This window comes from Acidisarcina polymorpha (genome assembly GCF_003330725.1).
Taxonomy (GTDB): domain Bacteria; phylum Acidobacteriota; class Terriglobia; order Terriglobales; family Acidobacteriaceae; genus Acidisarcina; species Acidisarcina polymorpha.
In genome coordinates, this window is record NZ_CP030840.1 from 1,787,121 (window position 1) to 1,844,791 (window position 57,671).

Below are 57,671 nucleotides of genomic sequence, written 5' to 3' on the forward strand. Positions count from 1 at the left end.
ATCGAGTGGGATTACACCGTTCGCCTTTCTTTGCTGTGCACCGGTTCTCGGAGCCTTCTTAGCTGATTGGAAGAGGTAAACGGTAAGGACGGTGATGAGTGGTTCAAGAGGGTGCCGGAAACGCGCAGCCACGGTCACAAAATAGTAGGTGGCCGGCAAAATCGCAAAGGCGCAGGCAAACAACCCCGATGCCGGGACTCGCCGCCTCAGGGCCAACAACAGCCCAAGCAAACCGGTGATCGTAAGGAACCCGTAGTGGAATTCCCGGACATACTCGAGAAAAGCAGACTTGGCGAGCGGATGCGGCACGCTGGCCCAGAAAAAATAGACTCGCTTCACCGTCAACCGCGCAAAATGCCTGGGATCTTCATGAATATACCGGCTGGCCTTCGCTCCCAATTCTTTGACGTACTCCACCTCTCCAATCTCGGCGTAGCGTTGAAGGTCGGGCCTCGAGGCAATGATGACTCCCCAAGGAAAACCCTGCGCATCCGGACGATTGCCATACCAGTTCTCCGCACCAAAGTTGCCGCGAATCGGGATAAAAACATGGAAGACCTTCCAATTCCGACAAGTCCACGGCGCCAGGCAAGCAATAAAAATCAGGCCTGAAGCGATCGCCTTCGGGACACCGCGGCGCAAGCCGCTCTTGCTCCATAACATCCACACCCCGCAAACCGGCAGGAACAACAACAATGAGGGATTGCACAGCGCAATCAATCCCCAAAGCAAGCCGAACATCAGCCAGCGGCCAAACGTCTGCGAACCCCTCTCCTCTGCGGAACCGGGTTGCTCCGCCCCAATGCCACGCACCCGCAAAGCCAGCACCAGCACCCAGGCGAAGAGCATCGTCGTCAGCGTTGTCTCCCAAACCCACTTGACCGCGTATTGCATCGCCGCCGGATAAAGCGCCCACAGCCACCCCGACCAGATCGCGACCCGGCGGTTGAAGCAGCGGGCGGCAATTTCGTACACCGCAAGTGCGGTTGCGGCGGAGAAGACGCAGTCGAGCGCCAATACCGTCCAGGCTGCCAACGGCTTATAGACGCCGAAGAGCTTGAAGCACGCTGCAATCATGAGCGGAAAGACCGGCGGCAGCCAGGCTGTCGGTCCGGTGCCCCCCAGAATGAACGGGTCAGAATAGCCATGACCGGTAGCAAGGGACCGCGCGATTCGCGCCGCCTCCCAGCCAAATTCAAAATGATCCTCGTACTGGGTGACTTTGTAGGTGTGCGCCAGCGTCATGTAGGCGATGCGGACCATCAAACCCAGCCAGAAAATACGCACCGGTGGACGGAAGCGCGCCTCGCCATCCTGTGGACGAGGGTTGAACCAGTCCTGAAGTGCTTGCCATTGCATTTCGATAGTGTAGAACCCCTCGACTGCATCGATCCGGCCGCCAGGTCCCTCGCCTGCAATCCCCCTGTAATATGGAAGAAAGAGAATGAAATATAGATGGACATAACTGAAGGGCGTTGGGTCCTGCTCATCGCCAGCGACGCCGGCAATACCGATTCTGTTTCCGACCGCGCCATGGAGCGTCTGGTCGACGCCATTAGTAAAGAAGGTTATGAGGTGGTTCGCACCTCGACCCCTGATGATGGGCTATCCCTGGTCAAGAGCGATCCGTCGCATTCGGCGATCCTGCTCGATTGGGACCTTCCTGAAGACCACCAGTTCGACGAACGCGCCGCGCTCAAGATCATCCGCGCCGTTCGCCGCCGCAACAAGAAGATTCCAATCTTCCTCATCGCCGACCGCACCCTAGTCGACGAACTGCCGCTCGAGGTCGTTAAAGAAGTCCACGAATACATCCACCTCTTCGGCGATACTCCCGCCTTCATTGCCAATCGGGTCGATTTCGCCGTTGAGCGCTATCACGAGCGGCTGCTTCCACCTTATTTCCGCGAGCTCAAGAAATATACCGACCAGGGCGCCTACTCCTGGGACGCGCCGGGGCACATGGGCGGCGTCGCCTTCCTCAAGCATCCTGTAGGCATGGAGTTTCACCGCTTCTTCGGCGAAAACCTGATGCGCTCAGACCTGGGTATCTCGACCGCGCCGCTCGGTTCGTGGCTCGACCACATCGGCCCTCCCGGCGAATCGGAGCGCAATGCGGCGCGCATCTTTGGCGCCGACTGGACCTTCTATGTGCTCGGAGGGTCGTCCACGTCGAACCAGATCGTCGGCCATGGAGTCATCGGCAAGGACGACATCGTCCTCGCCGACTCCAATTGCCATAAGTCGATCTGCTACGCCCTCACCATCACCGGCGCGCGGCCCGTCTATTTCAAGCCGACCCGCAATGGCTACGGGATGATCGGCCTGGTGCCTCCGCATCGCTTCAGTCCAGAATCCATTCGCGGACTGATCGAGAAAAGTCCTTTCTCAACAGGAGCCATGTCGCAACAGCCGACTTACGCCGCAGTGACGAACTCGACTTATGACGGCTTGTGCTATGACGTTGATCGGGTCGTGACCGAGCTCGCCAAAAGCGTCCCGCGAATTCACTTCGACGAAGCCTGGTATGCCTACGCGAAGTTCCACCCCATCTATCGCGGCCGCTTCGCCATGGATGTCCCCGACTCCATGCCTGACCGTCCAACACTCTTTGCAGTGCAATCGACCCACAAGATGTTGGCGGCGTTTTCCATGGCCTCGATGATCCACATCAAGCTCAGCGACCGCGCTCCCCTTGAATATGACCAGTTCAACGAGTCGTTCATGATGCACGGAACGACCTCGCCCTTCTATCCCATGATCGCCTCGCTCGACGTTGCTGCCGCCATGATGGATGAGCCCGCCGGCCCCACCTTGATGAGCGACACCATCGAAGACGCGATCAATTTCAGAAAAGCGATGTCATCGATTGCGCACCGGCTTCGTCAGGCGGAAGACGGCTGGTTCTTTAAGCTCTTCCAGCCCGAACAGGTCACCGATCCCGAAGACGGCGAAACCTATCTCTTCGAAGATGCCCCCGACTCTCTGCTCTCTGAATCTTCCACCTGCTGGACATTGAAGCCCGGCGAGGAGTGGCACGGCTTCGGCGAGGATGATGTCCGCGACAACTACTGCATGCTGGATCCTACGAAGGTCACGATCCTAACCCCGGGCATTGGCCCGCAGGGTAAGCTCGACCCTTCGGGGATCCCTGCGGCGATCCTCACCGAATTTCTCGATGCCCGGCGCGTCGAGATTGCCCGCACCGGCGACTACACCGTCCTGGTGCTCTTCTCAATCGGCACCAGCAAGGGGAAATGGGGAAGCCTGCTCGAAAATCTCTTTGAGTTCAAGCGCCTTTATGACACGGAAGCCCCGCTCGAAGAGGCCCTGCCCGAACTCGTCGCGAAGCACCCGAAACGCTACGCCCCCCTGACCTTGAGAGATCTCAGCGACGAAATGCATGCAGCCATGATCGAGCTGAATCTCACCAGCCTTTTGCACGAAGCCTGCGACGTCGATCCCGATCCCGTCCTCACTCCTGCAGACACCTATCAGAAATTGCTGCGCAACGGGACCGAGAAGGTGAAGTTTTCCGAGGCCGCCGGCCGCGTCACCGGGGTCATGCTGGTCCCCTACCCGCCTGGAATTCCGGTTAGAATGCCAGGCGAGCGTCTGGGCAGTGCGGATAGCCCCACCATTAAATTGATCCTGGCTCTCCAGGAGTTCGGCAAGCGCTTTCCCGGCTTCGAGCGCGAGGTCCACGGCATTGAAATTGATGCCAACGGCGACTACTGGGTCCGTGCCATCGTCGACTCAGAGGAGGGACTCTCAACCACACGAAGTCAAGGGCAGAAAGAGAAGCCTCCCACTTCCGCTCCTCCGGTCAAGAAACGCCGCGTTCGAAACGGTAAACCTGAGAAGCATCCGATGCCGCCGGCCGGCACCGTCACCAGATAAGACAGCAATAATATCCTTGACTCATCAGACATAAGTCTGTAGATTAGTCACATGAGCAAGGAACCTACAACTCTTCAGCAAGCGATCATCCACTTCGCAGACCCCGATAACTGCATTAAGTTCTTGGTTGCTCGGCGCTGGCCGGATGGAGTTGTGTTGTGCCCACGGTGCGGGTCTGACCGCGTGGCCTACGTTCCATCGCGTCGCGTATGGCAGTGCAAGACCCGACATGAAAAGTGCCAGTTCTCTATCAAGGTCGGAACGATCTTTGAGGACTCCGCGATCTCGCTGGATAAGTGGCTTGTGGCAATGTGGCTCGTAGCGAACTGCAAGAACGGTGTGTCCTCATGGGAAGTCCACCGTGATCTTGGCGTTACGCAAAAGACGGCATGGTTCATGCTCCACCGGATTCGGCTTGCGCTTGGCGATGTGCCTGAGAGTAAGATGGGCGGCAATGGCCCCGTGGAAGTGGACGAGACGTTCATCGGCCCCAATCCTCAGAAGATGCATGCTGACAAGCGGCAGGCCCGCTACAAGGCATTGTCGGCACGTCCTAAGACTCCCGTGATGGGAATGCTTGATCGCGAGTCACGCCAAGTTCGCGCCAGCGTGGTTCCCGACGTGCGCCGCGAGACACTACAGAATGCCATCCTTGAGCAGATTGAAAAGGCTTCGACGGTCTACACCGATAGCGCCGTTGGCTATGACAACCTTGCGGCCCGTGCGTACATCCATGGCACGGTCAACCACGTCGAAGAGTACGTCAACGGCGAGATTCACACTCAAGGAATTGAGAATTTCTGGAGTCTCTTGAAGCGCGGTTTGCGTGGAACGTATGTCGCTGTAGAGCCGTTTCACCTTGACCGCTACATCGGAGAGCAAGTCTTCCGGTTCAACAATCGCGCCACGAAGGAAAACCCCTTGAATAACGCAGACCGCTTTACTATCGCTGTCTCGCAGATCGTGGGCAAGCGTCTCACGTATGCGGAGTTGACCGGGAAGGAGTTGAAAAAACCGGAAGCCGCTTTCTAAGCGAGAGGCGTTTCGTCAGGGACGGGGAAAGCGGAAGAAGGTCTGATCTTCCGCTTTGACCCGCGTTTTGGGCCGCGACGGTTTGGGTTGGCATCTACCTGAGCGCGGTAGTCCGCTTCACGGCGCAGCATCTCTTCTCGGGATATCGACAGAACTTGAGTGGCAAGTTTGCTAAATGCCTCGAATTCTCTGTTCACCATTTGAACTCCGCCGTATTCAGGATATCCTTGATTTTCATCTTTGGATGTGCAGCCTCGCTAACCAATAGCCCTGCGGCGACTAGCGGCGGAGGTGGCCCCTGTATCGTTTTCCGAATGTCAGCCAGATAATCTGGCCCCTTTGCAACAGCATCAACGTTTTCCTCTTTTTGACAGAGCGCCTTGTAGATCGTCAGAACGGTGTTATATGAGTGGTCCAGGCGCTCCTGCGTTATGTCCGATGAAACAATAGAAAACACCTCTTTCTCTGTGGGGCTGGTATTACCAACGATGCAGCAAACGAGATGGTAGGACATGTGAAAAAGGATGTTTCTCCTCTCACCTGGATCGATCCCTGAAACCGACTTAAGAAAGTCAGTGACCCGCCGAACGATTAGTACACATTTCAAATAGGACTTTAGCTCCAGAAATTTAGACTTAGACCTCGGCTTGAACAAGAGCTTGTGCTTATCTCCGGTTTTCTTTGAGTCACCACCTATGTAGTTTCCGGGCCTACCTCTCGCATCATCCGGGCGATGCAAAAGGATGGCAATAGCCGCTTGCGCCACTTCGTTCAGCGACACTATTTGCGAAATTGGCTTTCCTTGATCCTTGTAAAATCCCGGCCTGCGATCATAGAAAAACCCCTGAGCTTTGAACAGATCTTCGATGTCCCTATGAATTACTCCGGTCAACACCAATGCCGAAGGCTTGATGGGGTTCTGGTTATTTGTGGCCCGAATGATCTTGTCGCGAATAGCATCATCAGAAACCCGAATCAACTTAACAACAACTGTCCTTTTTTCATTTGGAGAGGGCTTACCTTCGGAAAAATGCCCGAAAATCTGGCGCGAAGTCTGCAATCCGTTAACGACTTGTGCATCCTCAATCGACTGATTGTAGGCATCGATGGGTGTGATTTTGGTGCAAGTCAATGTGACCCCATTGTTAAGTTGCCAAAAATCCGGCGGCCCGCCATCATCTAAAGCGGCTCTCATCTGTTTGTTGACAGATGTTTTCCCTTGATTCCCTCTAACGTTCGACTCGAATATAAGCTCATCCAAATACCCACCTTCATCCTTGAGAAAGGAATAGTAGTGTTGAAGGTTGACTATACCCAAATAGCCGTCATTAATCGGAATGGGCTGACCAGCCCACGTCAGCGTCCTCTTTCGTTGGCGACGGTTACGCACATAACCCAACAGCGAGCAAGAGTCGATTGTTTTTAGATCATAAGTGTCGCCCGAACTGTCAGTACCGCGATGCTTTTTGATTGTCTCCATGAGCCTTCGCTTCGCTTCATCGCCTGCAACATTGAGAGCATCACCGTCTCCGCGAGTGATGTAATAAAAATCCAAATGCAGCGAAGGAAAGTTACCCGCCGCCTCCAGATACGCCCTCTTGAATGTTTCGGTAATTGATACAAGATGTGCATGATACTTGAGAGATAGCTTCTTGTCATGATGGCCGGTCATATAAAGCAGGTCATCGACAAAATGAGCGAACTTGTCGATGTCATCTGGCTTAAATCCGGTGTCGCTCTTTGACGACTTAGATTGAAACACCATGATCCTAATTGAGTCAGTGCCGGTCAACGAGGTTATAGCGTCGTCCTTAATGAGAACGTTGGATTTACCAGCCAAGCAGTAGATTGCATCAATTCCCCCATCGTTCGGATCGTCTGTGATGCCGTATTGAACTTGCTCATCGGTGAGGTTGTATCGTTTGGTGATGTGCTCGACGGCGTAGTAAAGAAAAGGCTCGACATTCAACCCGCGACCGCGTTCCTTCTTCCACGTCTCAAAGTTCGCATCTAAAAGCTAGAACCTCATGTTCGCTCATCTGACGTACCTCTTTCGGGAGACTAGCCATCATACGCGACACCCATTTCGAGGGCCACGCAGATCGGATTCTCCAGCTCCAGCGCCCAACTCGGCGCACAGACAGAATAGCAGACTTGATGAGCCTGCGATATTACTGCCGATAAGACAGCAGGCGAGTGCGGCAAGATCAACTGATCAATCGATCAACCGATCAACCGCACTCAGGCTCCCTCCAGAATCTAGCTGGATCCCGACGGCGATCCAGCAATATAGCTCCAGGAGTTGATCTTCTGACTCGCTGTATTGCCGCCAGTGCTGCCGGTGAACCCTACATAGGCGGTCGCTCCCCCCACCATCGCAGGGATGTCAACCGGGAATGCATGCTGCCATGAGGCGCCGGTAAGCTGGTCGGTAATCGTCATCTTCAGGGTGACGCCGTCATAAGTCAGCTGCACTCCCATAGCATCGCCGGAGTGCAAGTCGACGCCGCTGCCCGTCATGTCGATCTCCGCTGCCCTGGGGGTATTGCCACGGATGAATAAACCAGTTCCGTTCGGTCCCTCATTGGCCTGGTTCACTAAGTCGAACTTAATAGCGATGCTGTGTTGGATGGAGACGTATCCCAGCCCACTCTGTGCTCCGCCAAGGGCCGTCGGACCGGCATTCTGAATGGTAAAGGTAATTCCGTCGCCGGCCGGATTCGATAATTGAAAGACGAAATCGGTAGTGAATGATTGGACGTTCACCGGGGTCGCGTAGAAAGCGCTGCCTGTCTCATTCTTTCCCCCGTTCGTCAATTGCAGCCGGAAATCGTCTAACCCGGTGCTCCCGTTAAACTGCACCGTCGCACCGGCTTGCGCAAAACCCTGGGGATAGTTAAAGGTATAAGCTGGACCAATCGTGTAAATCGCGCTTGTCACTGGGCTTTGAGCGAGGCCAGGTGCGGTCGCGATGGCCGTAACCGTCTCTGATACTGAAACGGTGATCGGTTGGCGGTACAGAGCAGAAGCGGTCGTAGGTTGCGACCCATCTAAGGTGTAATAGATCGAAGAGCCCGGCGAGCTGTCGGTTATGATAACTTGTTGTGCACCCGAATAACTTCCTCCGGCTAGCGAAAACTGCGGAGGATTGGTGTCAGCGCTTTCCGTATAAGTCGCCTCGCTGGCCGGGCTCTGGAGAAAACCGTTGGCGCTCGCCAGAGCGGTGATGGTTTGTGTAGAAGTAATCGTGATTGGCCCTTGATACAACTTTGAAGCTACCGTCGGCCTACTTCCGTCGGTCGTATAGTAGATCTTCGCTCCGCTGATCGACTCGCTGATCGTCACCGGCAAAGAACCCGTGAAGCTTTCGGTAGATGGCGTAATAACGGGGGCAGCAGCTACTTGAACGTCGCTGAGTAAACCATAGACGCTGAGCTGGGAAGCAGCTCCTACATAGACCTTCCCATTGGCGACCGTCGGCGCAACGTAAGTAACTCCAGCGCCCGGGTTGTCACGGCTTTGATTTGTACTACTTGAGTAGAGTAGATTGGCGAGGTTTTCTGCATCAAAGGCCAGCAGTATCTCCGGTCCTTTACTAACATAGGCATCGGTCTTCAGCGCCCACACAATGCCGTTAGCGCTGCCATTCGAGGAGACCGAGGGAGTTGGAGCCGGATAGGCAAACTCCTCCGCTGAGTTGCTAGTGGCCGCAGAAGACAATTGTCCCTTCGCAAACGAGTAGGCCGCTAAGCTATTACTCCCTCCCGGTTTGGTTCCCCCTATATAAATGTTACCGTTCCAGTAAGCCGGAGCACCCCAGACTCCGGCGCCCCAACCACTGGCTCCGGTTGATGCAGTCTGTACCTCCTGGACAGCCTGATCTCCCGCGCCACTGAATCCACCTAGGTTGTTTCGGTCGAAGATACCAATGATCCCGACCTTACCTATCTGGAGCAGTGGTTCAAGTGTTCCACCCGACTTCAGTGACTGCGCCGGAAGCAAGACCGCTCCTCCAGAACCTAAATCTCCATCCTGAGAGTCGAGCTTTGCCTCATTGTAAGGCGTAAACTCATCCTTGACCGTCATCGTACCGCCGTTGAGGTCCAGGTCCAGGATGCTCATTCCATAACTCATTGAATTCGTATAAGGCGGGGTTGCCGAGTATGCGCCATTGCCAATCGAGACAAACATCCTGCCAAAGGGCTTGTTCGGATCATTGACCTCGGCCGCCAGTCCTGCGCCTCCCATCCAGATGCCACCTTCGCTCCCATTCGGGGAGGTGCAGTAGATGCCTAACCGTTCCAGGCTCGAAGCGCTATAGGAAAAGATCCAGCCGTGGTAAGCCCCTTGATCGCTGAGCGAACCGAAGGCGATGTACACCACCCCGTTCAGCAGCAGCAACGCCGGTCGCTGAATCTCGACGGTCGGGTCGAACGGCAACACCCCGCCAGTACTGCCGCTGCCGGTGCCGGGTAGCGAACCTTGTATCTGCACCGGTGCGCCAAACTTTTCGGCCCCGGTGCGGATGTCCAGGGCATGTAGCCGGAACACCGGCGACCCACTCTCAGTTGCCACACATGCGACATACATAGTGCTGGTCGAAAGATCAATCACCGGCGTACCCAGGATGGAATGGAAGATAGACTTTCCATGAACGACGCCGGGCAGGGATGTCTTCCACAATGGGTTCGCATCCACGCCCCCATTGCTGTCGGCGTCGAAGGCGTATACCGTGCCGGTCGCAGCCGCCGCATAGACGACATTGTGGGTGCCCATGTTCGGAATCGCCACATTGGCGACATAGAGTGGTTGCGCCTGCAAGGGGCCGGCTACCGTCTGGCTAAACAACCTTCCAAATTGGCTGGAGTTTACGTTTGCCGGGGTAAGCGTAGTCTCCATCACGTTTTGTCCGGTGCGCGCAATGTCGTTGTGAGCGGTCAGAACATTGACCTGCGCATTCCCTGGAAGCGCCATGATTGCTCCTAATGTCAAGCCCGACGCCCACAGCCGGAAGGAAACATTAGAGGCCTGCAGGTTGCCATTCAATGAAGACGAGGATTCACCAGCGCGCAGAAGGTCCGGCCGCAAGACGATCATGATATGTATGCTCCAGGGCGAGTTATCGATCAGACAACGCGACTGGACTTTGCCGCGCGACGACTATCTGCGTAATCCATCAATATTGCTGATGACTTACGTGATGTTTGTAGAGATGTACAAGCAAGCTTGCAAGTTGTACCGCATCAACAGGAATATCTGTAAGTCATCAATCTAAGGTGATGACAACTAAGAATATATTTATTGGTTGATGTTATCTGGGCGGGATAGGGAAATGACGAGTTATGTGTATAACTGCAAGCGCAACCATTGGTCGACTTAGTAGGTTAACCTGAAGATACACTCATAGCGAGTTATTCGTCCAGATAAGTTAGGGGTCTTATCGTTACTTCGGTCATGGTCTCAATGAGTTGAGACAGGCGCCACAAATGCCTGGGACAGCATCTACTTCAGAACGAGAGTCCCGGCGTGTCGCTCGCCTGTGGGAGGCCGCTGGCCTGTTCGGATCCTGCGAGAAAGCTTTTTTCGCAAACTTTCACGTGCCCGGCTGCTCGGAGATGCTCAGTCAACTCGGTGGTCCTGCGCTGCTCTCGCGGTTCGCCAGGGTCACCCCTCGAACCGCGGAGTACGGCCAATTCGGTCGGATCTTCTTTCAAGAACTCCCGAAAGCGGGAAAGGAAAGACGCGGAACCAGACGGCCCTCACTCTCGTATCTAGGCTCGAAGGGACGGGAGAGTGCGTTTGGTTTACATCTGCATGTGCTTCGGGTGGTATCACGAGTTGCTGCGGGAGAGCCGCGCCCACGACCTCGCCGCGGCGGCGGCACAGACACTGGAGATGCTCGACCAGGACGGCATGATCGTCCATGTATATCGCGAAACCGATCCTGACAATCCCGAGTTGGTTGGTCGTCATCGCCGTCTGCGATCGTTTATTCAGGCATTGGATCTTCAGGCCGGGGATCTTCAGGCCGGGGATCAACAGAAACAACCCTCCGGCGCGTCCTTGTGCCACGAGGTCGAACGCTTTCTCCTCGACCCGGAGAGCGTCGTCCTCTGGAACCAAGCGAAGGAAGGGAACGGCCTGCTGGAGCAACGCTGGTCGATTGTCGACTTCTGGTCGGCAGAGACGCGTAGCCCAGGCAATTTCTACGGGAAGGCGATCTTGATCGCGTAGCCGTTGGTCTGTCCGACTATCCTACTGGTGCGGATTTCTCGCCGGATCGGCGGTAGGCTGTGAGGCCCAGCGAGGCAGGAGATTTCATTCTTAGGAGAAGCGATGCAGGTTTTGGATGACGTTCGATACGCGTTGCGCCAGTTCGCGAAGGCGCCAGGCTTTACCATCACCGCGATCCTTACGCTGGCGCTCGGCATTGGCGCCACCACCGCCATCTTTACTCTTGTCCATGCGGTGTTGTTGAAATCGTTGCCTGTTGTCAACCCCGATGAGCTATACCGGGTCGGCAACGAAGAAAACTGCTGCGTCAACGGAGGCATGCAAGACAATTGGACGCTCTTTTCCTACGAACAATATAAGCAGTTTCGTGACAATAACTCCGGCTTTGCCACGCTGGCGGGGTTTCAATCAGGACAGACGCTCATCGGGGTACGGCGCAACGGCAGCAACAAACCCGCCGAGTCGTTCAAGAGCGAATACGTCTCCGGCAATTACTTTTCCACCTTTGGCATCGGTCCATATATCGGCCGCACCTTGACCATGAACGACGACACCAAAGGTGCGCCGCCGGCCGCAATGATGAGCTTTCGCACCTGGCAGGAGAAGTTCGGCAAGGATCCCTCGGTGGTCGGTGCCGGTTTCGTCATCAATGGGCAGCCATTCACCATCGTCGGCATTACCCCTCCCGGGTTCTTTGGGGATCGTGTGCAAAGCAATCCTCCGGGATTCTTCCTGCCGCTGAATGTCGAGCCGCTGGTTGCCCCCACGAGCAGCATTCTTGAGGACGCCTCACTGGACTGGCTGGACCTGATCGGGCGCATCAAAACCGGCGCCAACACCAGTTCCATGGAAGCGCAGATGCAGGTTCAGTTGAAGCAGTTCCTGCTTAGTCCCTTGAGCAAGGTGGAAGATCGCGACAAGCCTTTGGTTGCCAAACAAACCTTGCACTTCTCCCACGGCGGCAATGGTGTGCAGATGATGCGCGACGAGTATAAGGACGGCCTGCATCTGCTCATGTGGGTCTCTGCTTTTGTTCTGCTGATCGCTTGCGCCAACCTCGCAAACCTGATGTTGGTCCGCGCAACTACCCGTCAACAGCAGACCTCGGTCCGCTCGGCTTTGGGCGCGCCCCGATTCCGGCTGGTTCGCCAGGCCCTGACAGAGAGCATCGTTCTCGCGGTACTGGGCGGGACCGCGGGCATCGCATTGGCATTTGCGGGCACGAAAATTATCCTTCGCCTGGCCTTCCGCAACGACTACGTGCCGATCCAGGCATCGCCTTCGCTTCCGGTCCTGGCTTTTGCGCTTGGAGTCGCCATTCTGACCGGAGTTCTCTTTGGAGTCGCACCCGCCTGGATCACCGCCAAAGCCAATCCAGTAGAAGCCTTGCGTGGCGCTAACCGCTCGACCGGCCGCGACGGTGGCTGGGGACAAAAGTCCCTGGTCGTCATCCAGGCCGCGCTTTCTCTTGTGCTGCTCTGCGCCGCCGGCCTGCTCACTCGCAGTCTCAGCAACCTCCAGCATCAGAATTTCGGCTTCGACACTGCTAATCGCTACATCCTGCATATCGATCCGCAGATGGCGGGTTATAAACCCAGCCAACTCGAAGCGCTTTACCGTCAGTTGAATGGCAATCTCAGCGCCATTGTCGGGGTCAAGCAGGTCAGCTTCTCTCTGTACACCCCCATGGAAGGCGATAACTGGGGCGAAGGAGTCTACATCGACGGCGAAGCCCCGCCCCCACCCGGCACTCCCGACCATGGCGCATCCTGGGTGCGCGTCAGTCCCCATTACTTCGAGACGATTGGCACCAAGATCGTTGAGGGCCGTGCGAACAATGAGCAGGACACCGCGACCACGCGAAACATCGCCGTCGTCAACCGGTTCTTTGAACAGAAGTATTTCAAAGACGGTCACGCGATCGGAAAGCATTTTAGTAATGACATCAAGAACCCAGGCTGGTTCGAGATCGTTGGAGTCACCGAGGATACTCGTTATCAGGGGCCGACCAGCAAAATGCGTCCGATGTACTTCCTCGCGCAAGGTCAAAGCGTCCACAGCTCCGAACCGCGATATCAGCAGTTTGAGGATCGATCGCAATACCTTAACGCCATCGCCATACAAACGGCCGGCCCGGTGCCAAACCTTGAAGCCCAGGTTCGACGGGCACTCGCGCAGGTGAACCCCGATCTTGCCTTGATCGACTTCAATACTTTTGCCGAACAAGTGAAAGGCAACTTCACCCAGCAAGTGATGATCGCCAAGCTGACATCCTTCTTCGGCATTCTGGCTCTGGTACTCGCGTCGATCGGGCTCTATGGCGTCACCGCTTACTCAGTCGAGCGGCGCACCAGTGAGATCGGCATCCGCATGGCGCTCGGCGCCGACCGGATGAATGTCCTGCGCCTTGTTCTGCGAAGCGCTTTCCTGCAAGTCGGCATCGGACTGGTCATTGGCATCCCGGTGACCATCTTCGGCGGCCGCATCATGGCCAGCCAATTGTTCGGAGTGAAGTCTTACGACCCGCTGATCCTGTGCGTCACCATCATCGTCCTCGCGGCCGCCGCCTTCGTCGCCGCATTGGTGCCGGCGCGCCGGGCCGCTGGGTTAGAACCGATGCGTGCATTGCGAATGGAATGATTCCAAGCCGGCGGCTGGACGAGCCCTTCGATCCCTTGAATGCGCCTTGCCTTGAGGACAAGAGAGTTTTAAGCAACGCTCACGTCGAAAAGATGGCCTCATAAACAGCCCTCGCCAGGAGGGCGAGCGCCTTGGCTCCTGGGTCGGGATGACCTAAAACGCGATCCCCCAGGTAACTGGATCGGCCCAGTCGCGGCCTCATCTGGGCAGTCGCGGCGACTCCGCGCTCCGCAGCTTCTACGGCGTCCCCTAGCGCTTCACGCGGCGCTTTCGTGCTGGCTTCCGCCTTCAACGTCCTCACCAGCGGATCAAGCGCATCGAGCATCGTTCGATCGCCCGGCTTGGCGCCTCCGAGTTCGCTGATCGCTTGGCTGCCCTGAACGAGCGCTTCAGCCCACTGCGAAATTCCGATCGTTCCCAAGCCTTCAAGAACATTGCCGCAGCGCAGCAACAGAACCCCGTAGAGCGGCCCTGAAGAGCCACCCAGCTCCTGGCGAACCGTATGCCCGAGCGCCTTGAGCGTTGCAGGAAGATCGTTCAACGGATACAAGCTGAGTTGCTCCCGGACGCCTCTGGCGCCCCGCTCCATGCTGCTGCCCAGGTCTCCATCGCCGGTCAGCCGGTCGAGCTCCGTCAATTCCGCTTCGGCATCGATCAACGCCTGGCATGCGGCATCGATCGCGGCATGAAGTTTCCTCGCGGACTCCGTCTCCACCCCGGCCGTCACACGAGTGTCCTGAACGGCAACCGCATTCAGCTTGGCTGGCGCGGCTTCGATGTTGCGCTCTCTTCGTCCCGGCCTCTGCCTTGCTGCGTTCGGCCATGCCGGAGCACTGGTCGCCGCATCAAGCCAGCGCAGCCGCTCGTCATCCAGGCCCAGTAGTGAGAGCGACAATCCCGCCATATCGAGCGAAGAGAGAAAGGTCCCAGCATAGACTCGCTCCACCGTGAAGCCGCTTGCCTCCAAGAACGGCACAGCGTGACGAGCAACGATGGCCAACTCCATCTCCGTAGTGGCTCCCAGGTTGTTGACCATCATCGCGACCCGCTTCGCATCGCCGAACTCGCCATCTTGAAGAATCTCGTTGAGCAATGTCTCGGTAAGTTCGTCTGCTGGCTGCAACTCCGTCCGTTTCACTCCCGGCTCTCCGTGAATGCCCAGGCCGAGTTCCATCTCATGCTCGCCCAGCTCAAAGCTGGGTTTGCCTACGGCTGGCGAAGTCCCTGCCGAAAATGAAACGCCCATCGTTGCCAGTGACCCAATCGCTCCCTTGCCGATCTTCGCGATTTCAGCGAGGCTCTTGCCCTCAGCCGCAGCCGCGCCGACCAGCTTGTGAACGAAGATGGTCCCCGCCAGACCGCGCGCACCCGTCGCCTGCTGAGTCCCTTTCAAGGCGACATCATCGTTCACGATTACCATGTCCACCGGAATACCTTCGGCCCGCGCCATCTCGGCCGCCAGCCCGAAATTAAGTCGATCGCCGGTATAGTTCTTGACCACCAGGAGCGTCCCCGGCTTACCCGCGACCGCCTTGATCGCCGCGAAGACCGCGTCGCTGCTGGGCGACGTAAAGACCTCTCCTAACACCGCGGCGCTCAGCATGCCTGCGCCGACATACCCGGCATGCGCGGGTTCATGGCCACTGCCGCCGCCGGAGATCACCGCAACCTGGCGTTCGCTCGCCTGCTCCGCATCTGCGCGGATCATCACCTTGTGACCCGCCAAACGGGCGGAGCCTGGATCGAGCAGCACCAGGCCTTCCAGCATCTCTTCCACAACATCCTGCGGGCGATTGATGAACTTCTTCATAGCGAAACCCACTCACATCCCGATTCTAGTTCCAGACACGCATCACGGCGTTTCTAGACGGGAGAGCATCCGGAGGAGCCTACCGAGGCTAACCCTGGGAACCGCGGCTCATTCAAATTCGCCAGTGAACTGACGAGCCCGCGGTCGCGCAAAAGAAGTCAGCGCATACAGGATCGGTCCGGCAACAGCAATAATGGCGCCGAGCAGAATGGCCGGAAGGCCCGGGGTAAGATGATCGCCGCGCGCATTCCAGATGGCGAAGAGGATCAACGCCGTCGGCCCAAGGCCCGCGCCGATCGCCACCGGCAGGCCGCCCGGGATCGCAAACGGCCGCGCCATTTCAGGCTCCTTCAGGCGAAGCGCGATGAGTGCCGCAAACTCCAGAATCAGGGAAAATCCATACAGCATCAGGTCAAGCTCGAGCAGACGAGTCAGGTTCAAACCCAGAGCCAGTGCCCAGCCCAGTCCACAGATGAGCACCGAGACCCAGGGCACCCCATTGTCCATGTGTCGCGCCAGGGGCTTCGGTAATAAGCCATCGCGCGCCATCGCCGCGGGCACGCGCGCATAAGAGAGGGTGAGCGCATTGAACATGGCCACGCCGGTCATCGCGCCGCCAATGACCACGGCGACGGCCAGCGATGGTCCCACCATAGGACCAGCCAGCAACCGAGCCGCATCCACCCAGGCGCCGGTGGCAAAGGAAGCAGCGGGAATTCCGGTCAGCGCGACTGCGCCGATCGGCAGAACGTAGCTGACGGTAACCACCACAACCGCCCCAATCATGGCGCGAATGTAGTTTCTGCGCGGGTCATTCACCTCGCGGGCGATCGTAGACGCGTTGTCCCATCCCATACAGTTCCACAAGACGAAAAGCAGCGCCGTTGTCATATTGCCTTCCCCGATTGCGGAGAAATGGCGCACGCCAAGAGGAGCCGATGCGGCATGGTAGAAGCCATAGCCGATGATCGCCAGGAACGGCGTCAGCAGCAATGCAAACAACATCACCGAGCCGTTCCCTACTGAATGCGCCCCGCGCAAATTCCACGCGATACAAATGAGCACGATGGCCAGCGACCAGAAGATGCCGCGGTGCCCTGATGTCAGCGTTCCGGAAAGCTGGCCAAGGTAGGCGACCGCCAGCGACGGGTAGATTGCCATATCGAAGACCGACGCCGAGAGCGAAAGCCATGCCTCTTGAAATCCCCAGAAGCGGCCAAAGGCGCGGCTCACCCAGACATAAAATCCGCCCTCCTCGGGCATCGCCGAAGCCAATTCTCCGATCATCAAGGCGGTAGGCAGGCTCCAGACCAGGGGCACAACCGCGAGCAGAAGAAGCGCCCGCAGATAGCCCGCCTGTCCGACGATGTCTTCCAGGCCATAGGGGCCGCCAGAGACCATGAAATAAGTAGCGGCCACCAACGGCAACAGCCTGAGCTTGCGCAAAGGGCGGCCGGATCCGGATTGGCTCTGATTAGGGACTTCAAGGTCTCCGATAGTCGAGCTGAAGCAGGGTAAGTTCTTAGGAACTTGGGCAGACTTCCCCTCAAGAAAAAGCCTACTCCAGAATTACTAAATACCTCGCGGAGCTCTGCTTTTCCTCTGGGAACTGCAACTTACACCAGCACCGTCTGAGAGACGGCCTCCGGATGCGGCTCCATGTGAATATCGGGAAGGTCCTCGACGGCATGCCGCAGCGACCGCTCCCACAATGCGTGAATGACGCTCAACTCGGCGTCCGCGCCATAAAACCGCCGGTAGTTATCCAGGTGAAAGCTGTCCTTCTGGTACATCAGCAACTCGATCGGAGGCCCGACGGTCACATTCGATCGCATCGTAGCGTCGAACGAGAGCAGCGCGTATTTTGCTGCGACCTTGAGGCTGGTCGAGTTGTAGACGATCCCGCGATCTAGGATCGGCCGTCCATACTTGTATTCGCCCAGTTGCAGGAAGGGCGAATCTTCGGTCGAACTCAGCGGATTGCCCTGCGGATAAATCAGGAACGATCGCGGCTCCTCACCGCGCACCTGTCCCCCAAGCAGCAGGTGGACGTTGAAGTTATAGCTGTCGCGCTCAAGCGCCGCGCGGTCCATGTCCGAGACCTGGCGCACCGCTTGCCCCACTTCCCGGGCCGCCTCGTACATCGACTGTGCCTGCGCCAGCCCCTCGCCGGCATTAAAGCTCGCGCGCACCAGGTTCATCACCGACTGGCTCAACGACAGGCTGCCGCTGGTCAGCACCACAAACACGCGCTCCCCGGGCTGCACAAACGTATGCATCTTGCGGGCGACGTTCAGATCGTCGAATCCGGCATTGGTCCGTGAATCGGATGCCATGACCAGCCCTTCGTGTGTCATGATGCTTAAACAATAGGTCATTCGTTTTCCAACTCCGAATCTGGATTCGCCGCCGGTTCGTGCTCTCGGCGGATTGCAACTATTTCAAAGTAAAAGGACATCCCAAGGGACCATGTTCATTCGTTTGGGTTATGACATTCAGTTCGATGTGCCCGCGCCGCTGGCTTTTGTTGCGCAATTGCACGTCCATCCGTCGCGCACCGCTGACCTTCGCGAGCCGGATGCCGTGCATCTGGATGATGACATCGTCTCTACCGTCTATAGTGACAGCTTTGGCAATATTTGCACACGGTTTCTCGCTCCGGCCGGGCACTTGCGGATGTGGAATTCCACCCTGATCGAGGATCCCGGACTCCCCGATCCCATCGCTCCGAATGCCCGCGAAATCCCAACCTCGGAGCTGCCGAACGAGGTATTACGCTTTCTGCTGAGTAGCCGCTACTGCGAAGTCGACCTGCTCTCGCCGATCGCCGTCGAACTCTTTGGCAACATCAGGCCCGGCTGGGAGCGAGTTCAGGCTATCGTTGAATGGGTTAACCGCAAGGTGACCTTCGGCTACCAGTACGCCCGCCCCACCAAAACTGCCCTCGACGTCTATACCGAACGGCTTGGCGTGTGCCGCGACTTCCAGCACCTCGCGGTGACTTTCTGTCGATGCCTCAATATTCCTGCACGCTACGTCGCCGGCTATCTCGGCGACATCGGCGTCCCCCCCTCAGGCACCCCCATGGACTTTAGCGCCTGGTTCGAAGCCTATCTCGACGGTCAGTGGTGGACCTTCGACGCCCGCCACAACAAACCCCGCATCGGACGCGTCCTCATGGCCACCGGGCGCGACGCTGCCGATGTCGCCTTCCTTACCTCGTTCGGAAGTTCCACACTGACCAAGTTTGAAGTAATCTCCGACGAAGTCCCACCACCCGGAAGCTAAGGTAGACCCCGAGCACTGGCCACTCTCGCTGCGCCCGCTTCTCTCTTAGAGAAGCGCCAGTGGACGTCAGCCGCGCAGTCCTCGCTTGTATCAAGGCCGTTCTCGTAAAATTAGCCTTTCGACGCCTCCTGTTACCGAGAGGATAATTCCGTGAAAGGTTGCGTGCTTTTGAGCCTCACGTGCGCTGCTCTACTTGGCGCCAGAGTTCCCTTGTCTGCGCAGCAATATGTTCCGGGAGTGACCTGGCGGCAAGCCAGTCCCGAATCCCAAGGAGTTGCCTCTAAGCCGCTCATCGAAATGCTTCAATACATCCGTCAGCATCGCCTTCCCGTTCACGACATCATGATCGTCCGGCACGGTTATCTTGTCTTTGAAGCCTCCTTCTATCCCTACAACCCGGAGTGGCCGCATGATCTGGCATCGGTGACGAAGAGCGTCACATCCATTCTGACCGGTATAGCCATAGACCAGGGCCTGATCAAAAGCCCTCAGCAGACAGTCGGATCGCTGCTGCCACAATATGCCGACAGATTGGACTCTTCCCAGAAGAGCGCCATTACGATCCGGGATCTCCTGACCATGACTTCCGGCCTCGACTGCAAACTTGAAGATGGAGAGAAAGCTCTTAAAGATATGCAGCAGAGCTCCGACTGGGCCGCCTTTGCACTATCCTTACGTTTAGTCGATGAGCCGGGATCGCGCTTTTCGTACTGCAGCCCAAATCTGCATTTGCTTTCAGTCATCCTCACAACTCAGGCCAGGCAAAGTGAGCTCAACTTCGCAAGAAGGAACTTGTTCCTGCCTCTTCAGATACGCGACGCGACATGGGGAGCCGATCCACAAGGCCGAAATACCGGTTGGGGAGGTCTTCATCTGAAACCTCGTGATATGGCGAAACTCGGCTATCTTTATTTGCAAGCCGGTCAATGGGGTAGCCATCAAGTTGTCTCATCGGCTTGGACTCAAGCCTCAGTACAACCGCTGGTTCCCGTCAGAACCGGGGTAGCATATGGTTACAACTGGTGGATCAACACGGAACACACCCCTCCAATCTTCGAAGCGGAAGGTCGTGGAGGGCAACGGATCGTCGTTATCCGTGACAAAGATTCTGTCATCACCTTCCTGGGCGGCGGCGTAGACACAGATGAGCTCGCACCTTTTCTCCTACGAGCTTTAAGCGCGGATCAAAGTTTGCCACCAAACCCAGCCGCACAAAAACAGCTGAAGACATTGCTGAAGGCAGCAAGAGAAGCGCCGCCGCCGCGCACATTTCACGCGGCTGGTCCGACTACCGCATTGTCAGGAAAGACGCTCATCTTTGAGCAAAATCCAATGCGGCTCGAGTCGATGACATTCCATTTTGATCGGACAGAGTCACTCGCACTGACTATCGGCTTGGAGGGAAAGATCTACACGATACCGGTCGGTTCGAAGGGCCGCTCGATTATCTCGTCCACCGGACCGTTCGGCCTCCCCTTTGCAGCACAGGGAGGATGGGATCAGGGCGGAAGATTCATCCTGGATTTGGACACACTCGCGAATATCAACCATTACACGATCAGGATCGATGTCAACGCCGAGCGCCCGTTCCTGATCATCGATGAAACGACTGGAGAGTTACACGAGTACAGATTGGCTGCCCGTTTCAAAGCCGATTGAGACAATCCAGCTCGTTGAAGAAAAACCGAAAAACTAAAAAACCGAGCGCCCTGGTCTAGACCCCTCAACTCCTGCACTGCTAATCTCTAGTTGCACATCAAGGGTGCACCCCGTCCGCGGAAAGGGATCATCCCACCTTTGCTTTTTGCTCAACGACAAACCACTCTCTTCTTGCCCGGCGAAGCGGATCGCGGGCTCTAAAGAAGGAGTCAGGCATGTCTCTACGCGAACTTCCCGCACGCCCCAACCTGGACCATCTCAGAAACCAAGCTCGCACTCTGCTGCGCGAACGCCTCGCTGCAGAAGAAGCCGCTACGCAACGTTTTACAGCCCTCGGGATCGAGTCGGCCGAACCCAGACTCGCCGACGCTCTCCACGTCATCGCGCAAGAGTACGGTTTCAAAACATGGCCGGCGCTCAAACTTCATTTAGAGCTTGATTCCGCGAACCCCGTTGAAGCACTCGTCGCCGCTATCAAATCGAACGATGCGTCTCTGGTGCGTCAGGTACTCAGCCGAAGCCCATCGCTGAAGGCTCATATCAACGAGCCGCTGCCGAACTACGGCTTTGACGAGCCACCTATCCTCTCCGCCGTCCATAAACAGAATCGCGAAATGATCGACGCATTGCTGGACTTTGGCGCCAACATCAATGAGCGCTCGCGCTGGTGGGCAGGGAGCTTCGGGGTGCTCGACTTCGCCAGCCCTGATCTTTCCACCTACCTCATCTCCCGCGGGGCCGCCGTCGACATTCATTCCGCGGCACGTCTCGGGATGATTGGACAGGTCCGCGAGCTTCTGTTATCTGATCCGCAACTGGTGCACGCCCGAGGCGGAGATGGGCAGCTTCCACTCCACTTCGCTTCCACCGTCGAGATTGCTGCCGTGCTTTTGGACCATGGCGCAAACATCGACGCCCAGGACATCGACCATGAATCCACCGCCTTGCAATACATGGTCTGCCACCACCCACAGCGTCATGAGGTCGCTAAATTTTTAGTCTCCCGCGGCGCTCAAGCCGATATTCTCGCGGCCTCCGCAATCGGCGATCTTAGCCTGGTAGAGCGGATCCTCAACGATGATCCGGAAACGGTTCTGACCACTGTCACCGACAGATACTTTCCGAAGCGAAACCCCAGAAGTGGCGGGATCATTTATATCTATGGCTTCGGGCTGACCAGAACCCCGCACATGCTGGCCCGCCAGTTCGGCCACCACGATGTGTTCGAGTTCCTGATGCAGCGTTCCCCGGTCTGGCTCCGCCTGATCCAGGCCGCCGAATTCGGCGACGAGGCGCTTTTCCAACAGATCCTTCAGAAGCACCCGAGCCTCTTCGCACGGCTCAAGGCGCATGCCCGCCGCCTTATCGGCACCGCCATCCGCAACAACGACCGCGCAGTAAAGCTGCTTGTCGAGGCAGGCTGGCCGGTCAACGTCGCCATGGACAATAACCAGACACCCTTGCACTATGCCGCCTGGCACGGCAATCTGGCCATGGTGAATGTGCTTCTGGCGCACGATGCTGCCGTCAACGTCTTTGAGAGCGAACATGGTGGTAGTCCGCTCGCCTGGGCGCTCCACGGCTCGCTCCATGGCTGGCATCGTAGTTCAGGCAACTATGTGGAGGTGGCTCTCGCGCTCCTGAACGCTGGAGCGACCGTTCCCCAATTTGAGCGCCCCCTTGAAGCCACCGAGGAAGTCCTCGAAGTCATTCGGCAACACGCTACTTGAATCATGGAAATATCAAGTGCCCACGTCGAAGATGAACGCTTGGGGAACTCTGCCCAGCGTACCTATTCTCAAAAGCCCAGCATACCTATTCTTAAAATAGGTATGCTGGGCCTATAATCCCTGCATGGCGAAGGACCCCAAACACCGCGACCTCTTCCCCGGCGCTCTGGAGATCATGATTCTCCAGTCACTGCGTCGGAAGCCCATGCACGGCTACGCCCTGGTGAAGCACATCAAGCAGGTCTCCGACGACCTGCTCCAGGTAGAGGAGGGCTCGCTCTATCCGGCGCTCCAACGGATGCTCAAGGAAGGCTGGCTCGAAGCAGAGACCGGGACGTCTGCCAAGGGCCGGCCAACGCGGATTTACCGGCTCACCCCCGCCGGCATTCATCATCTCGAAAGTGAAGTAGTCAGCTTCGAGAGGATGTTTACCGGCTTTAGTCGGGTGCTTGCCGCAGCCAAAGCATAGGAGGTGTGGATTGTCGCGATTCAGTCACGGATTCTCCGGTCATTACTTTTCAAGAAAACGCCGCTATGACGACATCTCTGTTTCGATTCAAGAGCACCTCGACGAGCGCGTCGACGAATTGATGGAAGCAGGCGCATCGCGTGATGAGGCCGAACGGACTGCCCGCCGCGATTTCGGCAATGTGACCCTGCTCGGGGAGCGAAGCCGCGAAGTGTGGCAGTGGCAGAGCCTCGAGTCGCTGCTGACGGACCTGAAGCACATTGGCCGCCGGCTGCGCCGCTCCCCGGGGTTCGCGATCACCGTAGTGCTCACGCTGGCCATCGGCATTGGTGCGAATACGGCGGTATTCAGCGTCCTCAATAGTGTGCTGCTGCGAGCGCTGCCCTATCCCGAACCGCAACAGCTGGTCTCTCTCCACCTCGACGCGCCGGGCGCTCCCGGGCTGGCCGAATTTCGCAACGAGCTGCGGCTTTCGGCCTCGATGTATTTCACCTTTGCCCGGCACAACCGGGCGTTTCAGTCGGTGGGAATCTGGGGGCCGGGAACGGCAAGCATCACCGGTCCCGCCCAGCCGGAGCAGGTCAAAACGGCGCAGATCTCCGGCGGCGTTCTGGAGACGCTTGATGTTCCGGCCTTGCGCGGTCAATGGCTCGGCGCAGTCGACCAGGACCCTCACGCGCTCGGGCGGGTGATCCTGAGCTACGGCTATTGGCAGCGCCGCTTCGGCGGCGATCCCGGCGTCGTGGGACGCTCCATCCGCGTCAACTCCCAACCGCGCGTGATCGCCGGGGTGATGCCGCGCGGCTTCAAAATCGTGAACTACGACTTCGATCTGCTGGTTCCGCTGGCCCTCGATCCGGTGAAGGAGATGCTGGCCGGCTTTGCCTATCGCGGCGTCGCGCGGCTCCGGCCGGGGGTCGCCATTTCCCAGGCGAATGCCGATGTGGCGAGCCTGCTTAACACCTGGATGGACTCGTGGACCAACCCGGGGGCGGCGATCCGCATTGGTATTTGAACTGGAAGATCGCGCCGGCGCTGCAGCCGCTAAAAGAAACCGTGGTGGGCGGCATCGACAGAGTTCTATGGGTAGTGATGGGCACCATTGGCGTGGTGATGTTGATCGCGTGCACCAACGTGGCCAATCTCCTGCTGGTCCGGGCCGATGCCCGCCAGCAGGAGCTTGCGGTCCGCGCCGCGCTCGGCGCGGGACGATGGCGGATCGCGCGCGAGCTCTTGCTCGAGAGCCTGACGCTCGGCCTGCTGGGCGGGGCAGCCGGAGTGGCCGTGGCCTACGGCGGCCTGCGCCTCTTGACGACGATGGGGCCCGCCGACCTGCCGCGGCTCAGCGAGATATCTCTCGATGGCTGGTCCATCGGCTTCACGCTGGCCGTCTCCGTGCTCTCGGGCTTGTTTTTTGGCGCGATCCCGGTGCTTCGCTACGCCCCTTCGCGGCATGCCGTGCCGCTGCTCGGCGGGAGCCGAACGGCCAGCGCCAGCCGCGACCGGCAGGGCAGCCGCAACCTGCTGGTCATCGCCCAGGTGGCGATGGCGCTGGTGCTGCTCATAGGCGCGGTGCTGATGATCCGCACTTTTCTGGTGATGCGCAGCGTCGATCCCGGCTTCTCCGATCCTGCTTCTCTCCAGGTTATGCGCCTCTCCATTCCGGAGACGCTAGTGCGCGACGCCACGACGGTCGTGCACACGCAAAACGCGATCCTCGACAAGCTGGCTGCGATTCCCGGGGTCTCCTCGACCGGCTTCGCGGCCTCCATTCCCATGAGCGGGGCTGAGCCGAACTGGGACGACATATTCGCCGAAGGCATAACCTACAAAGACGGGGTCGCCCCTTTGCGCCTCTACAACTACATCTCGCCTGGATATTTCCATACCGCTGGAACACGGTTCGTCGCAGGTCGCGACTTCAGCTGGGCGGAGGTCTATGGCGTGTGGCCAGTCGGAATCGTCTCCGAAGGCCTGGCCCGCGAGCTTTGGGGGACGCCTCAGGCGGCGATCGGCAAGCGCTTTCGGGAATTCGACGGCATGCCGTGGCATGAAGTGGTGGGGGTGGTTCAGGACGTGCGCGAAAATGGCGTGGACCAGGTCTCGCCCGCGACCGTCTACTGGCCTTCGTTGATGGACAATTCCGCTCCGTGGCTGGTCGATCCCTCCGACCCGAAAAAGCTGGGAGCGTGGCGCACGGTCTACTTCGCGATACGCAGCAGTCGCGCCGGGACGCAGGTATTTATCAACGAGATGCAACAAGCCGTCTGGTCGGTGAATGCGAACTTACCGGTTGCGGACATCAGCACCATGCAGGATATCTATGGCGAATCCATGTCACGCACCTCGTTCACGCTCGTGATGCTGGCGATTGCCGGAAGCATGGCCGTGGCACTCGGCATCCTCGGCATCTACGGAGTGATCTCCTACGCGGTCGCGCAGCGCACACGCGAGATCGGCATCCGCATGGCGCTCGGCGCGAAGAAGGCTGAACTGGCGTGGATGTTCGTTCGCTCCGCATTGGTGCTCACCGGAGTTGGTACAGCGGTTGGCCTTGGCGCAGCAGCCGCATTGATGTGCCTTATGCGAGCGCTCTTGTTCGGCATCAGCCCACTCGATCCGATCACGTTCGCATCCGTACCAATTGCCCTGGTGGCAGCCGCGGCATTGGCAAGCTATCTGCCTGCCCGCCGCACCGCTGCTATCAACCCTGTCGAAGCGCTTCGAGCCGAGTAAAAACCGGCCAAAAATGTGCGAAAAACTCTCTGATTTGGCAACTTAGGGCTGCATAATTACGCCGCAGGCAATCCGGTCTCCCGAGTTACCTGAAGGATCGGTCAACATATCGTCGGCCTTGGCATGGATCACCAGCGAGGTCCCGCCATTCGCGAAAACCGAGTTCGGCGAAGTCGAATCGAGTGAGATGCCGGGCACTTTGACTGACACATTGTCCGTGCCATCTGCTTTCACCGTGAGGTTCGCCGGGATGTCGCCATTATGGTGACCTTCAGGGTTATTGATGCCGTGCTTCTTCTGGTCGGGATTGAAATGGCCTCCGGCGCTCTTGAAGTCCGGCGGATCGCACTTGGCATTCTGGTGAACGTGAATGCCGTGTTCTCCCGGCGGCAGGCCCTTCAACGCGAGCTTGATCATTACAAAGTTTTTTTCCTGCCTGAGAACAGCGGTACCGGCATCGTCGCCCTGCGCTGTCTTCAGCGTCACGGTCACCGGAGTAGGCCGCTTGGCATGGACCGCAACCGTCGAGAGCGTGAGCGCGCCAATGGCTAGGGCGGGAAGAAATAGCTGTTTGGTTCTCATCGTAAAAATATCCTCACAGGGCCCGCTGTTGGTATTGAGGGCACATTCCGAGGATATCCGATTCGAGCAGGTTTAGGCGCAGAGGAATCCCGCGCCTCGGGTCGGCAACTAGCCCAAGCGGCATGTGGTTCGAACGCAAAGCAGAGACCAGCTCGTCAATGAGTCAATACCTCGATGGGGAAACGCCTGCATTCCCAAGCAGGAGCAACGACCATAGACACCCTCAATCGCCAATCCCCGGATCACTCCTGAATAGTCTTTCGTAGCCATAATGTGACGCCGGTCAAGCTGCACCTATTCTGGGAGCACCTATCCTGGGCAGATTACGATTGCTTCAGCAGCCGACGAAATGTCCAGCATTGCTCATAGCACGCGAGCGCTTGCGACTGGATGTTTGTAATAACAAGGCTGGTAACTGGGATTTATTGCGGATTTATAGACACTCTAACAAGAGTCCCACGACCGATAACATGAAAGCTCAAAGCAACTGCATTGGCTCAAAGAAGCTGCACGGACGAGCCGAATCTCTTACGGGAATACTATGCGTTGAATGTGAGATTCTTTGGTGGAGCTGAGCGGGATCGAACCGCTGACCTCCTCGTTGCGAACGAGGCGCTCTCCCAACTGAGCTACAGCCCCACTTTTGGTGGGAGACACTCCTATAAGCTTACCAGCCTTTGCTCGGAAAGAAAAAACGCGAAATCCGCCGAGCGATCGTCCGGCGAGATGCCTCCACAGCGGGGCATTCCTGAAGTAACTAGGCTTCCGGTAAGGTGGATGCCCTCGCCGTCGCCTCCAGCCGATCGAAGAGCGTCTTCAAAGCGCTATGCGGAACCTCGCCCTGGGCCATCGTTGACGAGCCTCCTCCGCGAAGACCGAGCTCAACGAGAGCGCTCTTCAGCAGCTCGCCACAAGAGAACTTCAGATCCGCACTGCGTGCGAAAACGACCGAAGCTGGTTCCTGTTGCGTCGAAGACAGCAATGCCACAGCTCCCGCGTTCGAAGTCAGCTTCGAAGCCAGCACCTTGATGTAGTCGGCATCGTGATCGACAAACGAATGTCGAACGATATGCACACCCCCGTGCGTGAACGCCTTCGTGAGCAAGTCTGCGGCTTCGTAGCGGGCGATCTCCTCGCGGAGCTTCTGGCGGTCTTTTGCGGCTTGTTTGGTTTCCGCCAACATCCGCTCGATGCTCTGCGGCACCTGGCTGGCCGAGATCGACAATGCCGCGGCCGATTGCGCCAGCAGGCTGAAGTCGCGCCGCGCCGCGGCGACCGCACGCAGGCCGCACACGAACTCGACCCGCAGCCCGTGCCGCACCTTTTCGGTCGAACGCACCGCCAGACCGCCGATCTGTCCGGTCGAGCGAACGTGGGTCCCGCCACAGGCATTCAAATCAATGCCCTCGATCTCGATCAGGCGAATATCACCCTCCCGCTCCGGCAGCTTGCGCAGCTGGCCCGCAGCCAGCAATGCGTCGGCTTGTTCTCGCGAGACCGTCCTGATCGAGACGGAACGGTCCTGGGCGATGATCTCGTTAGCGATGCGCTCCATACGCTCGATGCTCGCGTGAGCAATGGAGGCGGTATTCAGATCGATGGTCGAACTCTCCTCGCCGAGATGGAACGAGACGGTGTGCGCACCGAGTTCTCGCGAGAAGATCGCCGACAGCAGATGCTGCCCGGAGTGCTGCTGCATATGATCGAGTCGCCGCTGCCAGTCAATCGTTGCCTGCACCTCGGTGCCCGCGACCAGCGGCTTCGTTGTGTAATGCCAGACCTCGCCCTGTTCGTCTTCGCTGACTTCGTCGATCGCAACTTCGAGCACCGCGCCGTTGCGCGAGGTCGCGGTCAAGTTCCCTTTGTCAAAAGGCTGGCCACCGCTGGTGGGATAGAAGGCCGAGCGGTCGAGAGCTACCTGCCACAGCGCTTCGCCGCCGGTGCGCGATACCAGGCGGATGTCAGTGACGACGGCATCGAACCTGGTCAGGAAGGAATCGGTGTAATAGAGCCGGTCAACCATGATTTCAGAATTGTAAAAGACAGCGGCCTAGCCGTCCGGCAGGAGAGTCAGTCTGCCTCGCGCGACTGCCGAACGACAAGCACCAGTATCGCGATCCAGCCAATACCAAGCGACAAGCTGAGCAAACACCAGAAGTAGATTCGGGCAAGCCATAGGTGCTCATACGCCGGCTCAGCCCGCGCCATGCAGAGAAGATTGGTCAAACGGTAGACGCTGTGAACTCCGCAAAGCGCGAGCAGAAAGAGCAGACCGCTCATCCACGCGATGAAATGCCTCTTCATCCACTTCGCTCACCCACTATGCTCGCTCCAGATCTGCGCCAGTGCAAGCGCAGAATCGCAGCCCTTAAAATGAAGTGCATGCCCCCAACGCGACCTCGAGCAGAAAACATTCCCCGCAACCTCAAGCCGTATTTCATCGCCCTCTTTCGCGCCGGAGAGCGCTGGAACCAGACAGAGGGCGCAGAAGACTTGCCGGCACAGCAGTTGACCTTTCTACGCACGCAATTCGAAGCGGGCGTTTATCGCGCGGCGGGGCCGATCACCGACGGCGGACCGATCTCGGCAATGGCGATTATCGAAGCGGATAGCCTGGAAGCCGCGAAGAGTGTGGCCGCACAGGATCCGGCGGTCGTGGCGGCGAGACTCGTCGTCGAGGTGCACACGGCATTGCTACCAGCGCTGGATGCGGTGCGGGCGGAGTATTGACGCGGTGAACGCCCGGAACCGGTGTCGCCACTCGGTCTCGGGAGTGGTCTCTTGGCGGGCGGTTCGCGGGCTCTAGAGAGAAGACGTAAAGTCAGTTTCGTATGCCGGAAATCAACTCTGCAGGCCTTTTCTTGATGGAGAAGGCCTGCCAAGTTCGGCGCTTCGCATTCCAGCAGCTGTACTTCTGGTCTAGATCGAATTCATATTCAGCAGGAACTCTGCATTGTTCCGCGTCTTTTCGAGACGACTGACCAGCAATTCCATCGCCTCGACCGGTGACAGTGGATGCAAGACTTTACGCAGTACCCAGGTGCGGGCGAGATCGTCTTTGGGGATGAGCAGCTCTTCTTTCCGTGTGCCCGAACGCTGAATGTCGATCGCCGGAAAGACGCGCTTGTCGACCAGCTTGCGGTCGAGGATCACTTCCATGTTGCCGGTGCCCTTGAACTCTTCGAAGATGACTTCGTCCATGCGCGAACCGGTATCGACCAGAGCGGTGGCAATTATGGTCAAGGATCCGCCTTCTTCAATGTTGCGGGCCGCACCGAAGAAGCGCTTCGGACGTTGCAGGGCATTGGAGTCGACGCCGCCTGAGAGCACCTTGCCCGATGGCGGCACGATGGTGTTGTAGGCGCGGGCTAGACGGGTGATCGAGTCGAGCAGGATCACGACGTCGCGCTTGTGCTCCACGAGACGCTTGGCTTTTTCAATTACCATTTCGGCTACCTGGACGTGGCGCGCAGCCGGCTCATCAAAGGTCGAGCTGATGACTTCGCCTTTGACCGAACGCTGCATGTCAGTGACTTCTTCAGGGCGCTCGTCGATGAGCAGGACGATCAACACTACCTCGGGATGATTTGAGGTGATCGAGTTCGCGATCGACTGCAGCAACATCGTCTTGCCGGTGCGTGGCGGAGCGACGATCAGACCACGCTGGCCTTTGCCAATCGGTGTCAACAGATCCATTACGCGGCCGCTGATGGCTTCGCGGGTGGTCTCCATCTTGATGCGCTCTTCAGGGTAGAGCGGAGTCAGGTTGTCAAAAAGGATCTTATTGCGGGTCTCTTCGGGCGATTCAAAGTTGATGGCCTCGATCTTGACCAGAGCGAAGTACTTCTCTCCTTCATGCGGCGGTCGAACATTGCCGCTGATAGTGTCGCCAGTCTTGAGGTCAAACTTGCGGATCTGAGAGGGGGAGACGTAAATATCGTCCGGGCCCGGAAGATAGTTGTAGTCGGGCGAGCGGAGGAAGCCGTAGCCATCGGGGAGGATCTCGAGCACACCCTCGGCGAAAATATGGCCTTCTTTTTCGCTCTGAGCCTGAAGGATCTTAAAGATCAGATCTTGTTTACGGAGGCCGCTGGCGCCAGGGATCTCCAGGCTGCGGGCAATGCGGCTAAGTTCTGTAATGCTTTTCTCTTTAAGTTCGGAGATGGTCATTTTTACCTGCGGAATTTCGTGTGTGGAGGGGGTATACCGGAAGGGGATTTTTGCTGTTTAGGCAGGAGTCGATCAGGCAGAATTGAGGGGGTACAGCAAAGCCGCGCTATGCTGCGCGGCGTTGCTGGAGTGGAGCTTCCTGCAGTTCTAAAGAAGCGTTGGTGGAGGCGGCATTCATCGGGTTGTTCTCATGGAATCTAACCAGCACATCATTCGCGGTGTCTTGCAGTCTGGTGGTAGGCTTGTGCAACTTGCGAGTCGCCTTGGCGGCAAGTTGACAAAGCTCATAACGATTTCGGACATGGGCTAACGCCCCAAATATCAGATCAGAACGCATCAGTGTATTCTCCTTGTCATCGACTGGGTCCACGGCTCTCATTATCCTGCTGATGCAAAAGCCATCGGCCGAGGAGACAATCTTTTTTTGGTACTACGTATATGACGTTTCAGTCCTGCATCTTGTTTTAATTATTTTGTCACTTTGTTCGCAAACGACTGCGCGAATCCCGAGAAAGTAGAAGCAAAGTGAACGTAAATGTCCCTTATTCGAAAGTATGGCAGTCCACGAGAAGGGGCTGCATACCAGCGAAATGATTCTTCAATCCTTGCAGATGGGAGCACTTCTGTACTAAATCCCTGGATCAGTCTGGACAGTGTGTCGAGCCATAGGGCTTTTGGGCACCGGAAAGAGCTGGCTGCGAAGGTCGCTTGATGTTTTCGCCACCATTCAAGGTAAACCCTAAGTTTGTTACCGTCAACAGTTTTCTGGTTACTTAGGTGGATTGGACCAAGAAATGCCGGAAACTGGCAGCTATCGCCCGGCTTCTAGAACAAAGGCATTTTCGGGGAAGCCTCTCACTAAAAACTCTGTCAACTTCTTAGCGTCAGCTTCGTCATTGATGCCAAGCCAGATGTGTGCCAGCTCGTGAGCGACGACCTTCTTAGGTTCGGGGTTCAAGCTTCTGTTCGTCAACAACTTAGCGCCTTCGATATAAGTAGTTCGTCCAAGTAGATCTGTCGAGGCGATGATATTCTCGGTTTCTGCCCTACCCGATAGCTCAAGGAATTTGCGCCATCCCGCCCCATCACAGATGAGCACCCAGTGCCAGGAATGAGGGCGCGGCAAACTTGCCAGAAGCTGCACAAAAATGCGGGCCTGTTCCTTGCATTCGGCGGGCGCCGCCTGCCCGACCGGGACAAATGACGAGACGATGCTGACATCATTCGTCTCTCGGAATCCAGGAGCGTCTGGCAGGACAAACGCCCGGCATGAGAGTTCAGAAGTGATCGAGAAGAAACAAAGGAGAATTAAGATCCTTGCGGCTGGAGCCATGTTCACCCGGACCGAGAACTAAGACTCACTCAGTCTTCGGCAAAGGCCGACGTTTGCGGGAACACTCCATTAGAAAAAAAAATGTCGGTGGTGCTGGATCGGTCGAGTCTCGTCCGGAACTCCCGAAATGAAATCAGCTAGTTCCCGAGCAAATGGCTGAAGATCAGCAAGCCTCAGGCTTCAGCTCCAATAACTTCGATCGAGGGTGCGATATTGGATGGCTTCGGCGATGTGGCCAACATTGATGTCGGCTTGGGCGTCGAGGTCGGCAATGGTCCGGGAGACCTTGAGAATGCGATCGTGAGCGCGCGCGGTCAAGCCCTGCTGCTGCATGGCCCGTTCGAGCAGCCGCTCGGCGTCAGCAGAAAGTTCGCAGAAAACCCTTACCTGCCGAGTGCCCATCTGGGCGTTCGAATAGATCTTTTCGGCGGCCGTCACAAATCGTATCCTCTGCCGTTCGCGCGCGGCGAGCACACGGTCGCGGATCTCAGCCGACCCTTCGGCAGCGGTTCCGGAGCGCAGTTCCCGATACTGAACAGCCGGCACCTCGATGTGGATATCGATTCGATCGAGCAGCGGCCCCGACACTTTCGATATATATCTTTGAATCATCGGCGGCGTGCACAAACATTCGTGCGACTTGTCATTGAAATAGCCGCAGGGGCAGGGGTTCATCGCCGCCGCCAGCATAAACCTCGCAGGGAAGCTCAGCGACATACTCGCCCGGGATATCGTCACCTGGCCATCTTCAAGCGGCTGGCGCATGACTTCCAAGACATTGCGAGGGAACTCCGGGAGTTCGTCGAGGAACAGAACTCCATTGTTCGCGAGCGATACTTCCCCTGGCCGGGGAATCGCGCCTCCGCCGATCAGTCCGGCGTCGGAGATGGTGTGATGCGGAGATCGAAATGGCCGCTGCGTCACCAGGCCGGTGTCGGCGTCGAGCACTCCGGCGACCGAGTGAATCTTGGTCGTTTCCAGGGCTTCATCAAAACTCAGTGGCGCAAGGATCGAAGGCAGACGCTTGGCGAGCATTGTCTTGCCCGAGCCGGGCGGTCCGATCATCAATATATTATGGCTCCCGGCTGCCGCCACCTCGAGCGCCCGCTTCGCCGACTGCTGACCGCGCACATCCTTGAAGTCGAGGTGGAAATGCTGCAGTTCGCCAAGCAGCTTCGATGTCTCGACCTTGAATGGCTGAGTTTGAATGCCTCCGTTAGCGGCAGCATTGAGCAATTCGCGCACCTCAGTCAGCGAGCCTACCGCATACACCTTCACTCCCTCGACCACTGCGGCTTCAGCAGCGTTGGCGGCTGGCAATATTAAGTTTGCGATCCCATTCGCCCGCGCCGCGACCGCGACCGGGAGCATTCCCGGCACGGCGCGTAAGCTGCCATCCAGGCCAAGCTCTCCCACCAGAAGAAACTGGCTCAGGTCCTTCAGTTGAAGCGCGCCATAGGCCCCAAGGATCCCAATCGCGATCGGCAGGTCGAACCCGGAGCCTTCCTTTTTAATGTCCGCCGGAGCGAGGTTGATGGTGATGTGAGTTGGCGGGATCGCAAAGCCGGAATTCTTGATCGCCGCTCGCACCCGGTCGCGGCTCTCGCGCACCGCTGCATCCGGCAGGCCCACGGTGTGGAAGTGGTCTTCCTGCGTCTGAATGCCCGAAAAATCAACCTCGACATCGATGATGTTCGCATCAATGCCGTAGACAGCGGCGCTCAGCGCTTTGAAAAGCAATTAGGCCTTGAAGTTCGTGGGAGTCTTGGCGTGATTCTACGGCGCGGGAAGCGGTTTGGCGAGAGAATAAGCCATTCGGTAGTGTCCTATTGATCAAATCAGGACGCTATCGTCACGCTCTATGATGTGCAGTGATATCGGCTTAATCTCAGATACCTCGCTCTCAAGATGAGCCGCAAACTCCTCAAGACAGCCGCAGCCTGATAAGAGAATGTCGCATTATCGAATCTGCAACTTGGCGTCAAGCTTGATATCAGCCGAGGAATCACCCACCATCAGGCTGACCGGCTCCGCCTCTACCTGAAACCTCCCCAGCTTCTCGTCCCAGTAGGAGAGATCGGTGGCCTCGAGCGGTATGGTCACCGTCTTCTTCTCATTCGGCTGGATGCTGACCCGCTGAAACCCTTTCAACTCCTCACGCGGGCGTTCCACTTTGGACTTCAAATGCTTGACGTAAAGCTGGACAACTTCATCGCCAGCCATGCTTCCGGTGTTGGTCACATCCACGCTGACCGTCACCGTTCCATCTTTTGCGATTTCGGCAGAACTCGTCTTCAGATTCGAATACTGGAAGCTCGTATAACTCAGGCCATAGCCGAACGGATATAGTGGCTCGCCCTTGAAGTACATATAAGTCCGGCCGTCGCGAATGTTGTAGTCCATCATCGGCGGTAGCTGGTCGGTCGATTTCGGCCAGGTCGTTACTAACCGGCCGCCGGGGTTGTAATCGCCGAAGAGCACCTTGGCGAGAGCGGCGCCTTCATCCTGCGAAGAGTGGGCCATGTGCAGAATCGCAGGAACATTCTCCTGCGACCAGTTGATGGCGAAGGGAAAGCTTGAAATCAAAATGACTACCGTCTTCGGGTTGACGGCATAGACCTGTCTCACCAACTGTTCCTGGTCCAGAGTGATCACTTGGCGGTCCCGCCCTTCCCGCCCATCGCTCGGCACCGTGCAGGGCAAGGTCCCGCCGCCGTCCGGGGTGTTGTGCCAATCGTGCGGCATATCCGGCCCGCAGGTAGGGTCGTTGCCGACGACTACTACGGCGACATCGGAGGCCTCTGCCGCCTTGACTGCGGCCTGAGCGGTCTCGTCGGCGGCATAGTTGACCTTGACGCTGGGGCCAACCGCCTCCTTGATTCCACGAAGCGGAGTAATGGCGTAGGGCGGAGTTCCGCCGTACCAGTCCCAGTGCACGGAGTCAGCCAGCGGCCCAATCACGGCTATCGACTTGATCGAATCCTTCTTGAGCGGCAGGAATGAGTTGGCGTTCTTTAGCAGGACCACTGATTCGAGCGCCATCTTTTGCGAGACTTCCTTGTCCTTCGCGGTGTTCCATGGCTCGGGTGAATCCTTGATCGCGGCGAAAGGAACAGTCGCCGGGGGATCAAGCAAACCCAGCTTGATCGCTATCTGGAATTTCCTGCCGAGCAACTCATCGATCTCTTTTTCTGTGATTGAGCCATCCTTCAAGGCGGCTTTGGTTTCATCCTGGTAGGTATCAAGAAACTGATTGATCCCGGCCTTAAGACAGGCGACTACGGCCTCTTTTTGGGTTGGAAACCGTTTGTGATCGGTGACCAGGAGCTTGACCGCACCGCCGTCGCTCGACAGCACGTCAACCCCCCATTGGTCTTCGACGACGCTCTTCAGGATCGGATTGATGGCCATCGGAGTTCCGTTCCACGAGTTATAGGAGGCCATCACCGCCTTTGCTCCTCCATCGAGAAAACCCATTCGGAATGGCACCGAATAATATTCCCAGAACAAACGCTGGTCGAAATTCGAAGAGGACTTCGTGCGCAGATTTTCATTGCTGTTGGCGAGGAAATGCTTGAGCAACGAAGCTGCCTGCCAATACTTTGGATCGTCGCCCTGTAATCCCTTTACGAATGCAGTCACCATCGTTCCGTTGAAGAATGGGTCTTCGCCATAGACCTCTTCGCTCCTGCCCCAGCGAGGATCGCGGGCAAGGTCAGCCTGTGGCCCCCACAGCATCAGTATCTGGCGGTCGTATTTCGGAGTCTGTGTGATGAATCGAGCTTCATAGCCTTCAACACCCGCCGCCTCCCGCACCAGGTCGGGATCCCAGGACTCACCCATGCCGGGAGGTTGCGGAAATTGCGTCGTGGTGATCGCGCTGCCGTGATATCCGCCTTGGCTTTTGTCGCGCTGCACTACGCCATGAATCCCCTCTGAGCTTCCTATATTCGGCACGCCGAGTCGCGGCACCCCCGTTCTTGTCCCAAGGCAGCCGACCTTTTCATCGATGGTCATCAGCGACAGCAAATTGTCGATCCTCTTTTCCGCCGGCAGCGCTGGATCGTTGAAAGGATAAGCGTGCGCCTGGGATCTCGCTGGCATGACTGCCAGAATCACCAAAACCATGAATGCTACAAAGTATTCGTTCCTATCCATGACCGTATAACTCACTTCACTCTCGGCTCTCGGCCTAGTCTGACAATTCAGAAGCGATCGCAGACCAGCCTATCACGTCGTCCGATCAGCAATGGGCGCTCGAAGACTAGAATCGCCAAGTGACCACTAGCCTCTTCGACCTTTACAAAATCGGGATCGGCCCATCGAGTTCGCACACCATGGGACCGATGCGGGCAGCGCATCGCTTTGCTTCGTCGCTGGGAGACTTGTTCTCTTCGACGGAACGTATTCAAGTCGACATCTACGGTTCCTTGGCATTGACCGGGATAGGTCATGGAACCGATCGCGCCGTTCTACTGGGACTGACCGGGGAAGAGGCGAGCACCATCGATCCAGCGACGATCGAGACAAAGCTTGGGGAGATTCGTAGCAACAACACGATCGCTCTTCTCGGAACCAAGAGGGTAGCGTTCCGCGAATCCGGCGATGTGGTCTTCCATCGCGACCTCATGTTTCCCCCCGGAGCGGCGATCCAGCATCCGAATGGAGTGAAGTTCTCGGCCTTCGACGCTACCAACCATCTGCTCTCTGAACAGGTCTACTTCTCGATCGGCGGCGGTTTTGTCATTGCCGACGGAGAAACAGCGCCCTCGCTTCCGGGCTCAGCATCTTCTATTCCCTTCCCGTTCACCAGTGCCGCCGAGTTACTAGCGACCGCTGCAACCCATGGCATAACGATCGCCGAGTTAATGCTAGCGAACGAAAGCGAGCATCGCAGCGCGGAAGAAGTACGTTCCGGGATTCTAAATATCTGGCACGTCATGCGGGCATGCGTCGAACGGGGCATGTCAACCGAGGGAATTCTTCCCGGAGGACTGAACGTCCGGCGTCGTGCGAAGCAACTTGCGGAACGATTGACCACGAAGGGTCTCAGAAGCAGAGGCGGTGATCCGCTCGCGCCGCTCGACTGGGTCACGGTCTACGCAATGGCAGTCAATGAAGAAAACGCCGCCGGCGGCCGCGTCGTCACCGCGCCGACCAATGGAGCAGCAGGAGTTGTCCCAGCTGTGGCGCTCTACTATCAGAACTTTATCAACGGAGCAGATGAGGATGGGCTGCTCCGCTACTTCCTCACCTCGGCCGCAATCGGCATCCTTTATAAGGAGAATGCTTCGATCAGTGGCGCAGAGGTTGGCTGCCAGGGGGAAGTCGGAGTCGCCTGCTCGATGGCAGCCGGAGCACTGGTCGCCGCTCTGGGCGGCAGCAACGAAGAGATCGAGCACGCGGCCGAAATCGGCATGGAGCACAATCTGGGGATGACCTGCGATCCGATTGGAGGACTGGTGCAGATTCCCTGCATCGAGCGCAACGCGATGGGTGCAGTCAAAGCCGTCCATGCCTGCCGCATGGCCATGAACGAGACCGATGGACATAAGATCTCGCTCGATCAGATCATCCGCACCATGTACCTCACGGGTCTGGACATGCAGTCACGATATAAGGAGACATCGCTGGCCGGCCTCGCCTTGAATGTGATCGAGTGCTGATGGAAGTAATCCTCACTTCGGTGAGACGCTGAACGACACCCGTCATAGCTCACCTCTGTCAGCCGCTGAAGTAACTTCTCCACCCGCGCCGCGGCTCGCCCCGACAACGAGAGCGCGAAAGGCTGCCGACTTTTTCAGACGGGAGTTTCGTCTAGCAGCCGACTATTACCATCTCACCTGAACGAGATCGTCGCGGGCGCCCCATTCTCGTAGTAGTAAGGTAGTGCCCGCATCACGTCGATCGTGAAGTAGCCATCCGCTCCGGAATAGATCCGCAACCATGGCGAAGCGGATTTCTGGCCGCGTGGCCGCTGGAGTGGAGGCGAGCATGAAAGTTTCCCCAAAGTTCTCGATCAACAGACTCCTCCACCGAGTAGGCTTAGATTAATAAGGATACCGAAAGCCTCTCGCACGATGTCATCAAGCGAAGAGACCAGGAAACTGAATACGACAGTTGGAATGACAGTAGAATCAGAGCTCTCACTTGATCAGAAAGCTAGCCGGAGCACCATCGCTCCCTGGTGGCACACCGCACTCATCGTCATTTTGATCGCGGCAACTTCGGTGCTGGGATCGTTGCGTCCTGCAAAGACTTCGATGTCTGGCCATCATCTCGCCAACTATGGAGTGACCCTTGCGTGGGAATGGGTCCTTGCCGCACTTACCTACTGGGGAATCCGATTGAAGAAGACCCCGCTTCGAGAGTTGCTGGGCGAGCGTCGTCCCGGACGTAAAGCATTCTTACTCGACGTGGGAGCAGCCGCCGTCTTCTGGATCGTTTCGTTGATGGTGCTCGCAGTGTTGGCAGTCTTGCTTCGATTGCTCCATCTCGAGAGCGCGCAAAAACAAATCAGTCAGCTCGCTCCGGCGAGTGTGCCCGAAGCAATTCTCTGGATTGCGCTGAGCCTCTCCGCCGGAATGTGCGAGGAGTTTCTCTTTCGCGGCTATCTTCAGCAGCAATTCGCTCGCGCGACCGGCCATATCTGGGTCGGTGTCCTCGTCTCGGCGGTCCTCTTCGGTGCCGCGCACGGATATGAAGGAATCGCTGGAATGCTGATGATTACTGCCTACGGAGCACTCTTCAGCATCCTCGCCATCCGTCGCAAAAGTCTTCGAGCTGGAATGATCGCGCATGCATGGCACGACTCGATCACCGGCCTCGTGCTCTGGTTCTTGAAGCACGCCCGTGTGCCTCTCGGTCTTTTCTAGGAGAGAGTCAGCGTTCAAATAAACTGCTTCCGTGACTCCTGCGATTCCAAAGTACAAACACGGATGTACGAAAGTTGATTTTTTTCTTGACACGCTTTTTTCTGATCTCTATACCTTTCGTTAACTGCAGCTTTTGTACTGCAGTCTCGATGTCAAATCGAAAAGGGAGAACAAACAACAATGGCAACCAAGAAGGCAGCCAAGAAGGCACCAGCAAAGAAGGCGGCACCAGCGAAGAAGGCCGCCAAAAAGAAGTAGTCACTGCAACAGGCAACACAGTTGGGGAGCGCTCATTGCGCTCCCCAACGTGTTTCTGCGAATAAGTTTGAAGAGCAAGCTCTCGTCTGACAAACGAGAACAACTAGGATGAGAGAAGATGACGCGGCGCCGATGGATCGCTGATCAGTGGGACGAATCGCACGCGACCTTGAGCGGTAGCCCGGCGATGCACCTGGTTCGTGTGCTCCGCGCTCGACCGGGTATGGTCTTCGACCTTGTCGCCGGCGATCGCGTGCGTCGCGCAGTCATCTCCGAGATCGAAGAGGGCGCAGTGAGATTTCTCCTCGGCGAAGATGTGGAAGCCGAAGCCGCTCTTCCTATCACGCTGGTCCTCGCCGTCTTCAAGTTTGATCGAATGGAGTGGGCGATCGAGAAGGTCACCGAACTAGGCGCGGCATGCATCGTTCCGGTGATTGCGCGGCGAACCGAGAAGCACCTCGCGCAAGCTTCGACGGCGCGGGTGGAGCGATGGCGTCGCATTGCGCGGGAGGCCGCTCAGCAATCCCGGCGTTCAGATTTGTTGCGAATTCAGGATCCGGCTCCTCTTAAGGATGTTGTCGGTCAGGCGCCCCATGCGTTGCGCCTTCTGCTCGCCGAGCGCGAGCGTTCGGTGATGCTTCGAGATGCTATCGAATATGAAGAAGGCGGAGCATCGCTCCCGGAAGATCAAGAAATCTGGCTGGCGGTCGGACCGGAGGGCGGGTGGGCGCCGGAGGAGGATGTTCTATTTTCCGGAGAAGCATGGAAGCCCGTGAGCCTGGGTCCGCGTATTTTGCGGGCGGAGACGGCTGCAATCGCTGCCGTCTCTACACTCGCCGCATTGCTCGACTAGATAGTATTTCGATGCCGGTGCCAAACGTGGAATCCAGCCGCTGGCGATCTTCCTTAGAGCAGCCGCCTCGCCCGTTCGACGCGGGAGTGAAATGCCTCGATAACTCCAGCGGCGAGTTAAGCTCAGACCACTGACTCTCAGCTGAAAATCTCTTTGACCTTAGCGAATAGACTTCGAGAAGTCGGTTTATTCTCAACCGTCAGCGTTTCCGCCAGCTGCCGTAGCAACTCGCGCTGCACCTTTGTCAGTTTCTTCGGCGTCTGCACCGCGACCTCAACGACCAGGTCGCCGCGCCCGCGTTCGTTGAGATAAGGCACACCCTTGCCGCGAATGCGGAACTCCTTGCCACTCTGCGTGCCTTCGGGAATCTTCAGCGTAGTTTCGCCTTCGAGAGTGGCAATGGCCAACTCGTCACCGAGGGCCGCCTGCGGCATCGAGATCGGCATCACGCAATGGAGATCGTTCCCGTCCCGCTCGAAGAACTCATGCGCCTTGACTGCCAGGACAATGTAGAGATCGCCGCTCGGGCCGCCAAAACGGCCGGCGTCGCCCTCGCCCTGATAGCGAATGCGCGTGCCCTCCTCCACGCCTGCGGGAATGTTCACCACGATCTTGTGATCCCGGCTGACGCGCGCCTCGCCCCGGCAAGTTGGGCATGGATTCGTGATCATGCTGCCGGTGCCGCCGCACACATTGCAAGTGCGGGCGATCGAGAAGAACCCCTGCTGGTAGCGAACTTGTCCTCTTCCCTGGCATTGCGCGCAGGTGGTCGGCCCCTGTTTGTTCCGGGTCCCGGTGCCTTGGCAATCATCGCAGGCTTCCATCCGGTGAATGCTGATCTCGGTCTCTTTACCAAAGACCGCTTCTTCAAAGGCGATCGACATCTCGTAGCGGAGGTCCCGGCCGCGCTGCGCGCGCGACGGACGCCGGTTGTTGCCGCCGACGTTGAACATCTCGCCGAACAGGTCGCCAAAGATATCGCCGAGATCTTGCGCGTTGGTAAACGGGCTGCCATTGCCGCCGGCGCCGCTCACCCCAGCATGTCCATACCGGTCATAAGCGGCGCGCTTTTGCGCGTCGGTCAGAACCTGATAGGCTTCGCTGCACTCTTTGAATCGCTCTTCGGCTTCGGCATCCCCGGGGTTGCGGTCGGGATGAAACTGCATGGCCATCTTGCGATAGGCCGTCTTCAGCTCCTGATCGCTCGCATCGCGGGTTACGCCTAACACTTCGTAATAGTCGAGTTTGCTCACGTTGTTTGCTGGACTCATATCTCTTTCTAGCTGGGGTTCCTAGATGCGAAAATGTTCAAAAACAAAAAGGTTGCGCTTTTTCTCTCAACTGCTTCAACCCGCCGGGTCGCCATTTACGCCGAAGCCGATCCACGGTTGCTGACCACGCGAACCAGCGCAGGCCGCAGGAGACGCTCCTTCATACGATACCCGCGACGGACTTCTTCGAGGACCTGCTGATCTGGTAGATCGACTCGTTCGACCGAATCGATAGACTCATGAACATGGGGATCGAACTGGGCGCCGACCGTTTCGACCGGTTGCACATTGAGCGAGCGAAGCACATCGTCCATCTGCTTGACGATCAATTCGACTCCACCACGAAGCTGTTCGGCGGTTCCACCGGCTTTGAGCGCCAGCTGGAAGTTGTCGATGACCGGCAAAAACTGCTCCACTGCGCCGGCCGTCGCGAAGTCGCGAAACTCTGCTCGTTCTCGAGCCTCCCGTTTGCGGGCATTATCAAACTCGGCCTGGAGGCGCGCCATGCGATCGAAGACCTGGTCGCGTTCCGCCTTCATTCGCTCATACTCCTCTAACGGAACTGACAGCGCTCCGGTCGCCTCAGGGGCCTGCACCGGCTCCTTGGGGTCGACCCCGGTAGTTACCGCATCGGCTGGATCCGAGACCGGGTCGGTATTCTGATGAAGCTCTAATTCCTCGTCTGTGATCGTCTTATCCTCAACTGCTGTTTTGTCATTCATAAATGCCTTCTTCCACACGTTACCTAACTTAAGCCGTCCTGCCATCTTGGCTGCTCCCTAGGACTTGCCGGCTATGAAACCTGCTGGTTGTATTGGATCTACTGCGGAGGCTGCAGGATTCTGTCCGAGAGCTGCGCGATGAATGATACTGCATTCATCGTCTCCTGGTATTGCAGACGAACCGGCCCCAGCACTGCCACGGTGCCCAGACTCTCCGCTCCAACCAAGGCAGGTGCGCCGATCAACACCATACTATGCATCTCCGGAATCGTCTCTTCCAACCCAACGACGACTCGCACATTCTGCTGACGAGCATCGACATAGGCGTTCAATAGTTCGATCAACCGCCGCTTCGCCTCGAGTGCGCCAAGCAGCTGACGCAGGCGATCACGGTCGACCTGACTGGCAATCAAGTTTCCTATTCCCTCTATAAATATAGATGGGCCTTCACCGTCGCCATCGAGCGCCCCCTTGCGGCAAAGCTCCCCGACTGAGCGAGTCAATTGATCGTACTCGTGCCGTTCTTGTTCGATGCGCCGCTCGAGGTCGCGACGAATTTTTTCCATTGACCAGCCGCGAAAATTCTCATTCAGGAAGTTCGCTGCGGTCCCAAGCTCAATATGGGTGAGGTCGTGATCGAGCGCAAGCACGCGGTCGAGCACCGCGCCAGCCTTGGTCACCACCACTGCCAAGACCCTTCCAGCTGCCAAGCGCGAGAAGTGTATGTGCTCGAGCTCATGAAATTCGGCGCTCGCAGCGACTGCCACGCCCACTCCATTCGAGATCAGCGCCAGCACATGCGAAGTCCGCTCCAGAAATTGCTGCCGGCTGCTTACTCCAGAAAAGCTGTCTTCAATCTGATCGCGGCGATCCTGAGTCAGCCCCGCCGTTCCGCTGCGGGCCATACCATTCAACTGCTCCACGTAAAAGCGAAAGGCCTTGGCGGAGGGCATGCGGCCCGCCGAGGTATGCGGCTGATCAAGCAATCCGGCATCTCCGAGCGAAGCCATCACATTGCGAATGGTCGCTGAACTCATGCCTTCGCGATTGCCGAGTTGGCGGGCGATAGCCTGCGAGGCGACCGGCTCCCCGGTATCGATGTACATCTCGATAATAGCGGTAAGCACCGCCCGTTCCCGCGGACTAAGCCTGATTTCGCCAGCCATGATTTCCCATCAGCCCTTGAAACATCTCCTGTCGTAGCGGTGTTTCGGGTAGACTCTTCCTATTTGATTCTAGGAAGATGACGATTGGGTGTCAAGCTGAGGAGACCGTCGGCGCAGTGAACCCACGTACAGCAAGCTTAATGCCCGAGCACTCTCAGCCGCTTACACCATATCCCGCCAATTCGCACCCACTCCACAATCGGCAACCAATGGAACCTTCAACTCGATGACGCCCTCCATCTCTTCTTTCACCAGCGCTCGAACTCGATCGACTTCATTCTCCGGCACATCGAAGAGCAATTCGTCATGCACCTGCAACGTCATCGCGGTCTCGAGATTCTCTGAAGTCAGCCGCCGGTCGATGCGGATCATGGCGAGCTTGATCAAGTCCGCCGCCGTCCCTTGGAGAGGCGTGTTCACCGCCGTCCGCTCGGCAAATCCTCGAAGGTTCGCATTACGGCTTTGAATATCGGGAATCGGCCGTACCCGCCCAAAGACGGTCCGCACCTTCTGCTCTCGGCGCACCTCTTCGAGAAGCCTGTCAATGTAGGTGCGCACCCCGCTGTAGCGCGCGAAGTAGGTCTCGATATAGAGCCGCGCCTGGTGCTGATCGATGCCCAATTGCTGCGCCAAGCCAAACGGCGAAATACCGTAAACGATGCCGAAGTTCACCGCCTTCGCGCGATTGCGCGTTTCTTTATCCATACTGTCGTGTGGCACGCCGAAGACCTCCGACGCGGTCAGCGTATGAATGTCCTGGTTGGTGCGATAGGCGTTCAGCAGTAGCGGGTCGTCAGAGAAGTGCGCCATCAGGCGCAACTCAATCTGCGAATAATCAGCCGAGAGCAGCGTTCGCCCCGGAGCGGCGATGAACGCTGCGCGGATCTCTCGGCCCAAAGCAGTCTTGATGGGAATATTCTGCAAATTCGGATTGGTCGACGAGAGTCGTCCGGTCGCCGTCCCCACCTGGTTGAAGGTGGTATGCACACGACCGTCGCGGTCGGCAAGCAACGGCAGCGAGTCGACGTAGTTCGATTTCAGCTTGGCCAGATAACGATACTCGAGCACCAGCCTCGGCACTTCGCTGTGCGTAGCCAGTTCCTCGAGCACATCCTGCGCTGTCGAAACCACCTTGCCCTTGCCATACTTGAGTGGCTTGGGCAGGTTCATCTTGTTGAAGAGAATGTCACCGAGCTGCTTCGGTGAGTTGATATTGAAGCGATGCCCGGCCTTCTCATAGATGGTCTCGCCCACCCGATGCATCTCTGAAGTGAGAGTTTCCGCCATGCGGTTGAGAACTTCAGAATCGATCCGCACCCCAACCGTCTCCATCTTCAGCAGAATTGGCACCAGCGGGAGATCGATCTCCTCATAAACGCGGCGCTCGTCGAGGGAGCCGATATCCTCGCGCAACACCGGGGTCAGTCCGCGAATCACGTGCGCTGCTTCCGCCAGCTGCGCTTCCCCAAGCTCCTGAAGTGGACGACTCGTAAAACGCGCCGCCACGTCCGCCAATCGGTGACTCGCATGGGTCGGATTGATGAGATAGGAATACAACATCAGGTCATCGTTCGCGCCGGCGAGCTCGACACCGTGCTGCTGCAATGTCCGCAGGGTTCCTTTCAAGTCGTGGACACGCTTAGGAATCAAGGGGTCTTCGAGCAATGCCCGCAACTCCGCATCCTGAGCGTGACCCACTCTCAGGATCAAACCCACGCCAGGCTCGGTCGATACCCCAATCCGGATTCCTTCCGGCTCGATATCTTTCGGGTTTTCCGCCGTCTCAGCCTGCTCAGCGGCCTCAAACATCCCCATGAACGACAAGCTCTTAAGAGCGGGTTCCGCTTCTTCTACCGCTTCGGTCTCCTGCTCGCTTACTTGCTCCGCAACGGTTTCAAGGATGGACGTCTCGAGCCCGAGCGCAAATCCGTCTTTCCTCGCCACCTCGAGAAACCGGCTGACCTGTTCCTGGGTTGGTTCCAGGAGAAACTCGGTGGCGACGCTCTCCGCTTCCGGCGCCAGCTCCTTCAGCAGCGACGTAAATTCGAGCTCAGTAAACAATGCCCGGCACGCGGTCACGTCAGGCTTCTGGGTGCGCATTGCTTCAAGATCGAGCGGTACCGGAACCTCGCAATGGATCGTCACCAGCTCCTTGCTGAGCATGATGTTGTCGCGATTATTCTCGAGCGACTCGCGATAGGTCTTGCGTTTCACCTCGGAGGCGTGATCGAGCGCCGCCTCGACCGAGCCAAACTGCTGGATCAACTCGACTGATCCTTTATCGCCAATTCCGGGAGCTCCAGGGATGTTATCGATCGAGTCGCCCCGGAGCGCCATCACATCGACTACCCGTTCTGGAGGAACTCCCAGCGTCTCGATGACCTTCTCACGGTCGAGAACCAGGTTGTCCTTCGCTGGGTTGAGCACCTTCACGCTATCGGTCACCAGCTGCAGCATGTCCTTGTCGTTCGAAACCACAAAGACGCAATGGCCGGCCTCCGCAGCCTGCTTGGCGAGGGTGCCGATCACGTCGTCCGCCTCAAAGCCTTCCGCCTGCAAGATGGGTATATGAAAGGCATCCAGCGCGCGGCGAATATAAGGCAACTGCTGCGCCAAGTCTGGAGGCATCTCGGTGCGGTTGGCCTTGTAGCCAAGGTAGTCAATCTCCTCAAAGGCCTGGGTCTTGATATTGAACTTCTTGACCGCGGTCATCGCCTTCGAGCGCTCGTCGCGAAAGACTTGACCGCTGACATCGAAGACCGCGGCAAAGTATTCCGGAGAGAAATCACGCCGCAGCTTGTTGATCATGTTGACGAAAACAAAGGTCGCTGCCGTCGGCACACCGGTCCGCGTTGACATCGGCCGCTGCCGCTGCATCGCGTGGTAGGCACGAAAGATGAACGACATCGAGTCGAGCAGAAAGACCGGCGGCTTACTTTGCAAAGAGGTCGGAGCCGAATTAGCCATCGATCAAAAGTCTAGCTGATTCCAGCAGAAGTACCTTGAATCCACCCGCCGCAGAAGAGCGATCGAGGCTCTCTGCGTTGAAGAGGCCGCCGAACGAAACGCTCGGTATGACACTGAAGGTGCTTCTTTTTCTAGCTATGTGTAGCTGCCCGCGAGCAGCTACACCGATTCGGAATGGATCTTGTGTTCTTGATATTCCTCGATGTGGTGGTAGATCGAGTCCGGAAACTTCAGATTGCGATACAAGTTGCCGCAGTCCGGATCTTCGGGGTTCGGCAATATCGGAAACTCCTGCTCCGCCTGCCAGGCGAGAATGCGCTCCCGCTTCGGAGGGTTGTAGTCGCGCCCTTCCACCTGGCGCAACATCAGCACCGCCTGCTCTTCGCTAAAATCCGGGTCGCGGGTCAGCCAGCCAACCACCTCTTCGCCGGGAAGAAAATGACGCGCCACCATCGCAAAGACCAGCCGACCATAGTGGCCGATGTCCTTCCCGGCATCGAGAGAATCCATCAGGTGGGCCATCATCGAGTCTTTACGCAGGGCGGCCTCGCCATCCTCCTCACCATCACCATCGATAGCTTCTCGGTCGATGCCACTCGCCGCTGCCTCGACCTCAAGAGCAGGTTCCCGCCCGGCTCCTGCTTTGAGCCGCGCCAGCTCAGCTTCGGCGCGTTCTGCACGCTCTATCGCCTGCTGCAGCTTGTCATTCGATGTCGTTGTCTCGTTCGTCTCCGGCGACGCCTTCCGATCGGCCATCGGTCAATCTCCTTTACGCTTTTTGTTCGCTTCAAGAGAGATGATGTTCCACGCGGCCCGCGTTGCCTCATGAGAGAAACATACAGTCCCCATAGGAAAAGAAGCGATACCGCTCCGCGATTGCATGCCTGTATGCAGCTAGCGCCGCTTCGCGTCCGGCAAAGGCACTTACCAGCATCAACAGAGTGGATTGCGGCAGATGGAAGTTGGTCAGCAGGCCGCTCACGATGCGGAACTCGTATCCCGGCGAGATAAAAATGCTGGTCGTCCCGGCATGCGCCGCCAACGGCCTGCCTTTTGCTGCCAGGGCGCAGTGCTCCAGGGTGCGGACAGTCGTCGTTCCGGCAGCAATCACTCGCCGGTTCTCAGCCAGTGCGGCGTTAATCGCATCTGCCGTCTGTGCCGGCAAGGTGTAAGGTTCCGCGTGAAGCCGAATGTCCTCGACTCGATCCACCCGCACCGGTTGAAACGTTCCCAACCCGACGTGCAGCGTGATGAAGACTACCGTCACGCCCCTCGCCCGGATTCGCTCCAGCACCTCTGGCGTGAAGTGCAATCCCGCCGTCGGAGCCGCCGCCGAACCCGGCCGCTCTGCAAAAACAGTCTGGTAGCGTTGCCGGTCACCGCTCGTATCTTGACGCCGAATATACGGCGGCAGTGGCATATGGCCGACTTTTTCCAGCTGACTGAAAAAATTAGGAACGGGATGAAAGCGAAGCAGCCGCTCCCCAAACTCGCCGCGATCCACGACCTCGGCTGTAAGCGACGTTCCATTGTCGGAGGCAAACACCAGGGTATCGCCTAACAGCACCTTGCGGCCCGGCCGAACCAGAGCCGTCCACTCCCATTCGTTTACTTGTTGAGTGAGCAGCGCTTCAATCTTGCCGCTCTGTGCCACACTCGCCTTATGTCCGAGGAGACGCGCCGGAATTACCCGGCTGTCGTTCAGCACTAAAACGTCGCCGGGGTGAAGCAAATCGGGAAAGTCGCTAAACCATGCGTCCCGCCACCTCCCGGATTGCCGGTCAAGCACCAGCATCCGTGCGCCGGACCGTTCTGCCGGAGGTTGCTGCGCGATGAGTTCTTCGGGTAGTTCGAAGTTGAAATCGGAGACAAGCACGAAGTCGATTCTACTTCCGGTCAGCGCCTGATCCGATGGCGAAGTACTCCTCGGCCAGACGGCGGGCCCGCTCCATGGCTACCTCCACCTGCATTCGCACCGCTTCCAGTTCTTCCGAGCCGGCGTTTGAGACCGGAGGATTTACCTTATGTGCCCAGCTTACAGCGACACGGGAAAAGGGCTTCGGAATGAGGAAGCCATCCCAGGAGTTTGCCACCCACGCCCGCTCTGGGAGTAAATACAGAATGCCGACCGGCATTTGGCTCATCTGGGCAAGTTTCACCGGGCCAACTTTGGTCTTGAAGCGGGGTCCGCGCGGGCCGTCCGCGGTGAACACAGCGATAAAGCCCGCATCGATGGCGCGTTTCAGACCCAGCAGCCCTGCCGCTCCCTCGCGCGAACTTGAACCACGCACCGCATCGAAGCCAAACCGCTCAATCGTACGAGCGATCAGTTCGCCATCGAAGCTTTGACTGACCAGGATCGAGCAGCGAAGCTTTCCGTGAAAGTAAAGCAGTGCCGGAAGCGCGCAACGATGCCAGAAGCAGTAGATTCCAGGAGTTGCTTTGGTGGGAGGAACGAGCCCTGGTTCAACCACATATTCGAAGCGAAGCGTAGCGCCGATCGCCCGCAGCAACAACGCCACCAAGGGGGGAACCGTCGCCAGCGCTAAACGCTGTCCAAAAGAAAAACGTCTGCGCTCTGACACCGGGCTCACACTGACCATTCTATTGGCCGCATCGGGCGGGCGAGTGAAGACCTGCCAGCAAACCGCTGACGAGCTTCGATCCTCCCGTCTGAAGCCGGTTTGTGTCAGTGCATCTGATCTGCCCTGCAGGAGCTTTTCACGATTGTGTATCCGTTCTCTGCTCATTTGTCCTTGGCGAAGCAGCGATAAATCCTTCAGACGAGAAGACCGGCCCGCGCGTCGGAAAGAATCGCTGAACAAGGCAATCGTGAAGCGCGGAGTCCAGGTCGGCGCAACAATCGCCAATAACCACAACCCGGTGGTCAGCATCCGTAGCTTCAGTCAGAGTAGAGAGAACGACGCCACTGGTCGCAATGCCGTAGAGAACCAACGTATCGATGTCTTTGGCGCGAAGAATCATAGCGAGATCGGTGCCGGCGAAGGCGCTGATGCGGTGCTTGGTTATAACGATTTCATCAGCGTGCGGTGCGATCGGCTCCGGGATCGCTCCAAGCGGGTCCTGAAATAGCCGCTGATGCTGCTCGGAGGACTTGATTGCGCCGAGAACTGCGTTCCGGGAACTGATCTCGGGGTGTCCCGGTCGAAAACCGACCTGGATGTGGATGATGGTCATGCCAATAGTACGAGCGTGATTGAGAACATTAGCGACTCGCACCAGAAATGTATCTTTGTTCTCTCGGGTGTAAATGGAAACAATGCCGGCTTGACAATCCATGCTCAAGACGGCCGTGCGGACCGGATCAATCGTGAAAGTGTCTGCCATTTATGCTCCCTTCGGCACAGAGCCCCGCCCGTCGGAATTGGAGTCTCATGGTTTACCCCGCGAATCCCGGTCAAGCGAAAGCCGTAATCCATGCGGGCTTCTGAGGCCTTCTCATCCCATCTGCTCTTGTCAGCTATACCTCAACCAGCGGATCATCTCCGGCAGTGTTGCCCGCTTTCCGTACATCAAGATGCCCACGCGATAGACGCGCGATGCGACCCACAACACGAGCACGATCGTCATCAGCATCAACAAAATCGAGGCAGCGATCTGCCACCACGGCGGAAACTGCGAAGCCATGCGCAGGAACATGGTGATCGGGGCGCACGGGGGAAACATTGAGATCGCGACCGACCATATCGAATTTGGATTGCTCACGATGAACGAGATCATGCCAAAGCTCAACCAGATAGGCACGGCAGCCAGAGGGCTGTATTGCTGCAATTCCTGTTCGGTGCTGACCGTCGCCGCGAGCCCAGCGAACAAGGCGCTATAGAGCACATAACCGAGAACAAAGTAGACGCCGAAAAGGACGATTTCTACCGGAGCGACATGAATGGACATCTCTCCGGACATCAGTCTGCCTGCGATGGCGCTGCCGGCAAAGAGACCAGCGGCAACAATCCAAATCGCGATCTGGGTGATACCGACTGACCCGATGCCAATTAACTTCCCCGCCAGCATCTCTTCCGGCCTGACCGAGGCGAGCATGACTTCGAAGATCCTCGAGGTCTTCTCCTGAATAACCGAACGGCCAACGTTCATCCCGTACATGACCACCGTAAAGGAGAGTAGAAACGCCATGATGTAGGCCGCCCAGAAAGTGCCGGCGGCGTTGCTGCTGCTGGTTTTGCCGTTCTGCACCTGCAAAGTTGTGACCTTGACGTCTTTGGTCAGCGATTCGATTTCCCCGGCCGGTATACCTCGAGCAGTGAGTTGCTGTTGCATTGCGGCGCGGGTAACCGCATCGGTCAACCGCGTTACGGTCGTAAAGTCGCCCGAGGTCCGCGATTCATATGTTGCTGAGAGCGGCATCTGTCCGGCTGCCGCTTCCAGCCATAGGAAGCCATCCAGTTCTTTGCGGTCAACGCTCTCGGTCAGATGTTGACGATCCTGGTCGCTAGCGGGCGCCACCACATCGACACTCATCCGCGCGTCTTTGTCACTCAGCAGTTGCTGTTGAACGCGATGGGCAAGCACTGTATCACTCGAGGCGACAGCAACGTGTTTGCCCGTGCCGGAATTCTTACCGGCAAGATAGACGATCGAGAATATCCCCAGGAAAATGCCGGGAATCAGAATCGTCGTAATTTTGAAGGCTTTGCCGCGGACCTGCTCCAGATATTCGCGCTTCGCGATCAACCAGACGTTATGCATCGGCATTTCCCCCGACCGTCTGGATAAATATCTCCTCAAGCGAAGGCTCGACCAATTCGAACTTCCCGATGCGCGCCTTAGCAACCGCCTCCCGCAGCAATGCCTGCGGATCGGCGCCGTCTTTAAGCTTCAGCTCCGCGTGGCCAGCATAGTTCTTGTACTCGGCGATCGACTCGTGGCGCAGAAACGAATCGTCTCCCTCAAACTCGATTACCACCCGGTTTCGCTCGTAGCGCGATTTCACCTCTCGCATCGTGCCCGCGAGAACGACTGTCCCTCGATTCACCAGGCTGATCGCGTCGCAGAGCTTCTCTACCTGGTCCATGCGGTGGGTCGAAAAGAGGATCGACTTTCCCCTGTTCTTGAGCTCGATCAGCGTGTCCTGCAGCAGGATCGCGTTCACCGGATCCAGCCCCGAGAAAGGCTCATCCATAATGATGAGGCTGGGATCATGGAGCAGCGTCGCAATGAACTGGATCTTCTGTTGCATGCCCTTGGACAATTCTTCGGTCTTCTTCTCCAGAGACTCGGCAATCTGGAGACGCTCTGCCCATTGTTGCGCGCGGGATTGGGCGACACCGGCATCCAGGCCGTGCAGCTGTCCCATGAATACCAGCTGGTCGACCACCTTCATTTTCCTGTAAAGGCCGCGCTCTTCCGGCAGATAGCCGACTCGCGCCAGCGCCTTTCGGGTGAACGGTTCATCGAAGAGAGTCACTGTGCCCGAATCCGGCAGCGTCACCCCGATCATCATGCGGATGCTCGAAGTCTTCCCCGCACCGTTAGGCCCCAGTAGGCCGAACATGACACCGGGTTCAATGCGCAGACTGAGGTTCTGCACGGCGACCTTCTTGTCGTAAGACTTGGAAATCCGGTCCAACTCAACAACCGCCATCCGGGCTTCTCCCTGAAGATGGGGCCAGTGTAGCAGGCGAAGTGAGCGATATGATGGACCGCGCTATCGAGTTCGGCTGCCATACTCTTTTGGACGCAGGATCCTCGCTGGATTTCCAGCCACGGTCGCACCAGGAGGAACATCGCGCGTGACGACGCTGCCGGCGCCGACGATCGCGTCATCGCCGATATTCACACCAGGCACAACGATGGCGCCTCCGCCAAGCCAGACATTCTTACCGATGTGTATCGGTGCTCCCGATTCGTATCCTTGGCGGCGCAACTGGGCGTCGCGAGGATGGTCGGCGGTATAGAGGTGGACTCCAGGACCAACCTGGCAGTTCTCGCCGAGAACGATCGAAACCACATCCAGGAAGACGCATCCGAAGTTCACGAAGGAGTCGCGCCCAATGTGAATGTTGTAACCATAATCACAGAGAAACGGAGGGCGGATCGTCACGCCGTCGCCGACCGAGCCCAACAACTCCTTCAGCAAACCAAGCCGGGCTCCGGCTTCGGTGAGGCTGGTTGCGTTGTAGTCGCGCAACACTCGATCCGCGTGCATGAGATCTGCCGCAAGCTCCGGGCCCACGGCCCGGTAAAGGTCCCCTGCCAGCATCTTTTCTTTTTCGCTGCGCAAATCTATTTCAGACATGAATCACTCAAATACTTCACGCAATGGCCCGAGGCATTTGAGCACTTTCTCCGAAAGTTTCGGAAAGCGCCGAAAATGCTCTAGCATCGTCTCTGTGCTGTCGCTCGACACCCCTATCCAGTTCGTTAAAGGCATTGGTCCAGGCATCGCCAAGACTGTTGCCGAGAAGAACGTCCTCTGCGTCGAAGACCTACTTTATCATCTGCCTTTTCGCTATGAAGACCGCCTGCACCCCACTCCGGTAGAGGCGCTGAAGGCCGGAGAGATGGCGAGCGTCATTGGCGAGGTGCGTGGCACGGTTCTCCTGCGCACCCGGTCCATCCCGATCTTCGAGATGACCATCGGCCAGAATTTGTCGACCCTCAAGGCGATGTGGTTCCATGGCGCCTTCCTCAAAGACAGGTTTAAGCCAGGCCAGATGGTCGCTCTCTACGGCAAGGTTGAACCGAGCCGCTCCAGCCGCAGCTTCAAAATGATCCAGCCGCAATTTGAGATTTTGCCGGACGATCACGACGATGAGCAGAGCCGCTTACTGGAAGTCGGCCGGATCACTCCAGTTTATGAATCGCTCGGGGGCAGCCGGTTCGCCTCTCGCTGGATTCGCCGCACCATCTATGACTTGCTCGAAGATCTCCGCGGCAACGTTTCCGAGACGCTGCCGGCCGCGCTGCTTGCCAGGCTGCAACTCCCCAGCCGTGAGGAAGCCCTGCGACAGGTTCATTTCCCTCAGGCGGGAACGCCAATGACGCACCTCCAGGCCTGGTCGACTCCCGCCCACCGGCGACTGATCTTCGAAGAGCTCTTTTATCTCGAGCTCGGCCTGGAATTGAAACGCAAGAAGTTCAAAGAGCGAGCTGGGATCACCTTTGAGACGAATGAGAGGGTGCGCCTCGCCTTGCGCCAGGTGTTGCCCTTCCACCCAACTCCGGCGCAGAAGCGGGCGCTGGGAGAGATCGTTGGCGATATGCGCCGCCTGGGGCCCATGCGTCGGCTGCTCCAGGGAGACGTCGGCTCCGGGAAAACCATTGTCGCCCTGCAGGCAATGCTGGTGGCCATCGAAAACGGCTACCAGGCCGCTCTGATGGCGCCGACTGAAATCCTTGCAACCCAACACTATCTGTCGATTCGCAAGCTCCTCGAGCGGGCCGCGATTCCAGAAGGCAATTTGCCTTACCATGTCTCGCTGCTCACCGGTTCGCTTGAAGAGGACCGGAAACGGGCGGTTCGGGGTAAAATCTTTCGCGGCGAGACGGATCTTGTCATTGGCACCCACGCTCTGATTGAGGAGAAGGTCGAGTTCGCGAAGCTCGGGCTGGTAGTCGTCGATGAACAGCACCGGTTCGGAGTTCTGCAACGCTTTCGCCTGATGAAGAAACCGACCGACGCCGAGCCCGATGTGCTGGTGATGACCGCGACTCCGATCCCCCGTACTCTGGCGCTTTCCCTTTACGGCGATCTCGACCTCAGTGTGCTTGACGAGCTTCCCCCGGGCCGAACGCCGATCCTTACCCGCCAAACCACCGATGAGCGCGCTCCCGAGGTATGGGATTTCGTCCGCAAGCAAGTCGCAAAAGGGCACCAGGCATATGTTGTCTATCCGGTGATCGAGGGGGCCAAAGACGATCAGCCGGAACTCGACTTTCCCGAGGATGGTCCGAAGGGCGATGAGGCGAAATCGAAGCCTGCTGCGAAGCCGGCGAAAAAAACGGTCAAGGCCCAGTCGCTCTTTGGTGAGAAACCAGCGCCTAAGCTCAAGCCGCGCAGTGCGCCAGATTTAAAATCCGCAGTCGAAATGTACGAGTTGCTGAGCAACTCGAGCCTTGCCGGGCTCCGACTTGGCTTGCTGCATGGCCGGTTGAGCGCCGATGAGAAAGAAGTCACGATGCGGCGTTTTCAGCGCGGCGAGATCGATGTCCTGGTCGCGACCACTGTGATCGAGGTCGGCGTTGATGTTCCCAATGCGACCGTGATGGTCATCGAACACGCAGAACGCTTCGGTCTGGCGCAGCTTCATCAACTCCGTGGCCGAGTGGGGCGCGGCGCCGCCAAATCCTACTGCATCCTGATGACCGGATCCACCCGGAGCGGCGCGAAAGTCTCGGCTCAGGGAGAGGAGCGCCTGGCCGCAATGGTCCGCACCCAAAATGGCTTTGAACTCGCCGAGCTCGACCTGCAGCAGCGGGGACCGGGAGAGTTCTTTGGCACCCGTCAAGCCGGTCTTCCCGATTTCCGGGTAGCCAATCTGCTTCGTGACCGGGCGCTGCTGGAACTTGCCAAGGAAGAGGCCTCCCAGTTCGTTCGTTGCGCCGACAATGAAGCCACGCCCGAAGAAAAATCTCGCGTCTGGGCGCGGCTAAAGGAAGCCTGGCAACGGCGCTATGGCCTGGTGGAAGCGGGCTGACGCTGTCCGTATTCAACGGGATCGCTCAGCCTGGTATCGTAAGCCTCGAGCCAGAGTATCCAGTCACTGTGTTTAGAATGGGATAGTTCCGGGGGAGCCTTGTGCCGAGCCAGCAAGAAGTTCAGTGGTCGCAACTTAAAGTCGGTGTGCTGGTTCTGGTCGCACTGGCCGTACTTATTGCCCTCGTCTTCCTGATGTCCGGCAGCACCGGTGGCCTGTTCACCGGCAAGCTGACGGTCCGCTCCTACTTTGAGAACTCCGCCGGGCTGAAAGTGGGCGCTCCGGTCAACCTCGAGGGCGTGACTATCGGGAATGTGAAGTCGATCCGCATCGTCCCCGACCGTAAGCTGACTCCCGTGGAAATCACAATGAAGCTGAGCAAGCAGTATCAGGTCGGTCTGCACACAGATTCAAAGGCCAGTCTCGAGACCGTGGGCGTGCTGGGTGACACGGTGATTGACATCAGCAGCAAGGTCGCTACCGGCCCTCAACTTCAAGACAACAGCGAACTTCAGACGACCGAAACCCCAAATCTCAGCGACGTCATCAAATCCAGCCAGGGGACCATCGAACAACTGAATACCATCCTCTCCAAGGTCGACAATCTCGCCGATTCCCTTAACAGCGGCAAAGGCTCGATCGGCAAGCTGATCCAGGACCCCGAACTCTACAATCGAGCCAACGACGCCGTTCAGCAGATTCAGAAGCTGGTCGATGAGATCGGCAGCGGCAAGGGTTCGATTGGCAAGTTGATCGCCGACGACACTCTTTACACGCGCGCCAACGAGACCGTAGGCCGCTTGCAGCACATCGCCGACCAACTCGACAATGGCCAAGGGACGGTCGGCAAGTTGTTGAAGGATGAGACCCTCTACAACAACATCAATAAATCCGCCGCCGGCGCCCGCCAATTGCTCGACGACGTCAACGCCGGACGCGGCGGTCTCGGCTTGATCGCCAAAGACCCCGCATTCGCCCAGAAGCTGAATGACACAGTCACCAAGCTCGACTCGATTCTGGCTCGTGCCGACAATGGCGAAGGCACCATCGGCCAGTTGGTCCGCAATCCTTCGGTGTACAACAACGTCGACCAGATGCTGACCGAGTCTCGTGGCCTGATAGCTGCCATTCGCGAGAATCCCAAGAAATACCTCACGTTCCACGTCAAAGTTTTCTGAACCATTTAACTTCCGGTACCTGCCAGGCCGTCAGTCCGTTCGTGGCTTTTCCCCCAGGAAAAGCCGCACCTCGCAACTCCCGGTTGTACGACGGAAGGCGAGAATGCTCTGAAATCCCGGGCAGGAACCAAGGAGCCCTGAACTGCGTAGGCTTCTTGTGTTATTTTTCGGAGCAGGTGCAAGATTGCTCGAGCATCCGTCGCAGTACGCTCCCCCGCAGCAAAGCGCCGCACTCACAGGAGCTTATGCATACAAATCGTCTCGCCGTCATCCTCCTTCTTGCCACAGCTGCAGCATTTGCACAAAGTCCAGTTGCTGCCCCGCCGCTTCTCAATCCCGAGAGGCCGGTGGATACACCCGGCGATGCCGCCACCCCGAAAGAGCCGAAGGCCCCCCATAGCTTCGACCTGAGCGCAATCGACAAGACTGCCGATCCGTGCAAAAACTTCTATGCATACGCCTGCGGTAATTGGCGCAAGAACAACCCCATCCCGAGCGATCAAGTGCGCTGGGGGCGTTTTAATGAGCTGGCCGAGCGCAACCGCTACCTGCTCTACACCGAGTTGCTGAAAGCCAGTCAGCCAAGTCCCGATCGCACACCCCTGCAGCAACAATATGGCGATTTCTTCGCTGCGTGCATGAACACCACTCTGGCGGATGAAAAGGGCGACCAGCCGGTGCTTCCGGTGCTCGAAACGGTCAACAGCCTGCAAGATAAACAGCAGCTCGCGTCGCTGGTCGCCACCTTGCAGAGTAAGGATGGCGTTCCAGTCTTCTTGAACATCGGCTCCGAACAAGACGCCAAGGATTCGACCAAGCAGATCGCCGGCGCCTACCAGGGTGGACTTACTCTGCCCGACCGCGACTACTACCTCGAGACTGACGCGCGGATGGTCAAGATTCGCGAACAATATACTGCGTATCTGGTGAGCATCTTCAAACTGATCGGCGATTCCGACGACAAAGCGGCTGCCGAAGCAAAGAGTGTGCTCGATCTCGAAACGGCTCTGGCCAAGGGCTCGGTCCCTCGGGTTGAATTGCGGGACCCGCAAAAGGTCTATCACCCGATGCCCATCTCAGGATTGAAGGCACTCTCGCCGGACTTCAACTGGGATTCGTATTTTTCCGGAATCAACGAGTCTTCCTTGACCAGTCTGAACGTCGGAACGCCCGATTACTTCAAGGCAATGAACCAGGTACTGGCGTCGAGCAGTCTCGATGAAATTAAGAGCTATCTCCGCTTCCACGTAGCCAACAATGACTCGCCCTGGCTGTCTAAGCCCTTCGTCGACGCTCACTTCAACTTCTTCAACAAGCAGCTCCAGGGACAGGACAGCCCTACTCCTCAATGGAAGCGCTGCACAACACTGACCGACCGCGCACTGGGAGAGGCCGTTGGCCAGGATTGGGTCAAGCAATACTTCCCTCCTACCGCCAAGGACAGCATGGAGAAACTGGTCGATGCGCTGGACAAAGCTCTTGGTGAAGATATCCAGTCGCTGACCTGGATGAGTGATGCAACCAAGAAGCAGGCCGAACTGAAGCTTAGCCAATTCCGCCGCAAGATTGGCTATCCGGAGAAATGGCGCGACTACTCCAGCCTGAAAGTGGAACGCGACGATCTGATCGGCAATCTTCGCCGCTCGGCTGCTTATGAGTTTGCCTACGATCTGAACAAGATCGGCAAGCCGGTGGATGAAAAGGAATGGGGGATGACGCCGCCCACGGTGAATGCCTACTACGATCCACCCATGAACGACATTAACTTCCCGGCGGGGATCTTACAGCCGCCGTTCTTCGACCCGGACAAAGACCCCGCCGTTAATTTTGGGGCAATCGGCGTCGTCATTGGCCATGAAATGACCCACGGCTTCGATGATGAAGGAAGCCAATATGATGGCAAGGGCAACCTGCGCGAGTGGTACACCCCGGAGGATCGGAAGCAGTTCGTCGCCAAGACCGACTGCGAGGTCACCGAATATAACAACTTCGAGTCTGTCCCGGGAGCCAAGCTGAATGGCAAGCTCACTCTGGGCGAAAATACCGCCGATAACGGCGGCCTTCGCATCGCCTATCAAGCGCTGATGAGCACCCTTGCCGCGGAAGGCCCCGCAGCCAGCCAA

Annotated in this window: 43 protein-coding genes and 1 tRNA gene (3 of these 44 running past the window's edge); 17 read left to right on the forward strand and 27 right to left on the reverse strand. The window is 57.7% G+C overall.

Annotated elements, in window-relative coordinates:
* Positions 1-2 carry a 2-nt sliver of an ArnT family glycosyltransferase gene (locus ACPOL_RS07785; RefSeq protein WP_114206549.1) on the reverse strand. Its footprint begins 1,528 nt before the window's first position, so only 2 of the gene's 1,530 nt are visible here; only part of the start codon is in view: it crosses the left edge, with 2 bases visible at positions 1-2; its stop codon lies beyond the left edge, outside the window.
* A protein-coding gene (locus ACPOL_RS07790; RefSeq protein WP_114206550.1) for an ArnT family glycosyltransferase crosses the window boundary here: on the reverse strand, positions 1-1,359 show its 5' portion. The gene continues 6 nt to the left of window position 1, outside the view; the window shows 1,359 of its 1,365 coding nt (coding positions 1-1,359); it begins with the start codon at positions 1,357-1,359; the stop codon falls past the left edge of the window. The genes ACPOL_RS07785 and ACPOL_RS07790 overlap by 8 nt, the downstream gene beginning before the upstream one ends.
* A 96-nt stretch (positions 1,360-1,455) precedes the next feature.
* On the opposite strand from ACPOL_RS07790, the gene ACPOL_RS07795 reads away from it, so the two are divergent.
* Both ACPOL_RS07795 and ACPOL_RS07800 read left to right on the forward strand, forming a co-directional pair.
* A complete protein-coding gene (locus tag ACPOL_RS07795) occupies positions 1,456-3,900 on the forward strand; it encodes an Orn/Lys/Arg family decarboxylase (protein WP_236657314.1) in 2,445 nt (814 codons plus the stop codon).
* Between the two features lie 51 nt (positions 3,901-3,951).
* A complete protein-coding gene (locus tag ACPOL_RS07800; protein WP_114206551.1) occupies positions 3,952-4,932 on the forward strand; it encodes an IS1595 family transposase in 981 nt (326 codons plus the stop codon).
* Positions 4,933-5,125: 193 nt separating this feature from the next.
* Here ACPOL_RS07800 and ACPOL_RS07810 read toward each other — a convergent pair whose 3' ends face one another.
* On the reverse strand, positions 5,126-6,901 hold the full coding sequence (locus ACPOL_RS07810; RefSeq protein WP_114206553.1) for an AIPR family protein: 1,776 nt from the start codon (positions 6,899-6,901) through the stop codon (positions 5,126-5,128).
* A 290-nt stretch (positions 6,902-7,191) separates the two neighbouring features.
* Positions 7,192-10,029 carry a chitobiase/beta-hexosaminidase C-terminal domain-containing protein gene (locus ACPOL_RS07815; protein WP_114206554.1) on the reverse strand — a complete coding sequence of 946 codons (2,838 nt, stop codon included), beginning with the start codon at positions 10,027-10,029 and terminating at the stop codon, positions 7,192-7,194.
* Positions 10,030-10,731: 702 nt separating this feature from the next.
* On the opposite strand from ACPOL_RS07815, the gene ACPOL_RS07830 reads away from it, so the two are divergent.
* Entirely contained in the window at positions 10,732-11,166 is a 435-nt protein-coding gene (locus ACPOL_RS07830; RefSeq protein ID WP_150132935.1) for a hypothetical protein, read from the forward strand.
* A 102-nt stretch (positions 11,167-11,268) separates the two neighbouring features.
* Positions 11,269-13,806, forward strand: a complete 2,538-nt coding sequence (locus ACPOL_RS07835) for an ABC transporter permease (protein ID WP_114206558.1) — start codon at positions 11,269-11,271, stop codon at positions 13,804-13,806.
* Between the two features lie 79 nt (positions 13,807-13,885).
* On the opposite strand, the gene dhaL is transcribed toward ACPOL_RS07835, so the two are convergent.
* The 3 genes from dhaL to ACPOL_RS07850 form a co-directional block, all read right to left on the reverse strand.
* Positions 13,886-15,616: a dihydroxyacetone kinase subunit DhaL gene (gene dhaL, locus ACPOL_RS07840; RefSeq protein WP_114206559.1), complete on the reverse strand. Its 1,731-nt coding sequence runs from the start codon at positions 15,614-15,616 to the stop codon at positions 13,886-13,888.
* Positions 15,617-15,724: 108 nt separating this feature from the next.
* Positions 15,725-17,062: an APC family permease gene (locus tag ACPOL_RS07845; RefSeq protein ID WP_236657315.1), complete on the reverse strand. Its 1,338-nt coding sequence runs from the start codon at positions 17,060-17,062 to the stop codon at positions 15,725-15,727.
* 170 nt (positions 17,063-17,232) lie between these two features.
* A complete protein-coding gene (locus ACPOL_RS07850; RefSeq protein ID WP_114206560.1) occupies positions 17,233-17,994 on the reverse strand; it encodes a proteasome-type protease in 762 nt (253 codons plus the stop codon).
* 91 nt (positions 17,995-18,085) lie between these two features.
* Between ACPOL_RS07850 and ACPOL_RS07855 the strand changes: the two genes are divergently transcribed.
* From ACPOL_RS07855 to ACPOL_RS34580, 6 genes are all read left to right on the forward strand, one after another.
* Positions 18,086-18,904: a transglutaminase-like domain-containing protein gene (locus tag ACPOL_RS07855; RefSeq protein ID WP_114206561.1), complete on the forward strand. Its 819-nt coding sequence runs from the start codon at positions 18,086-18,088 to the stop codon at positions 18,902-18,904.
* 210 nt (positions 18,905-19,114) lie between these two features.
* Positions 19,115-20,563: a serine hydrolase domain-containing protein gene (locus ACPOL_RS07860; protein WP_114206562.1), complete on the forward strand. Its 1,449-nt coding sequence runs from the start codon at positions 19,115-19,117 to the stop codon at positions 20,561-20,563.
* Positions 20,564-20,778: 215 nt separating this feature from the next.
* Entirely contained in the window at positions 20,779-22,293 is a 1,515-nt protein-coding gene (locus tag ACPOL_RS07865) for an ankyrin repeat domain-containing protein (protein ID WP_114206563.1), read from the forward strand.
* A 124-nt stretch (positions 22,294-22,417) separates the two neighbouring features.
* Positions 22,418-22,762: a PadR family transcriptional regulator gene (locus ACPOL_RS07870; protein WP_114206564.1), complete on the forward strand. Its 345-nt coding sequence runs from the start codon at positions 22,418-22,420 to the stop codon at positions 22,760-22,762.
* A 10-nt stretch (positions 22,763-22,772) separates the two neighbouring features.
* Positions 22,773-23,777 carry an ABC transporter permease gene (locus ACPOL_RS34575; RefSeq protein WP_236657316.1) on the forward strand — a complete coding sequence of 335 codons (1,005 nt, stop codon included), beginning with the start codon at positions 22,773-22,775 and terminating at the stop codon, positions 23,775-23,777.
* Complete coding sequence (locus ACPOL_RS34580; RefSeq protein ID WP_236657317.1) at positions 23,738-25,498, forward strand: FtsX-like permease family protein; 1,761 nt, start codon at positions 23,738-23,740, stop codon at positions 25,496-25,498. The genes ACPOL_RS34575 and ACPOL_RS34580 overlap by 40 nt, the downstream gene beginning before the upstream one ends.
* Positions 25,499-25,540: 42 nt before the next feature.
* Here ACPOL_RS34580 and ACPOL_RS07880 read toward each other — a convergent pair whose 3' ends face one another.
* The 4 genes from ACPOL_RS07880 to ACPOL_RS07895 form a co-directional block, all read right to left on the reverse strand.
* A complete protein-coding gene (locus tag ACPOL_RS07880; protein ID WP_114206565.1) occupies positions 25,541-26,080 on the reverse strand; it encodes a superoxide dismutase family protein in 540 nt (179 codons plus the stop codon).
* A 563-nt stretch (positions 26,081-26,643) separates the two neighbouring features.
* A tRNA-Ala gene (locus tag ACPOL_RS07885) sits at positions 26,644-26,719 on the reverse strand.
* Between the two features lie 118 nt (positions 26,720-26,837).
* Positions 26,838-28,103 carry an alanyl-tRNA editing protein gene (locus ACPOL_RS07890; protein ID WP_114206566.1) on the reverse strand — a complete coding sequence of 422 codons (1,266 nt, stop codon included), beginning with the start codon at positions 28,101-28,103 and terminating at the stop codon, positions 26,838-26,840.
* Between the two features lie 47 nt (positions 28,104-28,150).
* Positions 28,151-28,384 (reverse strand): hypothetical protein, encoded by a 234-nt coding sequence (locus ACPOL_RS07895; RefSeq protein ID WP_150132936.1) that lies wholly within the window; start codon positions 28,382-28,384, stop codon positions 28,151-28,153.
* A 78-nt stretch (positions 28,385-28,462) separates the two neighbouring features.
* Here ACPOL_RS07895 and ACPOL_RS07900 point away from each other — a divergent pair, with 78 nt between their 5' ends.
* The gene (locus ACPOL_RS07900) at positions 28,463-28,810 is read left to right on the forward strand and encodes a YciI family protein (protein ID WP_161557250.1); all 348 of its coding nucleotides are present in this window, start codon (positions 28,463-28,465) and stop codon (positions 28,808-28,810) included.
* Positions 28,811-28,999: 189 nt separating this feature from the next.
* On the opposite strand, the gene rho is transcribed toward ACPOL_RS07900, so the two are convergent.
* The 5 genes from rho to ACPOL_RS07925 all read right to left on the reverse strand — a co-directional run bounded on the left by rho (position 29,000) and on the right by ACPOL_RS07925 (position 35,687).
* Positions 29,000-30,250 (reverse strand): transcription termination factor Rho, encoded by a 1,251-nt coding sequence (gene rho / locus ACPOL_RS07905; protein WP_114206569.1) that lies wholly within the window; start codon positions 30,248-30,250, stop codon positions 29,000-29,002.
* A 106-nt stretch (positions 30,251-30,356) separates the two neighbouring features.
* On the reverse strand, positions 30,357-30,587 hold the full coding sequence (locus tag ACPOL_RS07910) for a DNA-directed RNA polymerase subunit omega (RefSeq protein WP_114206570.1): 231 nt from the start codon (positions 30,585-30,587) through the stop codon (positions 30,357-30,359).
* A 474-nt stretch (positions 30,588-31,061) separates the two neighbouring features.
* The gene (locus ACPOL_RS33470) at positions 31,062-31,583 is read right to left on the reverse strand and encodes a hypothetical protein (RefSeq protein ID WP_114206571.1); all 522 of its coding nucleotides are present in this window, start codon (positions 31,581-31,583) and stop codon (positions 31,062-31,064) included.
* Positions 31,584-31,763: 180 nt separating this feature from the next.
* Complete coding sequence (locus ACPOL_RS07920; protein ID WP_114206572.1) at positions 31,764-33,323, reverse strand: YifB family Mg chelatase-like AAA ATPase; 1,560 nt, start codon at positions 33,321-33,323, stop codon at positions 31,764-31,766.
* A gap of 219 nt (positions 33,324-33,542) precedes the next feature.
* The gene (locus ACPOL_RS07925; RefSeq protein WP_236657318.1) at positions 33,543-35,687 is read right to left on the reverse strand and encodes a glycoside hydrolase family 3 C-terminal domain-containing protein; all 2,145 of its coding nucleotides are present in this window, start codon (positions 35,685-35,687) and stop codon (positions 33,543-33,545) included.
* A 173-nt stretch (positions 35,688-35,860) separates the two neighbouring features.
* On the opposite strand from ACPOL_RS07925, the gene ACPOL_RS07930 reads away from it, so the two are divergent.
* The 3 genes from ACPOL_RS07930 to ACPOL_RS07945 all read left to right on the forward strand — a co-directional run bounded on the left by ACPOL_RS07930 (position 35,861) and on the right by ACPOL_RS07945 (position 39,569).
* Positions 35,861-37,249 carry an L-serine ammonia-lyase gene (locus ACPOL_RS07930; RefSeq protein WP_114206574.1) on the forward strand — a complete coding sequence of 463 codons (1,389 nt, stop codon included), beginning with the start codon at positions 35,861-35,863 and terminating at the stop codon, positions 37,247-37,249.
* Positions 37,250-37,708: 459 nt separating this feature from the next.
* Positions 37,709-38,458 (forward strand): type II CAAX endopeptidase family protein, encoded by a 750-nt coding sequence (locus ACPOL_RS07940; RefSeq protein WP_161557251.1) that lies wholly within the window; start codon positions 37,709-37,711, stop codon positions 38,456-38,458.
* 376 nt (positions 38,459-38,834) lie between these two features.
* On the forward strand, positions 38,835-39,569 hold the full coding sequence (locus ACPOL_RS07945; RefSeq protein WP_114206577.1) for an RsmE family RNA methyltransferase: 735 nt from the start codon (positions 38,835-38,837) through the stop codon (positions 39,567-39,569).
* A gap of 137 nt (positions 39,570-39,706) precedes the next feature.
* Here ACPOL_RS07945 and dnaJ read toward each other — a convergent pair whose 3' ends face one another.
* The 11 genes from dnaJ to ACPOL_RS08000 all read right to left on the reverse strand — a co-directional run bounded on the left by dnaJ (position 39,707) and on the right by ACPOL_RS08000 (position 51,969).
* A complete protein-coding gene (gene dnaJ / locus ACPOL_RS07950) occupies positions 39,707-40,840 on the reverse strand; it encodes a molecular chaperone DnaJ (protein WP_114206578.1) in 1,134 nt (377 codons plus the stop codon).
* Positions 40,841-40,935: 95 nt separating this feature from the next.
* Positions 40,936-41,562, reverse strand: coding sequence for a nucleotide exchange factor GrpE (locus ACPOL_RS07955; RefSeq protein WP_114206579.1), 627 nt, complete (start codon positions 41,560-41,562; stop codon positions 40,936-40,938).
* 98 nt (positions 41,563-41,660) lie between these two features.
* Complete coding sequence (gene hrcA / locus ACPOL_RS07960; RefSeq protein WP_114206580.1) at positions 41,661-42,728, reverse strand: heat-inducible transcriptional repressor HrcA; 1,068 nt, start codon at positions 42,726-42,728, stop codon at positions 41,661-41,663.
* Between the two features lie 162 nt (positions 42,729-42,890).
* Positions 42,891-45,695 (reverse strand): DNA polymerase I, encoded by a 2,805-nt coding sequence (polA, locus tag ACPOL_RS07965; protein WP_114206581.1) that lies wholly within the window; start codon positions 45,693-45,695, stop codon positions 42,891-42,893.
* A gap of 159 nt (positions 45,696-45,854) precedes the next feature.
* Positions 45,855-46,451, reverse strand: a complete 597-nt coding sequence (locus tag ACPOL_RS33985) for a hypothetical protein (RefSeq protein WP_201759111.1) — start codon at positions 46,449-46,451, stop codon at positions 45,855-45,857.
* A gap of 67 nt (positions 46,452-46,518) precedes the next feature.
* Entirely contained in the window at positions 46,519-47,571 is a 1,053-nt protein-coding gene (gene queA, locus ACPOL_RS07975; protein WP_114206582.1) for a tRNA preQ1(34) S-adenosylmethionine ribosyltransferase-isomerase QueA, read from the reverse strand.
* Between the two features lie 10 nt (positions 47,572-47,581).
* Positions 47,582-48,445 (reverse strand): lysophospholipid acyltransferase family protein, encoded by an 864-nt coding sequence (locus tag ACPOL_RS07980; protein WP_236657319.1) that lies wholly within the window; start codon positions 48,443-48,445, stop codon positions 47,582-47,584.
* The gene (locus ACPOL_RS07985) at positions 48,417-49,043 is read right to left on the reverse strand and encodes a cysteine hydrolase family protein (RefSeq protein WP_114206584.1); all 627 of its coding nucleotides are present in this window, start codon (positions 49,041-49,043) and stop codon (positions 48,417-48,419) included. Before ACPOL_RS07985 ends, ACPOL_RS07980 begins: the two co-directional genes overlap by 29 nt.
* A 129-nt stretch (positions 49,044-49,172) precedes the next feature.
* Positions 49,173-50,420: an ABC transporter permease gene (locus tag ACPOL_RS07990; protein WP_161557252.1), complete on the reverse strand. Its 1,248-nt coding sequence runs from the start codon at positions 50,418-50,420 to the stop codon at positions 49,173-49,175.
* Positions 50,413-51,315, reverse strand: a complete 903-nt coding sequence (locus tag ACPOL_RS07995) for an ABC transporter ATP-binding protein (RefSeq protein WP_114206586.1) — start codon at positions 51,313-51,315, stop codon at positions 50,413-50,415. The genes ACPOL_RS07990 and ACPOL_RS07995 overlap by 8 nt, the downstream gene beginning before the upstream one ends.
* A gap of 63 nt (positions 51,316-51,378) precedes the next feature.
* The gene (locus ACPOL_RS08000) at positions 51,379-51,969 is read right to left on the reverse strand and encodes a sugar O-acetyltransferase (protein ID WP_201759113.1); all 591 of its coding nucleotides are present in this window, start codon (positions 51,967-51,969) and stop codon (positions 51,379-51,381) included.
* Positions 51,970-52,063: 94 nt separating this feature from the next.
* Here ACPOL_RS08000 and recG point away from each other — a divergent pair, with 94 nt between their 5' ends.
* The 3 genes from recG to ACPOL_RS08015 all read left to right on the forward strand — a co-directional run.
* The gene (gene recG / locus ACPOL_RS08005) at positions 52,064-54,370 is read left to right on the forward strand and encodes an ATP-dependent DNA helicase RecG (protein ID WP_236657516.1); all 2,307 of its coding nucleotides are present in this window, start codon (positions 52,064-52,066) and stop codon (positions 54,368-54,370) included.
* Between the two features lie 101 nt (positions 54,371-54,471).
* Complete coding sequence (locus ACPOL_RS08010) at positions 54,472-55,548, forward strand: MlaD family protein (protein WP_201759115.1); 1,077 nt, start codon at positions 54,472-54,474, stop codon at positions 55,546-55,548.
* Positions 55,549-55,793: 245 nt separating this feature from the next.
* A protein-coding gene (locus ACPOL_RS08015) for a M13 family metallopeptidase (RefSeq protein ID WP_114206588.1) crosses the window boundary here: on the forward strand, positions 55,794-57,671 show its 5' portion. 228 nt of this gene lie beyond the right edge of the window; only the first 1,878 of its 2,106 coding nucleotides appear in the window; it begins with the start codon at positions 55,794-55,796; the stop codon falls past the right edge of the window.

Bases quoted from the DNA above. Each gene is read 5' to 3' on its own strand.
- ACPOL_RS07795 (WP_236657314.1), top strand. From the start codon at position 1,456: ATGGACATAACTGAAGGGCGTTGGGTCCTGCTCATCGCCAGCGACGCC.
- ACPOL_RS07800 (WP_114206551.1), top strand. From the start codon at position 3,952: ATGAGCAAGGAACCTACAACTCTTCAGCAAGCGATCATCCACTTCGCA.
- ACPOL_RS07815 (WP_114206554.1), bottom strand. From the start codon at position 10,029: ATGATCGTCTTGCGGCCGGACCTTCTGCGCGCTGGTGAATCCTCGTCT.
- ACPOL_RS07835 (WP_114206558.1), top strand. From the start codon at position 11,269: ATGCAGGTTTTGGATGACGTTCGATACGCGTTGCGCCAGTTCGCGAAG.
- dhaL (WP_114206559.1), bottom strand. From the start codon at position 15,616: ATGAAGAAGTTCATCAATCGCCCGCAGGATGTTGTGGAAGAGATGCTG.
- ACPOL_RS07850 (WP_114206560.1), bottom strand. From the start codon at position 17,994: ATGACCTATTGTTTAAGCATCATGACACACGAAGGGCTGGTCATGGCA.
- ACPOL_RS07855 (WP_114206561.1), top strand. From the start codon at position 18,086: ATGTTCATTCGTTTGGGTTATGACATTCAGTTCGATGTGCCCGCGCCG.
- ACPOL_RS07865 (WP_114206563.1), top strand. From the start codon at position 20,779: ATGTCTCTACGCGAACTTCCCGCACGCCCCAACCTGGACCATCTCAGA.
- ACPOL_RS07870 (WP_114206564.1), top strand. From the start codon at position 22,418: ATGGCGAAGGACCCCAAACACCGCGACCTCTTCCCCGGCGCTCTGGAG.
- ACPOL_RS07880 (WP_114206565.1), bottom strand. From the start codon at position 26,080: ATGAGAACCAAACAGCTATTTCTTCCCGCCCTAGCCATTGGCGCGCTC.
- ACPOL_RS07890 (WP_114206566.1), bottom strand. From the start codon at position 28,103: ATGGTTGACCGGCTCTATTACACCGATTCCTTCCTGACCAGGTTCGAT.
- ACPOL_RS07895 (WP_150132936.1), bottom strand. From the start codon at position 28,384: ATGAAGAGGCATTTCATCGCGTGGATGAGCGGTCTGCTCTTTCTGCTC.
- ACPOL_RS07900 (WP_161557250.1), top strand. From the start codon at position 28,463: ATGCCCCCAACGCGACCTCGAGCAGAAAACATTCCCCGCAACCTCAAG.
- rho (WP_114206569.1), bottom strand. From the start codon at position 30,250: ATGACCATCTCCGAACTTAAAGAGAAAAGCATTACAGAACTTAGCCGC.
- ACPOL_RS07910 (WP_114206570.1), bottom strand. From the start codon at position 30,587: ATGCGTTCTGATCTGATATTTGGGGCGTTAGCCCATGTCCGAAATCGT.
- ACPOL_RS33470 (WP_114206571.1), bottom strand. From the start codon at position 31,583: ATGGCTCCAGCCGCAAGGATCTTAATTCTCCTTTGTTTCTTCTCGATC.
- ACPOL_RS07925 (WP_236657318.1), bottom strand. From the start codon at position 35,687: ATGCCAGCGAGATCCCAGGCGCACGCTTATCCTTTCAACGATCCAGCG.
- ACPOL_RS07940 (WP_161557251.1), top strand. From the start codon at position 37,709: ATGACAGTAGAATCAGAGCTCTCACTTGATCAGAAAGCTAGCCGGAGC.
- ACPOL_RS07945 (WP_114206577.1), top strand. From the start codon at position 38,835: ATGACGCGGCGCCGATGGATCGCTGATCAGTGGGACGAATCGCACGCG.
- dnaJ (WP_114206578.1), bottom strand. From the start codon at position 40,840: ATGAGTCCAGCAAACAACGTGAGCAAACTCGACTATTACGAAGTGTTA.
- ACPOL_RS07955 (WP_114206579.1), bottom strand. From the start codon at position 41,562: ATGAATGACAAAACAGCAGTTGAGGATAAGACGATCACAGACGAGGAA.
- hrcA (WP_114206580.1), bottom strand. From the start codon at position 42,728: ATGGCTGGCGAAATCAGGCTTAGTCCGCGGGAACGGGCGGTGCTTACC.
- polA (WP_114206581.1), bottom strand. From the start codon at position 45,695: ATGGCTAATTCGGCTCCGACCTCTTTGCAAAGTAAGCCGCCGGTCTTT.
- ACPOL_RS33985 (WP_201759111.1), bottom strand. From the start codon at position 46,451: ATGGCCGATCGGAAGGCGTCGCCGGAGACGAACGAGACAACGACATCG.
- ACPOL_RS07980 (WP_236657319.1), bottom strand. From the start codon at position 48,445: ATGAGCAGAGAACGGATACACAATCGTGAAAAGCTCCTGCAGGGCAGA.
- ACPOL_RS07985 (WP_114206584.1), bottom strand. From the start codon at position 49,043: ATGGCAGACACTTTCACGATTGATCCGGTCCGCACGGCCGTCTTGAGC.
- ACPOL_RS07990 (WP_161557252.1), bottom strand. From the start codon at position 50,420: ATGCATAACGTCTGGTTGATCGCGAAGCGCGAATATCTGGAGCAGGTC.
- ACPOL_RS07995 (WP_114206586.1), bottom strand. From the start codon at position 51,315: ATGGCGGTTGTTGAGTTGGACCGGATTTCCAAGTCTTACGACAAGAAG.
- ACPOL_RS08000 (WP_201759113.1), bottom strand. From the start codon at position 51,969: ATGTCTGAAATAGATTTGCGCAGCGAAAAAGAAAAGATGCTGGCAGGG.